Source organism: Kribbella hippodromi (genome assembly GCF_039531045.1).
Lineage (GTDB): Bacteria > Actinomycetota > Actinomycetes > Propionibacteriales > Kribbellaceae > Kribbella > Kribbella hippodromi.
Genome location: NZ_BAAAPH010000013.1, coordinates 79,396 through 135,224, shown reverse-complemented (window position 1 = coordinate 135,224; position 55,829 = coordinate 79,396). Strand labels below are relative to the sequence as shown.

Here is a 55,829-nt window from a genome sequence, read left to right as displayed (position 1 = left end):
GCGGTGTCGGCAAAAGTGCAGGGCGTGCAGGCGGCCCCGCCGAACACTCTGGACCAGGGCCGGTTCGACAAGGTGTGGCTGACCTGAATGCGGGCGTACGCCGTCCAACGTGGTCTGCTCGCAGTAGTTCAACTTGCCGTGCTTTCGGTGCTGGTGTTCGTCCTCACCTCGTTGTTGCCGGGTGACGCGGCTGATCTCCGGTTCACCGAGACGTTGTCGCCGGAGCAGGTCGCGCGGCTCCGCGATGAGCTCGGTCTGGATCAGCCGGCGCCGGAGCGCTTCGTCCATTGGCTGGGAAATGTGTTCAGCGGCGATCTCGGCACCTCGTTGATCAGCGGGGGACCGGTGGCCGGCATCGTCCGGAGCTCGATCGGCGCGACGCTCGTACTCACCCTCGCGACGCTGGGCGTGGTCGTACCGCTGGCCGTTGCCCTCGGCATCGTGATGGGTACCCGCGAGAACGGGCGCCTGGACCGGACGATCACCTCGATCACCCTGGCCTTGTCGGCCATCCCGGACTTCGTGATCGCGGTCGTCCTAGTAGCGGTGTTCGCGCTGAAGCTCGGCTGGCTGCCCGCGACCTGGATTGGCGGCAACTTGCTGGCCAGTCCGGCGTTGCTCGTGCTTCCGGTCGCCGTTCTCTTCGGGCGTACGGTCTGCCTGCTGTCACGTCAGGTCCGCGCCGGGACGATCACCGCGCTGAACGCCGAGTATGTGGCGCAGGCGCGGCGCCTCGGCGTACCGCGCCGGCGGCTCTTGTTGCGCCACGTCCTGCCGAATGCGGCCGTGCCGGGCATCCAGGAGCTGGCGCGTACGGGTGACACGCTGCTGGGCGGGGTCTTGGTCGTGGAGGCGATCTTCGCGATTCCTGGTTTCGCGACCGCACTGGTCGACGGCGTCGAGACGCGTGACATCCCGGTGGTGCAGGCGCTGACGCTGACGCTGGCCGTGGCTGCGTTGCTGATCAACTTGGCGGCGGACCTCACGTGCAATCGGCTGGTGCCGCGGACGGAGTTGCTGCGATGAGGCGGTGGATCGGGGCGAGCGCATCGGCCGTGCTGGTCGTGGTGCCGTTGGCGATCGCGGTGCTCGGGCCGTTGCTGCCGTACGAGGTCGCGCCGGGGTTGCCGTACTCCTCGGAAGGTTTGCTGGGGACCGACGGGTTGGGGCGGGACGTTCTTGGGCTGCTGCTGGTCGGTGGGCGGACCGCGTTGGGGATGGCGTTCGGTGCGGTTGTGCTGGCGTACGTGGTCGGCGGACTGATCGGTCTCACGGCGGCGTCCACTCGGCATCGATGGCTGGACGAAGGGTTGATGCGGCCGCTCGACGTACTGCTGCCGCTGCCGTCATTGCTGGTCATCAGCGTGGTTGCCGTCGGGTGGCAGGCGTCGGCGTTGGCGATCACGGTCGCGGTGGCGATGGTGAACGTGCCGACGGTCGCGCGGCTGGTGCGGGCGGCGGCGCTGGATGCGGCTAGTGGGCCGGTGGTTGAGGCGCTTCAGATGCAGCGGGAGTCGTGGGTCGCGATCCAGCTCGGGTACGTTGGGCGGTCGGTGCTTGGGCCGGTTGCCGCTGATCTGGGTACGCGGATCACGCTGGCGGTGTTCTTGGTTGCTTCGGTCAACTTTCTCGGGTTGGGGTTGAGCCCGACCGCGCCGGACTGGGCGGTCAGTATTTCGCGTAATCGTGAAGGGTTGCTGTTGCAGCCGTGGTCGGTGCTGGCGCCCGCGGTGCTGCTGGTGTCGTTCACGCTCGGGTTCAACCTGCTGGCCGATCGACTGGTGCATCGGTCGCGGCGGCTGGTGGGGAGTTCGGTATGACGTTGGTGCGGGTCAAGGAGCTGAGAGCGACGGTTGGTGACGCCGTACTGGTCGACGGGGTGTCGTTCGAGGTTGTGGCGGGGGAGGTCACCGCGCTGGTGGGGGCGTCGGGGTCGGGGAAGACTACGTCGGCGTTGGCGTTGCTGGGGGAGCATGGCGATGGCGTACGGCTTGCGGGTCACGTTGCGGTCGACGGGGAAGTGGTTGTCGACGGCAACGGGGTGACGCGGGCGGCGGTGGGTGTCCGGGGCCGTGGGGTTGCGTACATGCCGCAGCATCCCGGCAGTGCGTTGAACCCTGCCCGACGGATTGGTACCACGCTCCGCGAGCTGGCCGGCCTGCACGGAGGGGATGTAGAAGAAGCAGTCCGCGCCGCGCAGCTGACGGTGCCACGGCAGCTGATTGCAGCCGAGCCGCCCCGCCCCGCGCGGGCGGCGGCGGCGGGCGCTGACCGGGCGACTCTTCGGCGGTTTCCACATCAGTTTTCTGGGGGGCAGCGGCAGCGGGTCGCCTTGGCTCAGGCGCTGGCCTGCCGTCCGAAGGTGCTCGTCCTGGACGAACCGAGCACCGGTCTCGACTCGATCACCCGGCTGCAACTCGTCCACGAGCTCCGCGACCTCGCCGCCACCGGACTGGGCATCTTGCTGCTGAGTCACGATCTCGACCTGGTCCGCGCCCTCGCCACCCAGGTCGTCGTCCTCTCCGCTGGGCGAGTCGTCCACACGGGCGGTACCGACGTACTCGAAGCGTCCCCCGACCTGCCCGCGCCGGGAACCACCACCGCCCGGCAGTCGTTGCTTAAGGCAATGAACCTGTCAGCAGCGCTGCGGCCGCGCGGCCGTGATCCGGTCCTGCACGAGATAAACCTCGACGTCCGCGCCGGCACCTGCCTGGGCGTCGTCGGCCGCTCCGGCAGCGGCAAGACCACGCTCGCCCGCTGCCTGGCCGGCCTGCACGAGCGCTTCACCGGCCGCATCCTCCTCGACGAAGAACAGCTGCCGGTGCTGCGCCGCCGTACCGCCGAGCAGAACCGCCGCGTCCAGTACGTCTGGCAGGAGGTCCGCGGTTCATTCGACGAACGCCGGCCGGTGGATCAGCAGGTCGCTCGTACCGCGCAACGGCTCCGGGGCCTCGGCGCCGAACCCGCGTACACCGAGGCCGTCGCCACCTTGGCCCGCCTCGGCGTCGCCGCGATCACCGCGAGCCGCCCACCGAGCCGGCTGTCCGGCGGCGAGCTGCAACGCGCCGCGCTTGCTCGTGCAGTACTGGCCGAGCCCGACGTACTGATCTGCGACGAGATCACCACCGCCTTGGACGATCGCGGTACGGCACTCGTACTCGATCTGCTTGCCGAGCTGAAAGCGCGCGGCACCGCACTGATCTGGATCAGCCACGACCTCGGTCTGGTCGCGGCCGTCGCCGATGAGGTGCTCGTACTGGACGCCGGCCGCGTGGTCGAGCAGGGACCGCCCGCGACGCTGATGACCGCACCACGCCACCACCTGACCCGGCGGCTGGTCGACGCCGCCCGGATCGGCCGGCCCGAGACTCCGCCCGTGCTATCCCCCGACTCAAGGAGCGAACCGCGCCGATGACGCGACTGCACGACCATTTGGCGGAGGCGATCAAGGACCCGGACCCGATCCGCGTCCGGTCCGGCGACAGTCCGGAAGAGGACCTGATCTGCCTGCGGTTCGAGACGATGAAGGTACATTCCGCGCTCGGCGCCGTACGGCACCTGCTGGACACCGGCCGCGTGCACCCCGGGGACACGCTGATCGACAGCTCGAGCGGGATCTACGCGCACGCGCTGGCGCTGGCCTGCCACCGGTACGGGATGAAGTGTCACATCGTTGGGTCCACCACCGTTGATCGGACGTTGAAGATCCAGCTGGAGATCCTCGGCGCAACCGTCGAACAGGTGCCGTCGTCGAACAATCTCCAACTCGACCAGAACCTCCGGGTCCGGCGGATCGGTGAGATCCTGCGGGACAATCCGACGTACCACTGGATGCAGCAGTACCACGACGACATCCACTACCTCGGGTATCGCGCGGTCGCGGACCTGGTCGCGTCCCTCGTACCCAGCGGGCCGTTGTGCTTGGTGGGTGGCGTCGGGACCGGGGCGTCCACCGGCGCGATCGCCGCGTACCTGCGGGAGTGGGGGCGGGACGTCGACCTGGTCGGGGTGCAGCCGTTCGGGAGCGTGACGTTCGGGGCCGGGCACACCCAGGACCCGGACATGATCATCGCCGGGATCGGCAGCTCGATCGAGTTCCGGAACGTACGGCACGAGCTGTACGACCGGATGCACTGGATTTCGTTCGAGTACGCGATGTCGGCGGCGGTGGACCTGCTCCGTACGTCCGGAGTGTTCGCGGGCCTGTCGGCCGGAGCGGCGTACCTGTCCGCATTGTGGGAACACAACTGCGACCGGGGCCGGAAGCACGTGTTCCTGGCCGCGGACACCGGGACGCGGTACGTCGAGTCCGCTTTTTCCCGGCATTCCGAGGCGCGGCCGCTGGCGTCGATGCGGCCGCGCGAGATCGACTCGCTGGACGAGCTCGCGGTGCCGTGGTCGGCGATGGCGTGGGATCGGCGCGAATCCGGACTGCTGCGGCGCGCGGAGTTCCCATCTGCGACTCCGTCGCATTAACCTGTGACTGTGTTGCTTCGGGAGCTGTTCACGGCGGCTGAGGTCGATCGCTTGCGGGACGTGGTCGAGCGGGTGCACGCGGAGGTCGTCTCGGCGGCCGAGGCCGGGGAGACGACGGTCAACGTCTGGCCGGACGGGCACCGGCTGGAGACCGTCCGCGGGACCACGATCCACTGGGAGCCGGACGCCGTCGGCAAGGCGGTCCGCAGTCTGTCGCCGGTCTCGCATTTGGACCCCTTGCTGGAGTCGTTGTGGGGTGAGCCAAGGTTGGTCGAGCCGATGAGTTCGTTGATCGGGGCACCGGCCGGGCGGTTCGTGGCGAAACTGAACTTCAAGCGCGCCGGCGTCGGATCGGAGTTCGCGTGGCATCAGGACTTCCCGTACTGGTACGGGTGCTGCGGCGCGGCGGCGTACGACATCGCGACCGCGATCGTGATGCTCGACGACAACACGGTCGAAAACGGCGCGATGACGTTGATTCCAGGCAGTCCCGCCGAAGGTCCGGTCCGCCGTGATCCGCTGGACCCGACCGGGTTGCTGGTCGATCCAACGGTTGTGGACGAATCCCGCGCGGTCACGGTGGAAGCGCCGGCCGGCTCGGTGCTGATGTTCCCCGGCCTGATGATCCACCGCTCGGCGCCGAACCGCACGGCCACCGACCGCCGATCCCTCCTCTACTGCTTCCAGCCTTCGGGCCGGCCTGAGTTATCCGCCTTGCATTACAACCCTGAAAGGTTGGTCGATCTCCCATGACTGCCTCCGTTGCCGAACTGACCGCGTGCGTTCTCGACGGGTCGTACGGGCCGTCGCCGGCGGACTTCGACATCACGAGTGCCTTTTGGCTGCATCACACGACGCGGTTGCCGGGCGCCGCGGTGACGTACCGGAACTATTACGTGCTGCTCCGCGTGGGCGAGGTTTTCGGTGCTTGCTCGTTCGAGGCCGACGAGTTGGAGCCGTCGTTCTGCGCGGACACTTCCGGGCGTACGTTGGCCGATGTCCTTTCGTCCGATGATCCGCTGCCGGTGCGGATCGCGGCGCTGGATGCGTACCTGGCGGCGGTCGAACCGCATCACGAGTCGCCGTACGCCGAGGAGGTCGTGCTGCCGGCCGGTACGCCGGACGTCCGCGCCCGGGCCCGGGATGCGGCCGTCGCCGGACTGCTGGAGGTTGCCGAAGGCACCAAGGTTGCGCTGATCGGGGTGGTGAACCCGCTCGTCGACGCGATCACCGCGCGGGGTGGGACCTGTCTGCCCTGCGATTTCAACCTCCGCGAGACCGCCTCCGGCCTGCCGGTCAGCCGCGACATGACCGAGGTGATCGACGCCGCCGACGCGGTCGTCGCCACCGGAATGACGCTGTCCAACGGTTCCTTCGATATCCTCCTTTCTCGTTGCCGTGAGCAATCAAAGCCCCTGGCCATCTACGCCCAAACCGGAAGCGCGGTCGCCCGCGCCTTCCTCCCGTCCGGCGTCACCGCCCTCTCCGCCGAACCATTCCCCTTCTCCCAGTTCAGCTCCCGCCCGAGCAGCCTCTACCGCTACAGGACGGCCGAATGACCACCCAAAACCACAACCACCCCACCGGAGTACAGGCACCCCCCGGCGGTTCGGCGTACGCCCCCACCCCCCTCACCAGAACCCCACCCACCGCGCCCACCTCCGCCTCCGCGCCCACCTCTGCGGAAGTGCCTGGGGATTTGAAGATGGCTCGGCGCTTGTGGCCTTTTCTGCTTGCCTCAACCGTGAGCTTGATCCCGTTCACGGTGTTCGGGATGTACCTGGTACCGATCGCCGGCGCCGCCGGTGGGAGTGTCGCGGAGATCGGCGGGCTGCGGGGGCTCGGCGGACTAGCGGCACTCGCGGCCGGCGTATCCCTCGCACCCCTCATGGACCGGGCGCCCCGCGAACTGGTAGCCGCCGGCGGCCTCGCCCTGCTGGGCATCTCGGCCGCATTAGGAGCCATCGGCAACGTTTTCGCCCTGGCCGGCTTCTGCCTCCTGATCGGCGCGTCGACCTCCATCCTCGCCCCCTCGATCGGCGCCGCGGCGGCCGACCGCTTCACCTCCCCAGCCGCCGCCGGCCGCGCCGCGACCCTCGTCTCCGCGACCACCTCGGCCATGGCCATGCTCGCCGCCCCCGTACTCGCCGGTCCCGGCCTGATCTGGGGCTGGCGCGGAAACCTGCTCGCTGCCTCAGTCATCTCGCTCGTACTCTCCGCCGCGTTCTTCTGGCGTGGCCGCGGCCGCAAACCAGCGATCACCAAGAACGAGCGGATGAGCTACCTCGCCACGTACCGCGCACTCGCCCGGGTCCCCGGCGCCCTCCCGCTGCTCGCGATCGCGATGCTCCGGACCGCGGCGTTCATGGGGTACCTGGCGTACCTCGCCGCGTTCTACGACGAGAAGTTCGACCTGGCGCCGGGGTGGTTCGCGCTGGTCTGGTCGTTGAGCGGAGCGTCGTTCTTCCTCGGCAACCTCCTCGCCGGCCGGTACATTGCCGCGGACCGCCCGTGGATCGGTCCCGAGAAGATGCTCGTGATCGGCATCGCCACCGCGCTGGTCGCGGTGTCGGCGTTCTACTTCTCGCCGTCGTTGCCGCTGACGTTGTTCCTGACCGCCCTGATGGGTGCCAGCCACGCCACGGTTGCCGCCTGCGTCACCACGCTGCTGGTCCGCCGCAGCGGCGGCCTCCGCGGCTCCGCGCTCAGCGTCAACGCCGCCGGCATGAGCCTCGGCACCTTCCTCGGCGCCGCCATCGGCGGCCTCGGCCTGGCCCTGGCCAACTACCCCGGCACCGCCGCCACCTTCGCCGCCCTAACCCTGATCGCCCTCCTCTGCGCCCTAAAAGTCCGCCCCTGACAAACCCACCCCGCCCGTCGCCCGTGCGGCAGGTCGACAGTACGTATGTGTCCACTGGGCCACTGTCCAGGTGGTCGTCACGCCTGCGGGCTGGTGCAGTGGACTTATACGTACTGTCGACCTGCGACTGTCGGCCAAGTCAGGGGTTGGTGGGGGCGGGTTCAGGGTTGTCACGGTGGTTCGGATCGGGCGGACTCGATATATCGTTCAGGGTTATGGAGAACCTGCCCGATCGCCCGCATCCGCACGCGCACCTGCGGGCGTCCGACATCGATCGTGACCAGGTGGTCGACGTACTGCGGGAAGCCCTGATGTCGGGGCGGTTGTCGCAGGACGAGCACGCCGACCGGCTGGAGCAGACCCTGCAGGCGAAGACCCTCGGCGAACTCGAGCCGATCACCCGCGACCTGGTCGTCCCCGGTCAGGCCGCGCCGGCGCCGGTGCCGCAGCCGGTCGCGGCCACCGGAAACAGCCCGGTCCCGATCGAGGAGCCGGCCGACCCGAACGCGAGCCTGGACAACATGGTCGCGATCTTCGGCGGCGGTGAGCGGAACGGCCGCTGGCGGGTGAAGCGCCGGACCAACGCGATCGCGGTCTTCGGCGGGCACGACCTGGACATGACGGATGCGGTGTTCGAGGGCCGCGAGGTGACGATCTGGGCGTTCGCGGTGTTCGGCGGGATCGACATCACCGTCCCCGAGGGCGTGACGGTGCGTAACGAAGGCGTCGGCATCTTCGGCGGCTTCGGCGCCCGCGGCAGCTCCGACCCCGACCCGAACGCCCCGGTCGTCGTCGTCAAGGGCCTGGCCCTCTTCGGCGGCGTAGGCGGCCAATCCTCCGCCAAACGCCACGGCAAGAAGAACAAACGCCACCTGGGACACTGAGCCGTGTTCGTCTCAGCCGACTTCGACGTACCCACCGAGCTGGACGGATGTTCCTGGGTACGCGCCGAGGTGGACCTCAGATCCAGGACTTGAACCACATGCGGTTGAGCCAGTCCGGGTGGGGGAGGACCTTGTCGGTCAGGATCGGCCAGATGTAGGCGAAGTTCAGCACCACCAGTACGACGAACGCGCCGACGACCGCGCTGCCGATCAGCCGGCGCGGGGTCGCCGTACTGAGAGCGGTACGCGCCGGGCCGAGGATCTTGCCGAGGACGAGCGACAGCGCCATCACCGTGAACGGGATCATCGTCACGGCGTAGAAGAAGAAGATCGGTCTGTCGTCGAACGCGAACCACGGCACCCAGCAGGTGACGAAACCGACGATCGGCACGCCGTACCGCCAGTCCCGGCTGCCGATCCAGAACACCAGCGCCGCGAGCAGCGCCAGTGCGCCGCCCCACCAGAGCAGTGGCGTGCCCAGGGCAGAGATCACCTGCAGACAGTTCGTCCCGGCCGGCGCGTTGCAGCCCGGCGTACCAGGCTTGATGTCGTTGACCGCGTCGAACCCGATCGGGCGCGCGATGATCGGCCAGCCGGCCGGGTTCGACTGGTACGGGTGGGTGGCGTGCTTGATGTAGTCACCGGTGTGGAACGCGAGCACTTCCTTGTGGTACTCGATCAGTGACCGGAAGTCGTCGGGTACGACCTTCATCACGCCATGGGCCGGATTGCTGGCGGCCCAGTTGTGGTCGTACGCGTTGTCGTGCAGCAGCCAGCCGGTCCACGTCGCCACGTACGTCACGCCCGCGACCAGTACGAGGCTGACGAACGCCGGGACGCCGTCGACGAGCGCCGATTTCACGAACGCGAACCGGACGCCGAGCGCGCGCCGGGCGCCGAAGTCCCACGCGAACACCAGGATGCCGAACGCGGCCAGGGTCCAGACCGCCGACCACTTGGTGCCGAGCGCGAGCCCGAAGCAGACCCCGGCCGCGATCCGCCACGGCCGGACCAGCAGCCAGCGGCCGATCGTGCGGCGTGCACCGTCCGGGGTCGGGGTGTCCAGCGACTCGGCGTGCCGGCGGCGCGTCCAGTCCCGGTCCGCGACCAGGCAGGAGATGGCCGCGACCAGCCAGAACGCCAGGAAGATGTCGAGCAGCGCGACCCGCGACATCACGAAGTGCAGGCCGTCGACCGCGAGCAGTAGCCCGGCGATCGCGCCGATCAGGGTGGAGCGGGTCATCCGGCGGACGGTCCGGATCAGCAGCAGCACCGTCAGGGTGCCGAACAGGGCCGGCATGAACCGCCAGCCGAACGTGTTCATCCCGAACAGTTGCTCACCGGCAGCGATCATCCACTTGCCGACCTCGGGGTGTACGGTCAGGCTCGGCGTGTCTTTGAAGACGTCCAGGTTTCCGCTCAGGATCGCCTTGTCGGCGGCACCCTCCGGCTGGTCGATGAACTGCCGCGCGTACCCGAACTTGAGCAGGCTGAACGCGTCCTTGGCGTAGTACGTCTCGTCGAAGACGAACTTCACCGGGTTGCTCAGGTGCCAGAACCGCAGCACCCCGGCCAGGACGGTGATCACCAGCGTCGCGATCCAGCCGCCGTCGAAGTCCTTCGGCATCGCCGGGTACAACCGCTCCTTGAGCGGCGGCAGCCGCCGCCCGAGCACGTCCCGCCCGAGCGTCTCCAGCTCCTCGCCGGCGTCGCCCCGCCGCGCAGTCCCGTCCTCGATCACAGCAGCCACGCCCGCCATCGTACGGACGCCCAGGTCTCACCGCCTCCCCGCGGTTGCTCCCAAGACTGGGATGATGGCTCGATGACCGGGCGATTGGTGTTGGCGGGGACGCCTATTGGGGATTTGGGGGATGCTTCGGGGCGGTTGGGGAGGGTGTTGGGGGAGGCCGACGTGGTGGCGGCGGAGGATACGCGGCGGTTGCGGCGGTTGACTTCCGAGTTGGGGATTCAGGTGGGTGGCCGGGTGGTCAGCTACTTCGAGGGGAACGAGCGGGAGCGGACGCCGGAGTTGCTGCAGGCGCTCACCGACGGGCAGACCGTGGTGGTCGTGACGGACGCGGGGATGCCGAGCGTGTCCGACCCGGGGTACCGGTTGGTGGCGGCGGCGATCGAGGCGGACGTGGTCGTGACCGCCGTGCCGGGGCCGTCGGCCGTGCTGACCGCGCTGGCGCTGTCCGGCCTCCCGGTGGACCGGTTCACCTTCGAGGGGTTCCTGCCGCGCAAACCGGGCGAGCGCGGGCGACGGCTGACGGAGCTCAAGGACGAGCCGCGCACGATGGTGTTCTTCGAGGCACCGCACCGCCTGGCCGCGTCCCTCGAAGCCATGCGCGAAGCCTTCGGCAAGGACCGCCGCGCCGCCGTCTGCCGCGAACTCACCAAGACGTACGAAGAGGTCAAACGCGGCCCCCTGGACGACCTGGTGACCTGGGCCGAGCCGGGCGTACGCGGCGAGATCACCGTGGTCATCGCCGGCGCCGACCCGGACCGCACCATGACCCCGGCCCAGCTGGCGGCGGAGGTCGCGACCGACGAAGAGGCGGGTACGCCGCGCAAGCAGGCGATCTCCGACGTGGCCAAGCGCTTCAACGTCCCGAAAAGGACCGTGTACGACGCCGTACTCGCTGCCCGAGACCCTGGTAAATAGCACTGGCGCCCGGCACTACTCTTGAATGCATGTCCGAGAAGGCCTATTACGTCACCACCCCGATCTACTACGTCACGGCCGCGCCGCACATCGGCAGCGCGTACACGACGGTGGCCGGGGACGTCCTGACCCGTTGGCACGCCCAGCGCGGCGAGCGCAAGTGGTACCTGACCGGTACCGACGAGCACGGCGAGAAGGTGATGCGCAGCGCGCAGGCCCAGGGCATGACCCCGAAGGAGTGGACCGACAAGCTCGTCGAGGAGGCCTGGAAGCCGGCCTGGGTGGACGTCGACATCGCGTACGACGACTTCATCCGGACCACCGAGCAACGGCACACCGAGCGGGTCCGCGAGTTCTGGCAGACGCTGTACGACAAGGGCGACGTCTACAAGGGCGAGTACGAAGGCCTGTACTGCGTGGGTTGCGAGGAGTTCAAGCTGCCCGCGGACATCCGCACCGACGAGGACGGCACCCAGCGGTGCATGATCCACGGTACGGAGCTGGAGACCGTCTCCGAGACGAACTACTTCTTCCGGCTCTCGGCGTACGCGGACAAGCTGCTCGCGCTGTACGAGGAGCAGCCCACTTTCGTCGCCCCGTCGAGCGCCCGCAACGAGGTGATCGCGTTCGTCAAGCAGGGCCTGCAGGACCTGTCGATCACCCGGTCCACGTTCGACTGGGGAATCCCGGTCCCGTGGGACGAGGACCACGTCCTGTACGTGTGGATCGACGCGCTGCTCAACTACGTGACCGCCGCCGGGTACGGGACTGATCCGGAGCGGTTCGAGGAGCTGTGGCCGGTCGACGTGCACCTGGTCGGCAAGGACATCCTGCGCTTCCACGCGGTGATCTGGCCGGCGATGCTGATGGCGGCCGGGGTGGCCGTACCGAAGCAGGTGTTCGCGCACGGCTGGCTGCTGGTCGGCGGCGAGAAGATGAGCAAGTCGAAGCTGACCGCGATCGCGCCGCACGAGATCACCGACCACTTCGGCTCGGACGCGTTCCGGTACTACTTCCTGCGCACGATCCAGTTCGGTTCCGACGGGTCGTTCTCGTGGGAGCACCTGAGCGCCGTGTACACGTCCGAGCTGGCGAACGGCCTGGGCAACCTGGCCAGCCGGATCGCGGCGATGGTCGGCAAGTACTTCGACGGCGCCCTCCCGGAGCCGGCCGACCACGGCCCGGCCGAGCAGGCGCTCGCGGACAAGCTGGCCCAGACCGTGGCCACCGCCGACAAGGCGCTGGACACGCTCGCGTTCCACGACGCCCTGGCCGCGATCAACGAGCTGGTCGGCGCCGTGAACGGCTACGTCACCGAGCAGGAGCCGTGGAAGGTCGCGAAGGACGAGACCCGGCGCGACCGCCTGGCCACGATCCTGTACTCCGCCGCCGAGGTCCTCCGCGCCGTCGCAGTCCTCCACAACCCGACGATGCCAAAGTCCGCCGCCAAGCTCTGGACCCTCCTCGGCGCCGAGGAAAAACTCGGCGCCCTCTCCGACCAGCGCATCCAGGACACCGCCACCTGGGGCCAACTCCCCCCCGGCACCACCCTCACCAAGGGCGACCCCCTCTTCCCCCGCCTCGAAGAGGCCTGAGAGTTGGTATCGCTGAAGATACTATCTTAAATGATACTATCTTCAGCGATACTCTCTGAGGAGGCTGGGTGCGGCGATTCATCGGCCGGGCGTGGGAACTGGGCGTACTGCGGGGCGCGCTCGAACGCATCGGCTCCGGCCGGGACGCGGCTCAGCCAGGGGAATGCATTCTGATCCGGGGCCGCCGAAGGGTCGGAAAGTCGAGCCTGGTCGAGGAGTTCCTGCGGACGGCGGACGTTCCGTACGTCTTCTTCACGGCAGCGGGAAGGTCAGCCGAGGACGAGCTGACCGAGCTGGCTGAGGTCGTGGCCACCTCGACCCTTCCCGACCGGGAAGTCTTCGCCGCCGAGGCGCCGAGCCAGTGGAGCGCCGCGTTGCGCCTGCTCGCGGAGCTGCTGCCGGACGATCGTCCCAGTGTCCTCGTGATCGACGAAGTCCCCTACCTGATGGATCGCGTCGACGCCTTCGAGGGTGTACTGCAGCGGGCCTGGGACCGGCTGCTCAGTCGCAAGCCGGTGCTGCTCCTGCTCGTCGGTTCGGATCTGTCGATGATGGAGTCGCTGAACAGCTACCAGCGGCCCTTTCACCAACGGGGCCGGGAGCTGGTCGTCGGGCCGCTGACCCCGGCCGATCTCGCCGACATGCTCGACCTCGAGCCGGCGGTCGCGTTGGATGCTGCTTTGGTGACCGGCGGGCTACCGCTGATCTGCCGGGACTGGAAACCGGGCGGAACGCTGCGGGACTTCCTGAAGGTCTCCCTCGGCGATCCGACCTCCGCGTTGCTGGTGTCGGCCGAGCGATCGTTGGCAGCCGAGTTCCCGCCCCAGGCGCTCGGTACGGACGTGCTGCGCGCGATCGGCAGCGGCGAACGGACGTTCAGCAACATTGCCCGATCCGCCGGCGGACTTGCTCACACCAGTCTGACCAGAGCGGTGAAGGTGTTGACGGACAAGGGGATCGTGGTCGGCGAGCTGCCGATCTCGCTCCGTCCTTCGAAGGAGCGGCGGTACCGGATCGCGGATCCCTACCTGCGATTCTGGCTCACCTTCCTGGCGCCGCACATGGCCGAGATCGAACGGATGCGTGGCGATCTGACCTTGGTCCGGATCAAGGAGAACTGGACCACCTGGCGGGGCCGGGCGATCGAGCCGCTGGTCCGTGAGGCGCTGGCCAGGTTGCTGCCGGACGACCAGTTGCCGGCGGCACCCGTCGTCGGCGGGTACTGGACCCGGAGCAACGATGTCGAGATCGATCTGGTGGGTGCCGACCACGGTCCGGTGGCGAAGGAGTTGCTGTTCCTCGGTTCGATCAAGTGGCTGGAGAACGAGCGGTTCGACGACCACGATCTGGCGGCGCTCCAACGGCACCGCGCTCGGCTGACCGACAGCCCGATCCCGCTCGTGGCCGTAGCGCGGAGCGGTGTCACGGCGAGCGGCCTGGATGCCGTCTACGGTCCGACTGAGTTGCTGGCCGGCTGGAGCACGCGTTAGCCGTTGGCGGCGGTAGCAGGAATATCAAGGTGTCTGGCCGGCTTTCTGGTAGCACAACCAATTCTTGGAGGCGGTTCGATGCGGGCGGTGGTGTTTGTGGAGTTTGGGGGGCCGGAGGTGCTTCAGGTGCGGGAGCGGGCGGAGCCGGAAGTGGGTCCGGGGCAGGTGCGGATTGCGGTGCGGGCGGCGGGGGTCAATCCGTATGACTTCAAGGTGCGCCGTGGGGATGTGCGGAGCTTTGTGAAGACGGTGTTTCCGGCGGTTCCGGGGTTTGAGGTCGCGGGGGTTGTGGATCAGGTGGGGGAGGGCGCCGCGTTCTCGGTTGGGGATGAGGTGGTGGGGTGGTCGCAGGGCGGGGCGTACGCGGAGTACGCGATCGCGGGGACCATCGCGGTGAAGCCGGCCGGGTTGAGCTGGGAGCAGGCGGCGAGTATTCCGATCGCGGGGGAGACCGCGCAGCGGGTGCTCGACGAGGTCGAGGTGAAGCCCGGTGAGACGGTGCTGATCCATGGGGCCGCGGGTGCGGTCGGGTCGGTCGCGGTGCAGTTGGCGAAGGCGGCGGGCGTGACGGTGGTTGGTACGGCGTCGGCCGCGAACCACGACTACCTGCGGTCGATCGGTGCGATTCCGGTCGCGTACGGCGCTGGGCTGGTCGAGCGCGTACGGGAGGTTGCGCCGCGGGGGATCGATGCGGTGATCGACACTGCCGGGAAGGGTGGTCTGGAGGAGTCGATCGAGCTTCGGGGTGGTACTACCGAGCGGATCGTGACGATCGCCGACTACGAGGGCGCGGGCAAGCTTGGGATCAAGACGAGCGGTGGGGGCCGGGAGCCGGAGGCGATCCGGGCCGGGCTGGCCGAGCAGTTGAAGGCGGCGGCGGACGGCAAGCTCGAGGTTCGGATTGCCGCGACGTTCGGCCTGGCGGAGGCGGGCAAGGCGCAGGAGCTGAGCGAGTCCGGTCACGCCCGCGGCAAGGTGCTCATCCTGCCGCAGGCGTAACCAAAGCCGGGCCGCCGGACAACCAGCCGGCGGGGCTTATACGTAGGCGAAGCGCGACGGCGGGGTCGGTACGTCGTCCACCCGCGGATCCCACCGATCCACGAACTGCACTCCGGCGGGGACCTCGATGCTTTCGGTCGAGGTCCAGCCACGGGTCAGTGTCCGGAAGTCCGGCACATCGGGGTGATAGTGCGGCTTCCCCGTACCAAGCGCGTCCCGAGCCATCGGCGCGCTCAGCGCCTGGTACCGGAAATCGGCCGACAACCGCAGCCGGTTCGTCCGGTTGGGCATCGCGCCATGCACGGTCAGGCTGCCGAACAAAAGCACATCCCCCGGCTGGTACGACGTCGTACGCCACTCCGGATGGTTCTCGTCGGCCTCGGCCCGCATCATCCCCGGCCCGTCCGACGCCCGCACCGGCAGCACGCCGAGCCGCGGCGACCCGGCGAACACCCGGAGCCCACCGATCTCCGGCGGCGCCTCGCTCAACGGCAGCCAGGTGGTCAGCGTGTCCACCGACCCCTGGATGAACCGGTAGTCCTGATGGATCGGCGTCGGGTTCGCGCCGGGTGACGGCGGCGCGATCCGGCAGATGTGCGCCGGGTGCGCGAACGCCTCCTCACCGAGCAACCGCCCGGCCAGCGACACCAGCTCGGGGCGTACGGCCAGCTCGTGAAACGCCTGCGTGCTCTGAATCGCCGTGTACGCACCGAAGAACCCGGCCGATCCTTCTTCGACCGCCCGGCCGGACGCGATCAGGTCCCGCGGCTCACTGTCCGGCGCGAGCCAGTCGCTGTCGTACAGAATCCGCGCCAACTGCCCGTGGACGTCCGACACCACGTCCTTCGGCAGCAGTCCCCGGAAGAACAGGTACCCGTCCCCGGCCAGCCGATCGCGCAGTACGCCGGCGTCGTCCAGGTCCCCGTACGAGTCGGTCAGTTCTTTCATTTCTCGTTTCCGATCTTGTCCATGGCGGCGGCGATGTCGCGGACGTCGACCTTGTTCAGGTACAGGTCGTTGACCGCCTTGTTGATCTCGGTCGACTTGGCCGTCCAGCCTTCGGTGATCGGCAGGTTCACGGTGCTGCCGGCCGCCGACGCGATGAACGGCTGGACGTCGATGTTCTTCTTCTTCCAGTACGCCTGGTACCCGGCGCCGGCGTCGTTCAGGGCCGGGATGATGTAGCCGGCGTCGCCCATCAGCCGTTGTGCCTTCTCCGAGCCGAGGAACGCGACCAGCTTGCCGGCCTGGTCCGGGTGCTTGGTCTTGGCGAACATCGCCTCGGCCAGGCCGTTGATCACCACGGTCCGCCCGGACGGCCCGACCGGCATCGCGGCGACGCCGATCGGGAACTTCACCTCGGGCAGCGCGAACGGCAGCAGCGCGTTGTTCGCCGGGAACATCGCCACCTCACCGCGGTAGAACATCTCGGTCGCCTGCCCGGTCGGCGGATTCGTCCGCGTACCGTCCGGGGACACCTTCCACTTGAAGATCAGGTCCCGGGCGAACTGCAGCGCCTCGACCGACTTGTCACCGGCGAAGTCGAAGGTGCCGTACGGCTTGTCGATCGCGTGCCCACCGTTCGACGCGATCCAGTTCAGCCACTGCGTCTGGCTGTGGTTCCAGGAGCAGAAGCCCCACTGCTTGCTGCCCACGGTCAGCTTGCGGGCGATCTCCAGGAAGTTGCCGGAACCGTCCGGCGCCCAGGTCAGCTCGGCCGGCATCGTGACGCCGGCCTTCTGGAACAGCGTCTTGTTGTACAGCAGGCCGACGACGCCGAGGTCCTTCGGCATCCCCAGCTGCTTGTCCTCGAACTTGTACGACTGCACGACGTTCTCGTTGTACGCGTCGAGCTTCAGCCCGGCCTTCGAGATCAGGTCGTCCAGCGGCGCGAGCACGCCCTTCGACGCGAAGTCCGGGAAGTAGTCGACGGTCAGCCAGAACACATCCGGCGCTTTGCCACTGGCCAGCTCGGTGGTGAGCTTGGTCCAGTACTGGTCCCAGGGCAGCACTTCCATCCGGACCGTGATGTCCGGGTTCTCCGCGGTGAACGCGGCGAACACTGCTTTGTAGCCCACTTCTTGCTGCTCGTCCCAGAGGCGGTAGACGAGCTCGACCTTGCCGCCGGCGCTGCTCGCCTTGTCGTTCGACGAACCGCAGCCGGCCAGCGCGAGCACACTGCCGGCGCCGATCAGGAACGTCCGCCTGGACAGGGGTTGATTCATGAGAACCTCCGCATTACTTGAGCCCGGTAACCGCGACCGAGCGGACGATGAAGCGCTGGAAGACGACGAACAGCACCAGCAGCGGCACCAGCGCGATCAGGCTGCCGGCCATCACGGCGTTGTAGTCGACGCCGACCTCGCCCTTGAACAGGGCGATGCCGACCGACAGCAGCCGCTTGTCCTCGCTGCTGGTGATGATCAGCGGCCAGAGGAAGCTGTTCCAGTTCGCGACCACGGCCAGCGTTGTGACGGTGACCAGGATCGGTTTGGACAGCGGCAGCACGATCGAGAGCAGCGTCCGGACCCGGCCGGCGCCGTCGATCCGGGCCGCGTCCTCGAGATCCGCGGGGATGCTGCGGAAGAACTGCCGGAGCAGGAAGATCGCGTACGGCGTACCGAGCATGGTCGGCAGCATCAGTCCGGCCCACGTGTCCACCAGGCCGAGCTTCTGCATCATCAGGTACAGCGGGATCATCGTGACCACCGGCGGCACCATCAAAGTCGACAAATACACCCAGAACAGCGCGTCCCGGCCCGGGAAGGACAGCCGCGCGAACGCGTACGCCGCCAGCACCGCGAACACCACCTGGCCGAGGGTGATCCCGGCCGTGACGAGCGCGGTGTTCAGCAGGTACCCGCCGAACCCGGACGCGAACAGCCGGTGGAAGGCGGCCGTACTGGGCGGCAGCCCCGGCTCCCACGGCATCGTCTCGGACAGTTGCCCGGGGCCCTTGAACGCGGTCAGCAGGGTGAGGAAGTACGGGAAGATCGCGAACACACAGCCGAGCACCAGGACGGCGTACGGGAAGATCTTCAGTTTCATCCGGACACCTCATAGGTCGTACGGCGTTCGAAGTACACGAACTGGGTGATGGTCGCGACCAGGACGACCGCGAAGAGCAGCACCGAGATCGTCGACGCGTAGCCGAAGTCGAACTTCTTGAACGCCTCTTCGTAGATCAGGTACGTGGTCACCTCGGTACTGTTGCCGGGACCGCCCTCGGTCATCACGAAGATCGTGTCGAAGGCCTGGAACGAACCGATCACGTTGGTGATCAGGACGAACAGCATCGTCGGCCGGAGCAGCGGCAGCGTGATGGTGAAGAAGTGCGCGACCGGTGAAGCACCGTCCAGGGACGAGGCCTCGCGCAACGAGGCCGGGATGTTCTGCAGGCCGGCCAGGAAGAACAGCATGTTGTACCCGGCGAACTGCCAGATGTGGACGGCGGCAACGCTCGGCATCGCCAGCACCGGCGACGACAGCCAGGCCGGACCGTCGATCCCGAACACGCCGAGGAACTGGTTCAGCGCGCCGCGCCCCGGGTCGAAGATCCAGCTCCAGACCAGACCGAGCGCGACGGGCGTAGCCATCCACGGGATCACCAGCAGCGCCCGGAAGTACTTCATCCCGCGCAGCTTCCGGTCCACCAGGAGCGCCAGCAGCAGCGAGAGGATGGTCGTACCCGGTACGCAGATCGCCACGTAGTACAGCGTGACGAGCAGCGAATGCCAGACGTCCGAGTCGGCGAACAGCTTCTGATAGTTGGCGAGCCCAACGAATTCCGGTGTCGCGAGCAACTTCCAGTCGAACAGGCTGAGCACCAGCACAATCACTACCGGCGCCAGCAGGAAGCCGAGCACGCCGACCAGGCTCGGGGCCAGCAGCGCGTACCCCGCGGCGGTCTGCCGGGCGCGTCCGCGCTGCCGCCGGCCGCGAGGGGCCGGCCTAAGCATCGGGGTCCTTGAGCGGGTGCGGACGCGGCGAACTCGGCACGAGCAGCTCGCGCGTACGGTCGATCGCCCAGTCGTCGAGCGCACCGATCGGGTCACTGGACATCCGCAGCCCCGGCCCGTCCTCGATGTGCTGCGCCCAGATCTCGCGCTCCTGGACGTCGGGCCGGACGATCAGGCAGTCGGAGTCGTTGGCCCACCAACGACCGTGCAGGAACTCGCGCGCCACCGACGTGGACCGGGCGCCGCGCTGACCCGGCTGGCTGATGTCGCCGGACGGTGGGTCGACCAACGGATCGGTGTCGGGGGAGACGCGCATCGCGTCGACCAGTCCGAGGCTCGGCAGGATCGGGGCGCCGCAGCCGTGCAGGATCCGGTTCGGTCCGACCGCTTCGCGGAGCAGCCGCAGACCATGCCGGTACGCCGTGATCCCATCGACTTGTTCGTGGCGCTGTCCTTCGATCGCGCCGGCGTACACGAAGTCGAGTTTGAAGTGGTCGTACCCCTGGCGGCAGAGCTCGGTGAACACGTCCTGGATGTGCCGCGCGGCGCCCGGGTGGGTGACGTCCAGGACAAGTTGCTCTTGGCCCCAGTTCGTCCCGGCGTTGATCCCGGGGACCAGCCAGTCCGGGTGCTTGCGCGCCGTTTCGCTGCCGCTGGCAACCAAGAACGGTGCTACCCAGATGCCGGCGCGGCGGCCGCTGGAGCGGATGTCGGCGGCCAGCCGGACGGTCGACCCGAAGTCGTCCCGCGGGGTCAGCCAGTCGCCGATCTCGCTCTGGTACCCCTCGTCGAGCAGGACCAGGTCGACGCTCAGCTCGTGCTGGTCGAACTGGCGGACGTCGTTCATCACGTCGCGTTCGGTGACCTTGCCCCAGTACGCGTACCAGCTGCACCAGGACGGACCGAACACCCGGACCGGCGGCGCACCGGCGGCGAACGTCTCGGCCCAGTCGGCGAGCGCCTGGTTCGGATTGGCGTGGGTACTGGTCGTGGTCTGGACCTCGCCGTCGGCGGAGACGACCAGCCGGTCGCCGTGGACCTCGGCCCGGATCGACGGCACCACGTCCGGGCTGAGCGCGGAGAAGACGACGACCGCACCGCCGGTCGCGACCGCGAGCAGGCCCTCGCCCTGGAACCGGCCGGCGTCGACGCCGGGGCGGTAGGCCATCACATGATGGTTGGGCGCGGTCGGCCGGGGCGGCCGGGCGTCGAGCCGGTACCAGCCGCTCGGGCTCCAGGACTGCCAGCCGTGCTCGAAGACCAGCGTGCCGGCATCAGGGGTGAGCTCGGCGACGGGAGCGAAAGGCACGAATCCCTCGATTCAGATGGGGTGCAGGATCTTGCTGCTGTGCCGCTAATCTTGGGGCGCAAATAAGGAGATCCACCATGACGGAGCCTGCTGACTTCGAGCACGATCTTGCTACCCAAGTGCTGATCGAGCTGTACAGCGAGATCCCGCCACCGAGCAAACTGGTGACCGGGCACTTCCACAGCGGCGGTGATTACCGCGTCGTCCGTCCGGACGGCGTCGGCAGCTGGTACCTGCTGTACACGGCGTCCGGCACCGGGCAGTACGCGCTCGGTGAGAACACGCTGACCCTGCGGCACGGGGACGTACTGCTGGTCAGCCCGGGCACGCCACACGACTACGGGACGGTCGGCACGTACTGGGAGTCCTGGTGGGCGCACTTCCAGCCGCGGCGGGAGTGGCACTCGTGGCTGTCGTTGCCGCAGGCAATGCCCGGGCTGTCGTACGTCCGGCTGACCAGGTCGTCGGAGACAGACCGGGTGGTGTCGGCGTTCGACCGGATGCACCGGGACGCGCAGCGCGCCGGGCTGTCGCCGACCGGTGACACCGAGTTGCACTTGCTGGAGAAGAGCGTCGCGACCGAGCTGACCATGAACGGCATCGAGGAGGTGCTGCTGACCGCGGTCGCCAGCCTGCGCCGCGAGACGCAGCACCTCGATGCCCGGGTGCATTTGGTGCTGGAGGCAATCACCGCCGACCCGGCCCGGCCGCACACACTGACCTCGCTGGCCGGGCTGGCGCAGGTGTCCGTGTCGCGGCTCGCGCATCTGTTCAAGGAGCAGGTCGGCGACTCGATCATGAACGTGGTCCTCGCGCTCCGGCTGCAGCGCGCGGCCGAGTTGCTCGGCGCGACCGACATGTCGGTAGCGCAGATCGCGGCGGCGGTCGGGTTCGACTCGCCGCACTACCTGAGCCGCCAGTTCGGCCGCCGGTACGGAATGTCACCGACGGCCCACCGGAACGCGGTCAGGAAGCCGGAGCTAGAGCTATATTGAGCTCGGTCGCGGCCGCGTAGTCGGCACCGCCGGCCAGCCCGATCAGACGTACGTACCGGGCTGTCGTACCGGCCGGGAGCCGGGCGATCTTCGCGTCGACGCTGCCGTCCCAGGACCCCTTCGCCGCCGACGTGAACGTGCTGCCGTCGGTGCTGGTTTGTACGTCGTACGACGAGATCCGGCCGTTCGGGACGTCGGCGTCCTGCCGGGGCGTGTACACGAGGGCCTCGATCGCGCGGGGCGTCTTGAGGTCGAGCATGATGTACTGCGGCAGCGGCGCGTGCGGGCTCCAGTTCGAGTGCCACATGGTGGTGCAGTTGCCGTCGAGCGCGGCTGATGCACCGTACGCAGATCCGCCCTGGCTGGTGGCCATCGCGGTCATCTCGCTCTGCGGCAGCAGGTTGAGCGGGCCGAACGGTCCGTCAGCGGGTGGCGGGGTGCCTGGGATCGCGGTCACCCGGCCCAGGTTCGGTGCCTTGAGCAACGGGTGGGTGCGGAGGTAGTTCAGGAACACTTCTTGGCCCATCCGTGGTGCTCGCACCAGGTTGGTGTATTGCTCGAAGGCCGGGTACCCGTACTGCGCGCCGTGCAAGGGCATCGCGGCGCTCGTCGTCACTCGGTACGTTCTGCCGAGCTGCAGCGGTTTCCCGTTGATCAGGACCTTCGCGGGATCTACTCGATTGCCGACTGGTTTGCCGAGGTCGTACGTGTAGCGGAAGTTGGCCGAGGTTGCCAGCGCGGACAGTCGCGTACATCCGTACGCGGGCGGAATCCACTGCTGCTCAAGGACGTCCTTGACGTTCGAGCCCTTCATGGAGAGCGTGGTGATGGGGGAGATCCCGGCCACCGGCCACGCGGCTCCGTACGTCACCGTGCCTGCTTTCAGGCCGGCCGCGATCACGTCGACGCCGAGATCGGCCGGGACCAGCGCGAAATCACCGTCGGCCTCGTCCTGGTACAGATCCGCGACCAGGTTGCCGGTCCGGCTCTCCGCCTTCGGGGCGAAGTCGAGGTCGCGATCGAGCTTCGTCAGTGGTTGCTGCTGCCGCGCGGTCCACTTGTCCATCCAGTACTTCACGATCTTCTGGATGCCCGGGTCGGGCGTCAGGTCCTTGGTGACCGCGTGGTTGGCGGCCGTGGTCGCGGAGCGGATCACGTCACCGGTCGACGGGTCGAGCGAAAGGTTCACCTCGCCGAGTACGCGACCGTGGTTGCTTGCCTCCAGCACCGGCCGGGGTACGCCGTTCGGGTCCGGGATCATGCAGTTGAACGCGGTGTGCCAATGCCCGCCCAGGATCACGTCGACGTCCGGCGAGATCGCCCGGGCGGCGTCGAAGATCGGACCAGTCGGGTTCTTGCAGTCGTTGTACAGCCCGCCCTGCTGACCGCCTTCGTGCATGCTGACCACGATCGCGTTCACGCCCTGGGCCTTCAGCTCGGCCGCGGCCCGGTTCGCCGCGTCGACGACACCCTGGAACTCGAAGCCGGAGCCCTTGATCGACAACGTCTCGGTCGGCGTACCCGGGAAGCCCAGTCCGATGAAGCCGATCCGCTGCGAGCCGGCCTGCGCGATCCAGTACGGCGGGAGTACCGGCTGCTTGCTCTTCGGGCGGACGATGTTGGCGGCGTGGTACGCGTAGTCGGTGCCGTGGAAGTTGCGGCCGGTCGAATCCTTGAAGCAGCTGTCGAAACCCGGTTTGCCGTAGCAGGCACCGGTGGTCATCCGGCGCAGGAACGGGAACTCACGGTCGAACTCGTGGTTCCCGGCCACGTCGAAGTCCATCCCGAACGCGTTCAGTACCTCGATCGTCGGCTCGTTCGCGAATGCCTGGGTGTAGTCCGGCCAGCCGCTGAACTGATCGCCGGAACCGATCAGGAAGCTGTTCGGCTTCCCGGCGCGGAGCTTGTCCAGATGCGCCTTCAGGTACCCGGCGCCGCCGACTTGCTGGGTACCGGACGGTCCGGCGATGGTCAGGTTCTCGGTCTCGGAAAGGTAGCCGTGCAGGTCGGTCAGGCTGAGGATCTGCACCGGTATGGGCGCCTGTTCAGCGGCCGCTGTCGCACTCGTCGGGCTCGGCATCGCGACGGCCGCGGCCACCAGGCCGAACGCCGCGAGGATCGAGCTGATCCGGGACTTTCTGGTCATCGGCTGCTCCTGTCAGTCGGGACACGCAACGTATGACCTGCCGCCGCGACCCGGACAGCTCCGGAGCTGCTGACTTCGTGCACGATCCGGCTGACGCGTTTCTACAAGCGCTCCGGGTACCGGCAGTCGTACGGTCGGGGTGGAAAGGAGTTCACGATGACTGGATATCTCGCGACGGCGGAGGTCGACATCGACGCGCCGGCCACCCGGGTCTGGACCGTGCTGACCGACCCGGCCGAGCTGAAGGACCTGTGGTTCGGCGCGGACGTGGAAACGGACTGGAAGGTCGGCAACCCGATCACCTGGTCCGGCGAATGGGAAGGCAAACCCTTCCAGGACAAGGGCAAAATCCTCGCGGTCGACCCCGGCCGCGTCCTCCAATTCACCCACTTCAGCCCCTTGACCGGCCAGCCGGACGTCCCCGAGAACTACCACACCCTCACCTACGAACTCACCGGCTCCACCCACCTCACCCTCACCCAAGACAACAACGCCAGCGAAGAGGAAGCAGACCACGCCCGCGGCATGTGGCAGTCCCTCCTGGCCAAGGTCAAAGAAGCCGCCGAATCCTGATGGCGGCGGGGCAGTGGCGAAACAGCCAGACAGTGGCGTCAGTAATCTGAGCCCTATGGGTGCTGATGGTGTTGAGGTGGAGCGGCCTACGCGGGAGCGGGCGGGGGTGGGGGAGGACGGGCGTGTGCGGGATCGGACGCGGCCCGCGGTGCCGGATCCGTTGCCGGTGAGTGTGGTGGATGCGCATTGTCACCTTGATATTGCGGATGGGGAGGACGGGGACTGGCTGAGCGCGGCGGAGGCCATTCGGCTGGCGGCCTCGGTTGGGGTGACCCGGATTGTGCAGGTCGGGTGTGATTTGCCCGGCGCGGTGTGGGCGGTCGAGGCGGCTACGCAGTACCCGAATCTGATCGCGGGCGTCGCGTTGCATCCGAATGAGGCGCCGAAGTTGAAGGACGCCGGTGAGCTGGACAGTGCGCTGGCCGAGATCGAGCGGCTGGCGTCGAGTTCGGACAAAGTACGGGTGATCGGCGAGACCGGGCTCGACTACTTCCGTACGGGTGCCGATGGGCAGGCCGCGCAACACGAATCGTTCGCGGCGCACATCGAGCTGGCGAAGCGGCTGGACAAGACGCTGATGATCCACGACCGGGATGCGCACGACGACATCCTGCGCATCCTGGACCGCGAGGGCGTACCCGATCGGCTGGTGATGCACTGTTTCTCCGGCGACACCGAGTTCGCCCGCGAGTGCGTCAACCGCGGCGCGTACCTGAGTTTCGCCGGCGTGGTGACCTTCAAGAACGCCCAGTCGTTGCGGAACGCGCTCGCCGTCACTCCGCTCGATCGCATCCTGGTCGAGACCGACGCCCCGTACCTGACCCCGTCGCCGTACCGCGGCAAGCCCAACGCCTCGTACTTGATCCCGCACACCGTCCGCAAAATGGCCGACGTCCTGAACATCTCCACCGCCGAACTCTGCGCCGCCCTGAACACCAACTCCGACAACGCGTTCGGAGGGTCCTGGTAATGGAGTTCAGTGAGGTCGTTCGGCGCCGGCGGATGGTGCGGAACTATGAGCCGGACCGGGCGGTGCCGGACGAGGTGCGGGAGCGGATTCTTGAGCACGGGCTGCGGGCGCCGTCCGGCGGGTTCAGTCAGGGCTGGGCGTTCCTGACGCTGGAGGGCGAGGAGCGGGAGCGGTACTGGCGGATTGCGGCCGAGGACCCGGACGAAAAGTATGTGCAATGGATCACAGGACTGCGCCGGGCGCCGCTGCTGATCCTGGCCTTCGCGCACAAGGACGCGTACCTCGATCGCTACACCGAACCGGACAAGGGCTGGACCGATCGTGACGAGGGCCGCTGGACCGCGCCGTACTGGTACGTCGACACCGGAATGGCCGTCCTGCTGATGCTGCAGACAGTGGTCGACGAAGGCCTGGGAGCCTGCTTTTTCGGGCCTCCCGCGGACAAAGTGGGCCGGCTGCTGGGTGAGTTCGGCGTACCCGAGGGGTTCGACCTGGTGGGTGTCCTTTCGATCGGCTACCGGGCCGCGGACAAGCGGTCGCCGTCCTTGAAACGAGGGCGCCGGACGACCGCCGAAGTGGTGCATCGAGGGCAGTGGGGCAATCACCAGGAGTAGCGGTCCCGTTACACCTTTTTGCGACTCGCCGGACAGGGGATTGGCACTTCCGCGTCCTCTTCGTTATTGTCCCGTGACGTTGGCCGGGATCGGGGAAGATTCCGGGCAGCACGCCCCTCGGCGTTGACCACAGGTTCCGGGCCACCAGTCCGGCGCTCGCGGCCGGTGCCAGTGCTGTCCCACCCCGTGCCCGGGTAGCCCTACCTGGGAGCGTTAGTGCGTAAGTCCATCATCGTGGCCGTCGGTGCGGCGGCCGCGTTAGCCGTCGCGGGCGGCTCGGTGGCCTATGCCACCAAGAGCAAGACGGTCTCCATCTCCGTCGACGGCCAGGTGCGGAAGGTACACACCTTCGGCTCCACCGTGGCAGACGCCCTGAAGGCGGAGAAACTTCAGGTCGGTGACCACGACGTGGTCGCGCCGAGCGCGGACAGCAAGCTCAAGGACGGCCAGGAGATCTCCGTGCAGTACGGCCGCCAGCTGACCGTCGACGCCGACGGCGTGAAGAAGGCCTACTGGACCACCGCCGACAACCTGAACGAGGCTCTCGGCGACCTGGGGCTGCGGTACGACGGCGCCCAGCTGTCCACCAGCCGGAGCGCCCCGCTCGGCCGGGAGGGTCTGCAGCTGACCGTCAAGACCCCGAAGACCGTGAACATCGTGCACCTGGGCAAGACGGTGACGATCAAGTCGCTGGCCGGCACCGTCGGTCAGGCGCTGACCGAGGCGAAGATCCGCTGGGACGCCGACGACCGGATCACCCCGGCCGCCGCCACCCCGCTGAAGCTCGGTGTGAACACGATCGGCTACGTCCAGGTCCTGCAGAAGACGGTCACCAAGAACGTCGCGGTCCCGCACGGCTCCGACAAGACCGAGTCGGCGACCCTGCTCGAGGGCACCACCAAGACCACCACCAAGGGCACCGACGGCTCCAAGGCCGTCACGTACCTGTACACCTACCTGGACGGCAAGCTGTCGGCCACGAAGGTGGTGGGGTCGAAGCTGGTGACCAAGGCGGTCGACGAGGAGATCGTGGTCGGTACCAAGCCGAAGCCGGCTGAGACCACCACCGGGACCACCGACACCAAGCCGCCGGCGACGAGCAACAGCGGCGCCTGGGACCGGATCGCGCAGTGCGAGTCCGGTGGCAACTGGGCGTCGAACACCGGCAACGGCTACTACGGCGGCCTGCAGTTCGACCACGGCACCTGGGCGGCGTACGGCGGGACCGCGTACGCGAACAACGCCAACGGTGCTTCCAAGGCGCAGCAGATCGCGATCGCGGAGAAGGTCAAGGCCGACCGCGGTGGGTACGGCGCCTGGCCGGTCTGCGGCAAGAAGGCCTGACCGGAGTGGTTTCCGGCTCTGCCAAACTGACGGGGTGACCTCGTCTGATTCATCCACCTCCGCCGGACCGAGACTTCTCGGTCCGGCGGACGTGCGTTCGCTGGCCGCGTCCCTCGGGGTCCGCCCGACCAAGCAGCGCGGGCAGAACTTCGTCATCGACCCGAACACGGTCCGGCGGATCGTCCGCGCCGCCGGGCTGACGGCGGGCGAGACGGTGCTCGAGGTCGGTCCCGGGCTCGGGTCGCTGACGCTGGCCCTGCTCGCCGAAGGGCATCGGGTGACGGCGGTCGAGATCGATCCGCTGCTGGCGCGGGCACTGCCCTCGACGATCGCCGCGTACGCGCCGGAGCAGGCTTCCGGGCTGATCGTGGTCGAGGCGGACGCGATGGACGTCGGGCCGGCGGAGATCGGTGCTCCGACGGCGTGCGTGGCCAACCTGCCGTACAACGTCGCCGTGCCGGTGCTGCTGCATCTGCTGCAGGTGTCCGACTCGCTGCGGCACGGGCTGGTGATGGTGCAGTCCGAGGTCGCGGACCGGCTGGCCGCGGGGCCTGGGTCGCGTACGTACGGGGTGCCGTCCGCGAAGGCGGCCTGGTACGCGGACGTACGCCGCGCCGGGCCGATCGGGCGGAACGTGTTCTGGCCGGCACCGAACGTGGATTCCGGGCTGGTCGCCTTCGAGCGGCGCGAACCGCCGGTGACGACGGCCAGTCGCGAGGAGGTGTTCGCGGTGATCGAGGCGGCGTTCTCGCAGCGGCGGAAGACGGTCCGGTCGGCGCTGGCCCGCTGGATGCCGGACCGCGACCGCCTGGACGAGGTGTTCGCGAGCACCGGGATCGACCCGCGGTTGCGCGGCGAAATGCTCGGGATCACCGAGTTCGCCGCCCTCGCCGGTGCAGGTCGGACTGCCTGAGGCACTAGCCTGTGCGACGTGCCACCTTCTGCTGAGGTCACGGTGCGGGCGCCGGCCAAGATCAATCTCGGTCTGTCCGTCGGTCCGCCGCGCCCGGACGGCTTCCACCCGGTCGCCACGGTGTACCAGGCCGTTGCCCTGTACGACGACGTGACCGCGACCGTCCGCGACGACGACGGCGACGTCACGGTCGAGATCGTGGGTGACTTCGCGGCCGACGTACCGACCGGCGAGACGAACCTCGCGGTCAAGGCGGCGCGGCTGCTGCAGGCCGAGTACGACGTGGACGAGGGCGTCGACCTGTCGATCCGGAAGACCATCCCGGTCGCGGGTGGGATGGCCGGCGGTTCGACCGACGCGGCGGCGACGCTGGTGGCGTGCAACCGGTTGTGGGGGCTGCAGCTGACCCAGACCGAGCTGCAGCATCACGCCGCCGAGCTCGGCAGCGACGTACCGTTCTGCCTGGTCGGCCACACCGCGCTCGGCCAGGGCCGTGGCGAGCAGGTCACCGAGGTGATGTCCCGCGGGACCTTCCACTGGGTGTTCGCGATCGCCGACGGCGGTTTGCCGACCCCCGAGGTGTACGGCGAACTGGACCGGATGCGCCCGCTCCGCCGGGTCGAACCGCCCCAGGTCCGCCCCGAGCTGCTCTCCGCCCTGCTGTCCGGCCGCCCCGGCGCCCTCGCGGTTGCCCTCGGCAATGACCTGCAGGCGGCCGCGCTGTCGCTGCGCCCCGAGCTGGGCGAAACCCTCCAGTTCGGCCTCGACCAGGGCGCCCTGGCCGCCCAGATCTCCGGCTCCGGCCCCACCTGCCTGTTCCTCGCCGCCGACAGCCGCAGCGCCGTGGACCTGGCCGTGGAACTCGCCGAATCCGGCCTCTGCCGCATGGTCCGCCAAGCCGAAGGCCCAGTCCCCGGCGCCCGAATCCTCCCCGCCATCGTCAACCGGTAGTACACTTAGCTAAGTGGACTAAGGAGGTTGGATGGCGGAGCAGGCGCAGTACAACATCCACGAGGCGAAGACGCAGTTGTCCCGGATCATCGAACGGGTCGAGCACGGCGAAGAAGTCGTCATCAGCCGTGCGGGACACCCGGTCGCGAAGGTCGTCCCACTGCCGACCACTCACCGACGCACTGGTTGGGGTTCGCTTGCCGGGGAGGTCAGCTGGGCCGACGACTGGGACTCCACCAGCACCAATGAAGCGATCGCTGACGACTTCGGCATGTCGTCGTGAGCGCCGCCGGATCAGGCCGATTGCTGCTCGACACGCACGTGTTGCTGTGGTGGCTGGTGGGCAGTCCTGAGCTGTCGGGGGAATTGAAAGAGAAGATCGACACCGAGCTCGAGGTGTATGTGAGTTCGGCATCGGAGTGGGAGCTCTCGATCAAGAAAGCGTCTGGAAAGCTGACATTGCCGGACGATCTGGTCGACTGGATTCGCCGCGGCGGCCTGAGCGAGTTGCCGATCACCATGCAGCACGCTGACCTCGCCGGGCAGTTGCCACTCATCCACCGCGATCCGTTCGACCGGATGCTGATCGCCCAGGCATTGGCCGAGAAGCTCACCTTGGTCACCAGGGACGGCTTCATCCGGCAGTACGAGGTGCCGACGATCGTCGCCTGAAATTCGTTCGCGAACTGTTGGTGGTTGCCCTAGGGTCCGAAGAACCAGAGCTAGTTGTCATGAGACAGGAGACCGGGATGCGCCGCGTTGTGATCGACCGCATTGGTACTGATCGCTTCGAGGTAATCGCGAGGACTCTTGAACTCATTGACGATGGGTATTGTGGCGCATGTCGACGCCGGTAAGACCAGCCTGACCGAGCGGCTTTTGCATGCCGCCGGGGTGATCGACCGGGTCGGGCGGGTGGACGACGGGAACACCCAGACCGACTCGATGGAGCTCGAGCGGCAGCGCGGGATCACGATCCGGTCCGCGGTGGTGGCGTTCGCGCTCGGCGACCTTCCGGTCAACCTGATCGACACCCCCGGACACTCGGACTTCATCGCCGAGGTCGAGCGCGCGCTGTCCGTACTGGACGGTGCGGTGCTGGTGATCTCCGCGGTCGAAGGCGTCCAGCCACAGACCCGGCTGCTGATGCGTACGCTGCACCGGCTGCACATCCCGACCCTGCTCTTCGTGAACAAGATCGACCGCGTCGGTGCCCGGTACGACGAGCTGCTCGCCGACATCCGGCGACTGCTGACGCCGGCCGCCGTACCGATGGGAACTGTCACGGACCTCGGGATGCGTTCCGCCCGGTTCAAGCCGGCGCCGGTACGGAACCCCGTGCTCGGCGAGGTGCTTGCCGAGCGGGACGACGACTTCCTGGAGCGGTACTTGGAAGAAGCCGAGCCCGACTACGCGACCGAGCTGCGCCGGCAGGTCGCGCGGGGCGTGGTGCATCCGGTGTATTTCGGCTCGGCGATGACCGGTGACGGCGTACCCGAGCTGATCGACGGCATCCGTTCCTGGTTGCCGCGAGCAACCACATCGCCGGAAGATCCTTTGCAGGCAAGGGTGTTCAAGGTGGAGCGTGGCGCGGCTGGGCAGAAGATCGCGTCCGCACGGATCATCGGCGGCGCATTGACGGCGCGTACGCCGGTGGACGTTCATCCGGTCGACGGGGCCGCGTACCAGACTCGTCCGAGCGGGATCGAGGTGTTCGAGCAGGGCGGCCGGCATCCGGTCGATCGTGCCGAGGCCGGCCAGATCGTGGCATTGCGGGGACTGAAGAGCATCCGGATCGGGGATCAGCTCGGCGTACGCGGCGGGCAGGTCGCGCGGTTGTTCGCACCGCCGACGCTGGAAACCGTGGTGAGTGCGCGTGACCGGGTCAGGCTCTTCCAGGCGCTGACCCAGCTGGCCGAGCAGGACCCGTTGATCCGCGTCCGCAAGGCCGATGAGATCACCGTCAGCCTGTACGGCGAAGTACAGAAGGAAGTGATCGCGTCGCTGCTCGCGACCGAGTACGGCGTCGAGGTCACGTTCAGCGCGACCACACCGATCCATGTCGAGCAGCTGATCGGCACGGGCAGCGCGCTGCGCGAGATCACCGCGCCGCAGAACCTGTGGGCGGCCGGCGTCGGTTTCCGGGTGTCACCGGTTGCCGAGGGCATCGAGTACGAGCTGGAGGTGGAGCTCGGCGGCCTGCCCCGGGCGTTCCACAACGCGATCGAGGAAACCGTCCGGCAGACGCTGCATCAGGGGTTGTTCGGGTGGGAGATCCCGGACATCCACGTGGCGCTGACGCATACCGCGTACTACAGCCCGGTGACCGTCGCCGCGGACTTTCGCAGACTGGTCCCGCTGGTGCTGATGCAGGCGATCGCGGAGGCGGGTACGCGGGTGATGGAGCCGGTGAATCAGTTCGAGCTGGACGTACCGGCGGAGACGATCTCGCGCGTACTGGCGCATGTCGCGGAACATCGCGGCGTGGTCACCCGGACGAACCTCACCGAAACCCAGGCGCACCTGGAAGGCACGATCCCAGCCGCGACCACGCACGGCTTCGAGTCGGCGCTACCGACGCTCAGCCACGGTGAGGGGATGCTCGCGACCGCCTTCCACGCGTACGTTCCGGTCACCGGACCGCCCGCGACCCGCACTCGAATCGACGGAAACCCGCTGAACGAAAAGGAGTACCTCATCCACCTGAATCAGTCGAACCGCTGAAGGATGTCGTGGATCTCGGCGACCGTCTCGGGGCGGTCGGGCGAGTTGGCGGTGATACTGAGCAACTCGCGCAGGTGGAGCAGCGGGGTACGGGACCGCCAGCCGGGATCGAGCGGGTGGACCTCTTCGTAGGCGGCGAAGAAGTCGTCTGAGAGCTTGCCGTAGATGAGGAGCGTGGCGAGATCGGACTCGGGCCAGCCGTAGTGGACGGCGGGATCGATGATCGCGGGCGTGCCGTCAGGCCCGGGCAGCATGTTGGCGTGCCAGAGGTCGCCGTGGAGGAGCGACGGCGGCTGCGGTGGAATCAGGTCGGCGAGCCGGTTGGCAAGGCGTTCCAGCCGGCGCCGATCCTCGAGCGGGACCTGATGATGGCAGTTGGGGTCTTCGAGGAAGCGCAGCAGCCGGTGCTCGGCGAAGAACGCGTGACCGTCGGTCATCCACGGATTCCGCTGCGCCAACGTGCCCAGGTAGTTGTCCTGGTGGTACCCGAACTTGTCCGCCGTCTGCTCGTGCTGCAGCGCCAACGCCCGCCCGGCATCCGCCCAGTACATAGCCGTCGGCGCCGCCGTCCCGAGGTCCGTCAGCACGATGAACCCGGGCGTGACCCGCAACACCTCCGGCACGACGAACCCACCCGGCATCCGCAGCGCGTCCAGCCCGTCCGCTTCCAGCGCGTACAGGTCGGGCGGCAGGTTGTCCTGCGTTTTCACGACCACCGATTTCCCCAGCGTGGTGCGTACGCGGTACGTCTTGCTGGCGTACCCGCCTTCCAGCGGATCGGCCGAAATCGGGTCGCCCAGGCAGAGGCCGTCGAGCCAGGCAGGAGTCAGCACCCGGATGATCCTGGCACGAGGGCGGCACGCCCGCGGCGGTCGGCTACCCTGGGGCGCGTTATGCAGGCACCTAACTTGGTCAATCTGGAAGCTGTTTCCAAGGGCTTCGGGACTCGAACACTGCTTGACTCGGTCAGTCTCGGCGTCGGCCGGGGTGAGCGGGTGGGCGTGGTCGGGCGGAACGGCGACGGCAAATCGACGCTTCTGCAGCTCCTGGCCCGGCAGTTGGAGCCCGACGCCGGCCGGATCACGCAGAACCGGGACCTGCGGCTCGGGTACCTCGGGCAGAGCGACGATCTCGACCCCGAGCAGACCGTGCTGCACGCGGTCCTCGGCGATGTCGAGACGTACACCTGGGCAGCCGATCCGCGCGCACGCTCGGTGATGGAGCACTTGCTCGGCGAGGTCGACCACGAAGCACTGGTCGGCAGCTTGAGCGGTGGTGAGCGCCGGCGCGCGTCGCTGGCCCGGCTGCTGCTGACCGACGTCGACCTGCTGGTACTCGACGAGCCCACCAACCACCTCGACATCGAAGCGGTCAGCTGGCTGGCCGGACACGTCACGGATCGCGCCGGCGCACTGATCGTGGTCACCCACGACCGCTGGTTCCTGGACGCCGTCTGCACGGTCACCTGGGAGGTCCAGGGCGGTCGCATCACCTCGTACGACGGTGGGTACGCCGCCTATGTGCTGGCGAAGGCCGAGCGCGCCCGCACGGCACAGGTGACCGAGGCCAAGCGGCAGAACCTGCTGAACAAGGAGCTCGCCTGGTTGCGGCGCGGTGCACCGGCCCGTACGTCCAAGCCGAAGTTCCGGATCGACGCCGCGAACGCGCTGATCGCCAACGAGCCGCCGCCGCGCGACAAGCTGGCCCTGTCGCAGCTCGCGACCGCGCGGCTGGGCAAGGACGTCTTCGACGTCGAGGACGTCAGCTTGAGCTTCGGTGACCGGACGATGCTGGACCACGTCACGTTCCGGCTCGGCCCGGCCGACCGGATCGGTCTGCTCGGCCCGAACGGAGCCGGCAAGACCACGTTCCTCAAGGTCCTGACCGGGCAGCTCGCTCCGGACCGGGGCCTGGTCAAGCAGGGCAAGACGGTACGCGTCGCGAACCTGTCCCAGACGCTCGAGGAGATCGACGGCTCGGTCACCGTGCTCGACCACATCACCGCGATCCGGCGGACGGCCGCGCTGGCGGGCCGGGGCGGCGAGCTGACGTCGTCACAACTGCTCGAACGGTTCGGATTCACCGGTGACAAGCTGACGACGCGGATCTCGGACCTGTCCGGTGGCGAGCGGCGCCGGCTGCAGTTGCTGCGCATCCTGCTGGACGAGCCGAACGTACTGATCCTGGACGAGCCGACCAACGACCTGGACGTCGAGACGCTGACCGTGCTCGAGGATTTCCTCGACGGCTGGCCCGGCGTGGTGGTCACGGTGACGCACGACCGGTACTTCCTGGAGCGGGTCAGCGACCTGGTTTACGCGATCATGGGTGATGGCCGGGTGCGGCATCTGCCGCGCGGTGTCGAGCAGTATCTGGACGAACTCGAGGCCGGAATTCCGCGCCGCTCCCGGTCGAATGTGTTGACACCGGCGCCCGCGATGTCCAGTGATTTGCCGGCCGCGGACAATCCGGAAAGTGCGGCGCCGGTTGTTGACGTGGCAGCGGCCCGGGCGGCGAAGAAGGAGCTGAACCGGATCGAACGGCAGCTCGCGAAGCTGACCGAGAGCGAGCGGAAACTGCACGACCAGCTCGCGGTCAATGCGAGCGACTACGCCCGGCTGGCCGAGCTGGACGCCGAGTTGCGCAAGCTCGCGGATGAGCGCGGCGAACTGGAAACAGCCTGGTTCGAAGCGGCGGAACGCGCCGAATAGCAGGGTTTTCGAGCCACGGCGCCCCTCCGATCCCCTGTGATTCGGAGGGGGCGCCGAGCTCGTGGGTGAGCGGGCCCCGTGCCGGTCGGCGTTGTTCGGGCCCCGAGCCCCGGACACCGCGCGACCGCATTCGGCGGACCACCTCTTGCCGCCGAAGTCACCGTCGTTCTGACATTTTGTAGTCGGTTAGCCACCGACGGTGATGACCCTAGACCGGGTCCTCACTCAGTGTCGATAGTCGTCGGCTACAGCAGTCTCACGATCTCGTTGCAACTAGCAACGATCGGAACCGGGCCGAAGTGACGGGTCGTCTTTTCGGATAATTCCAGCACAATTCCGTCCCGCTTTGTCAGTACCAGGTATCGGCATTGTCGACGCGTTGAAACCGGGTGTTTTCGCGGCTCAGTGTTTTTCCTGGTCGAAGGGCCGGACGAGTTCGCGCAGCACCCGGGCGATGCGCAGCTGGTCGCGCTCGCTCAGCGACCCGAGCAGCGCCCGCTCATGGGTGAGCAGGTCAGCCATCGCCGCGTCCACCGCGTCCCGGCCGGCCGGGGTCAGCTGGACCAGCACGCCGCGCCGGTCGCTCGGGTCGGGCAGTCGCTCGACCAGGCCGCGCGCGGTCAGCCGGTCGACCCGGTTCGTCATCGTGCCGGAGGTGACCAGGGTTTCCTTCAGCAGCTTGCCGGGGGAGAGTTGGTACGGAGCGCCGGCCCGGCGGAGCGCCGCCAGTACGTCGAACTCCCACGACTCCAGCCCGTGCGTGTCGAACGCCTGGCTGCGGGCCCGGTCCAGGTGCCGGGCCAGGCGGCTGACCCGGGACAGCACCTCCATCGGTGCCACGTCGAGGTCCGGCCGCTCCCGGCGCCAGGCCTCGATCAGCCGGTCGACCTCGTCCTCCATACGTCGAGACTACCCATCAAGACTCTTGACATCAAGACAAGTCGCGTGGTTAAAGTATCTCGACGTCAAGATAAAATTTCAGCCGAGAGGGGCAGAACCGATGCGTACGTCACCGGTGTGGAGTCCAGAGCAGTACGGCACGTACGCCGACGAGCGCGCCCGCCCGTTCCGGGATCTGGTCGAACGAGTGCGTGCGGACGACGTACGCACCGTGGTCGATCTCGGCTGCGGACCGGGCGCGCTGACCGCGACGCTGCGCCAGGTCTGGCCGGACGCGGTGATCCGGGGGATCGACAGCTCGCCGCAGATGCTCGAAGCAGCCGGGCAGTACGCCGACGAGCGGCTGTCCTTCGAGCTCGGCGACGTTCGCAACTGGGCGGTCGAGCCGGAGTCGCTGGACGTGATCGTCACGAACGCGACGCTGCAGTGGGTGCCCGAGCAGCTCGACCTGCTGCCCGGCTTCGTCCGTGCGCTGCGGCCGGGCGGGTGGCTGGCGATCCAGATCCCGGGGAACGGCAACGCGCCGTCGCATGCGATTCTGCGCGAGCTGGCCGGTACGGAGCCGTACGCCCAGTACGCGAAGGATGCGTCGCTGCGACCGGACGTACCTGGGCCGGCCGAGTACGTCGACGTGCTCAGTGCGGAGGGCTGTGTGGTGGATGCATGGGAGACGACGTACTTCCACTTGCTGTCCGGCGACAACGCCGTGCTGGAGTGGGTGAAGGGCACCGGCGCGCGTCCCGTACTGCAGTCGCTGCCCGATCACGTACGGCCGCGGTTCGAGGCGGAATACGGCGCGCGGCTGGCGGCGGCGTACCCACAGAAGGCGTACGGGACGCTGCTGCCCTTCCGCCGGATCTTCGCCGTGGCACGGAAGGCGTGACGATGCGACTCGACCATGTACAGGTGTCCTGCCCGCCCGGCGGTGAAGATGTGGCGCGGGCGTTCTACCGCGATGCGCTCGGGATGACCGAGGTGGAGAAGCCGGAGCTGCTGAAACCGCGCGGTGGCTGCTGGTTCAAGGCCGGTGCGGCCGAGATTCACATCGGCGTCGAGCAGGCGTTCGTACCGGCGAAGAAGGCCCATCCGGCGCTCGCGGTCGACGATCTGGACGCACTGGCCGCGAAGCTCGAAGGCCTTGGTTTTCCGGTCACCTGGGACAACGAAACGATCCCGGGCCGCCGGCGGTTCCACACCGCCGACGGCCACGGGAATCGGGTCGAGATCGTCTGAAAGCGGCTCGTCCGGCCCCCTCAAGCCGGACGAGCCGCCGGCTCATTCGGTTGCCAGCGCGCCGGCCGGGGCGACCTTGGCCGCGCGGCGGGCGGGCAGCACCGACGCGAGCAGACCGGCGACCGCGGCGATGGCGGCGATCGCGATCAGCAGCGTGCCGGGGACGGCGTACTGCACGCCGCCCTTGGCGGTCTGACCGCCCATCAACGCGGCCGTCCCGGTCCAGCCGTAGATCAGGCCGAGGACGATCCCGAGACCGGCCGCGACGAGTGCCATCAGCAACGATTCGACCGCGAGCATCGATCGCAACTGCCGGCGGGACAGGCCCATCGCCCGGAGCAGCGCGTTCTCCCGGGTTCGCTCCAGTACGGACAGGCTGAGCGTGTTGCCGACGCCGACCAGCGCGATCAGTACCGAGACTCCGAGCAGGCCGACTCCGACGATCAGCAGCACGTCGAAGATCTTCGTGTAACTGGTCCGCTCGGCCAGTCCGCCGCCGACCGACAGGTCCTTCACGGTCGGGATCGACTGCTCGACGGCGTCGATCACCTGCGAACCGTTCGCCTTCGGGTCCGACGCCAGCCAGTACCCGGTGACGGCCGCGTTCGGTGTCAGCTTCGCCAGGTCGGTCGAGGTCAGCGTGACCCCGTCCAGCCCGACCGCGCGCCGCGCCGTCACGGTCAGCTGGTGCTTGCCGGTCCCGATCGTCACGCGGGAACCGTCCTCGGCCTTCAGCATGCTCATCGTCCCGTGGTCGAGCAGCGCCGTACCAGGCTTCAACGCGTTCGCCAGCTCCGGATTGTGGATCACCGAGCCGGCCGCGGCGGCATCGACACCGGTGACCTGGTACTCGTTGTCAGCGGTCTTCACCGTCACCTGGCTGACCGGTACGACCTGCGTGATGCCCTTGATCGCGCGGAGCTGATCGGCGGCACCGGACGGCATCTTCTCCTTGTACGTGGTCACCACCAGATCAACCGGGTACCGGCCGTCCATCGACACGTCGAACGTCTTCCGGACTGACGCGATGCCCACACAAGTGAGGCTGATCAGCGTGACCCCGATCAGCAGCGCGGACGTGGTCGCCGCCGTACGCTTCGGGTTCCGGACCGCGTTCGCAAGGGCGATCCGGCCGGGTACGCCGGTGCGGGCCGGGAGTACGCCGATCACGCGGATCAGCGCCGGGACAAGCAGCGAACCGACCGCCAGTACGCCGAGGAATGACAACGCGCCGCCGGCGACACCGAGCAGGACCTGACTCCCGGCCGCGCCGCCCGCGAGCAGCAGGCCGCCACCGACGAGCAGCAGGAAGCCCAGGATCAGCCGCAGGATGCCGGCCCGGGATGCGGCCGCCGGAGCCACCTCCGGACGCAGCGCGGCCAGCGGCGCCACCTTCGTGGCCCGGCGAGCCGGTACGACAGCGGCAATCAGCGTGGCGACGGTGCCGATCACGAGCGGCAGCAGCAACGACGACGGGTCCAGGTGCAGCGGGACCGGCGGGATACCCCAGTTGAACTCACGGGACATCGCCAGCGCGAGTGCGGACAGGGCCACCCCGAAGATGACCCCGATCGCGGACGCGACCGCGCCGACCACAGTCGCCTCGGACAGTACCGAGGTGAACACCTGCCGCCGGGACGCGCCGACGCAGCGCAGCAGCGCCATCTCCCGGGTGCGCTGGGCGATCACGATCGTGAACGTGTTGCCGATCACCAGACAGGCGACGAACAGCGCGATCACCGCGAACATCCCGAACACGCCACCGAGCACATCGATCCCGTGCGTGAAACTCTCCACCTCGTGCTGGATGAACGCCGTGCCGGTGAGGACCTGCAGCCCCGGACTCACCTTGGCCTGGAGGGCCTCGGCAAGCTGCTCCTGGCTGACCCCGGGCTTGGCCGCGAGGCCGACGCCGCTGACGAACGCGCCCGGGCTGAAGATCTGCACCGCGGCTTCGGTGGCCACCGCCGGGGCGCTGCCGACGTAGTTCGTATCGTCCACCAGGCCGACGATCCGGACCGTCCAGGCCTTGCCTTCGTAGTTGTCCAGCCGCAGCGTCTGGCCGACAGTCACCTTGTACTTGTCCGCCAGCCGGGCCGGCAGCGCGATCTCGGTCGTTGCGGTCGGCAACCTCCCCGAGGACGTCGTGGGGCCGGCGATCCGGGAGGTGTCGTGCAGCGACTCGACCGGAAGCGAGGTCGGCCGGACCAGTCCCGGGAAGGCCGCCTGCACGTACGCGGTGGTGTAGGCGACCACCGAGGCGGCCTGCGGCAGGTTCTTCGCGGCGGCGATGTCGGCCGGCGAGAGCGTCGACTGGTCCGGCACCACGGCCGCGTCGACGCCCTTGTACTGGGCGCCGATCGTCTGGTCGACACCGTGCGACGCGGACGAATGCACGATCATCGCGAGCGAGCCGAAGCCGACGCCGAGAACAATCGCCAGGCAGGCGGCGATCAGGCGGCCCAGGTGGGCGCGCAGCGAGGACAGCAGCGAACGACGCACGTCAGGCCCCCAGCTGCCGCAGCGCGTTCAGGACACTCTCCGGGGTCGGCTCGAGCAGCTCGCCGGCCAGCTTGCCGTCGGCAAGCATCACCACCCGGTCCGCGTACGAGGCGGCGAGCGGATCGTGCGTCACCATCACCACGGTCTGACCGAACTCACGGACCGAACGGCGCAGGAACCCGAGTACCTCGGCGCCCGACCGCGAGTCCAGATTGCCGGTCGGCTCGTCCGCGAACACGACCTCCGGCCGGCCGACCAGGGCGCGCGCGACGGCAACCCGCTGTTGCTGGCCACCGGACAGCTCCGACGGGCGGTGCGTGAGCCGGTCCTGCAGTCCGAGTACGTCGATCAGCGTGGCCAGCCACTGCTGGTCGGGTTTGCGGCTGCCGAGCTCCAGCGGGAGCAGGATGTTGTCCTTCGCGGACAGCATCGGCAGCAGGTTGAACGACTGGAACACGAAGCCGATCCGGTCCCGACGGATCTTCGTCAGCTCGGCGTCCGGCAGCCGGGTCAGCTCGGTGTCACCGAGCAGCACCTGGCCGTCGGTCGGGCTGTCCAGCCCGGCCAGGCAGTGCATCAGCGTCGACTTGCCGGACCCGGACGGGCCCATGATCGCGGTGAACCGGCCGACCCCGAAGTCGACCGAGACCCCGTCGAGCGCGGCCACCGCGGTATCACCCTGTCCGTAGACCTTACGCAGCTCGTGCGCACGGATCGCGGTCCGCGGCTCCCCGTCCTGCGGCAGCCGCCCGGCGGCAACCTGCCCGGTCTGCAAGCTCATGTCACTCCTCAACTCAAACTGAACGTTGGTCAAGAAGTTAGTGAGTACGCGACCCGATCTCGTCGGACCGGAGACTGGAGTCCACGTACTACCTGGGTATTACGTGGTCTACCTGGGGTGCTACTTGGTCTGTTACTTGGTCTGTTACTTGGTCGGGCGGACCAGGCCGGTCTCGTACCCGAGGACCACCAGCGCGACCCGGTCCCGGAGGCCGGTCTTGGCCAGGATCCGGCCGATGTGCGTCTTCACCGTTGCCTCGGACAACGTGAACAGCTTGGCGATCTCGGTGTTCGACAGGCCGCGGGCGACCTCGATCAGCACCTCGCGCTCGCGGGCGGTCAGCTCGGCCAGGTCCGGCCGCTCGGTGCCGGCGTCGGGCAGTGCGCCGGCGAAGTGCTCGAGCAGACGCTTGGTCGTACTCGGGGAGACCACCGCGTCACCGGAGTACACCTGGCGGATCGCGTTCAGTAGATCGGCCGGCGGGGTGTTCTTCAGCAGGAACCCGGCCGCGCCGGCCTTGATCGCGGCGAACGCGTACTCGTCCAGGTCGAAGGTGGTCAGCACGATCACCTTCGGCGGCTGCGCGTCAGTCGATGCTTGCGGCAACGACTGCAGCCGCTGGGTGGCCTGGACGCCGTCCAGCCGCGGCATCCGGACGTCCATCAGGACGACGTCGCACGCGGTCACCTGGATCTTCTCGACCGCCTCGCCGCCGTCCCCGGCCTGCCCGACCACGCGCATGTCGGGCTGCGAGTCCACCAGCATCGTGAACCCGGCCCGGACCAGCTCCTGGTCGTCGACCAGGAACACCCGGATCACGTCGTCGTCGCTCACTTACTGTCCTCCGCCTGGCAGGTTGTACGGCAGTCTGGCGATCACCTCGTAACCGCCGCCCGCCTTCGGTCCGGCGCTCACCGTACCGCCCGAGACCGAGGCGCGCTGCCGCATCCCGACCAGACCGTGACCCGGATCGCTGCTCGGCGCGACGCCGGCCCCGCGGCCGTCGTCGGTGACCACCACGGTCAGCATCTCGCGCCCGAAGTCCAGGGTGACGGAGGTACGCGCTCCCGGCCCGGCGTGTTTCAGCGTGTTCGTCAGGCCTTCCTGCACGATCCGGTACGCGGTCAGGCCGAGTAGCGCGGGCAGGTCGCGCGGGCGGCCGGTCACCTCGTACTCGACGCTGAGGCCGGCCGCCCGGACGTTCTCGATCAGCTCCGGCAGGCTGGAAACCCCCGGCTGCGGGCGCGGCTGGTTCGGATCGAGCTCGCGCTGCTCGTCCTGTTTGAGCAGGCCGAGCATCTTCCGCATCTCGGTCAGGCTGGCCCGGCCGGTGTCACCGATCGTCGCCAGCGCCTTCTTCGCCGCCTCGGGGGACTGGTCGGCCGCGTACAGACCGCCGTCGGCCTGGACGATCATGATCGACAGGCCGTGCGCGACCACGTCGTGGATCTCGCGGGCAATCCGGGTCCGCTCGTTGCTGACCGCCAGTTTGGACTCGCGGTCCCGGTCGCGTTCCAGCTGGGCGGCGCGTTCCTCCAGCTGCGCCACGTACAGACCGCGGGTCCGGCGGCGTTCGCCGAGCGCCCACACCCCGAAGACGAGTGCGCCGAGCGCGACCATCATCGTGATCTGCTGCTTCCAGTCCGAGTTGGACCAGTAGCGCGAGGTCGCCATCAGTACGCCCAGGCCGCCGATGCCGAGGGCGACCCGGCTTTGCTGGACATCGCCGTACACGGTGATCGCGTACAGCGCGACCATCAGGCCGACGTTGCCGGGCATCAGCTGGACATGGGCCAGCCACTGCAGCAGCGCGACCGAACAGACCCCGTAGAAGACCAGTTCGGGATGCGTACGCCGCCAGACCAGCGGCGCGAGCATGCCGAACGCGAGGAACCCCTCCAAGTGCGCCTGCGCGAGCGACAGGAACCCGAAAGTCACGCACAAGCCGCCGGCCAGGAACAGGTCGAACGCCCTGCTCCGGGCAGGCACCGGCCGCGCGGTCAGCATCCCCGTCATGCGAGCCAGCGTACGGGGCAGCGCGCTTGCGGAGGTCATGCCCTGGGCGGATTCGGGTGTACGACTGGTGGTGGGGTACCGAACGACAGGAGGTGGTCACCGCCCGGCGCTTTCGACGGCGCGACACGCCGGTATCCAGGCCCTGGGACGGGACTACCTCCTGTCCTTAGGGCCTACTTGTGGGGGCGGGTGGAGAGGGTGGGCTTGGCTTCGAGGCCGGAGAGACCGTTCCAGGCCAGGTTGACCAGGTGCGCGGCGACGTCCGGCTTCTTCGGTTTGCGGGCGTCCAGCCACCACTGACCGGTCAGCGCGACCATGCCGACCAGCATCTGCGCGTACATCGGGGCGTTCTTCGGGTCCAGGCCGCGGCGCTTGAACTCCTCGGCCAGGATGTGCTCGACCCGGGTCGCGACATCGCTCAGGATCGAGATGAACGACCCGGTCGACGACCCGACCGGCGAGTCCCGGACCAGAATCCGGAAACCGTCCGCGTTGTTCTCAATGTAGTCCAGCAGCGCCAGCGCCGCCTGCTCGACCAGTTCATGCGCGCGACCGGCCGTCAGTGCACCGGTGACACCGTCGAGCAGGGCGCGGACCTCACGGTCCACGACGACCGCGTACAAACCTTCCTTGCCGCCGAAGTGTTCGTACACGACCGGCTTGGAGACCTCCGCGCGATGCGCGATCTCTTCGACCGAAGTGGCCTCGTACCCCTTCTGGGCGAACAGGCCGCGGGCGATCGTGATGAGTTGTTCGCGACGCTCGGCACTGGTCATCCGGATCCGGCCGGATCGCCGCGGTTTTGGTTCCGTCACGTCGTGATCACGTCAGCATCATGCCGTACTTCCGGTCTTGCCGGTGGTGGATTTCGCTCTCAGGCAGCTTTCAGCGTACGCGTCGAGGCGTCCACCCGGCGTGCCTCCAGCCGCTCCTTGACCGGCCAGCGGACGTCACTCACCCAGCCCATCCGCTCGAAGAACCAGATGGAGCGCGCCGACGTGTCGAGCTGGCCCTTCAGTACACCGTGCCGGGCGCAGGTCGGGTCGGAGTGGTGCAGGTTGTGCCACGACTCGCCCTGGCTCAGGATCGCCAGCCACCACACGTTGCCGGACTTGTCCCGGCTCTTGAACGGCCGGTCGCCGATGGTGTGGCAGATCGAGTTGATCGACCAGGTGACGTGGTGCAGCAGCGCGATCCGGACCAGGCTGGCCCAGAAGAACGCGGTCAGCGCGCCCTGGATCGACCAGGACCACAGACCGCCGATGACGGCCGGCGCGAGCAGGCTGACGGCGACCAGCATCGGGAACATCCGGGACACCTTGACGATGTCCTTGTCCTTCAGCAGATCCGGCGCGTACTGCCGCTGCGGCGTCTGCTCGGTGTCGAACAGCCAGCCGACGTGCGCGTGGTAGAACCCCTTGGTCAGCGCACCCATCGTGTGACCGTACTTCCACGGGCTGTGCGGATCGCCGTCCCGGTCGGAGAACTTGTGGTGCTTGCGGTGGTCCGCCACCCAGCGGATCACCGGCCCCTCGATCGCCAGCGAACCCGCGATCGCCAGCGCGTACTTCAGCGGCCGGTTCGGCTTGAACGACTTGTGCGTGAACAGCCGGTGGAACCCGATCGAGATCCCGTGCCCGGCGACCGTGTAGAACACCACGGCCAGTACGACATCCCGCCAGCCGAGGAACCCGCCCCACGCGATCGGCACCGCCGCCAGCACCGCCAGGAACGGGATGCCGATGAACAACGCCAGCGCGACCTGCTCCCAGGCCTTCTTCTGCTCACCACCGAGCGTCCCGGTGTGCACGTCCTCGACCGGCGCGGTACGGGTGGGCGCGTCCGGCGTGGCAACGGGTGGAGTCATGGCTGTTCTTCCCTCGGGTCAGGGGTTCCTTACCTACGCCACCGTAACCTACGGACCCGTAGGTTAGGAACCCCTCGCGTGTCGCCGACCCCATTCATGGCAAACTGTCCCGGCAACCACGATCCCCCGTGGGGTAATCGGCAGCCCGCGAGACTTTGAATCTCGAAGACCAGGATCGAAACCTGGCGGGGGAGCTAGCACTTTGTCGCGCGATCCGCGCGGTCGCACCTCGTGTAGTACGACTCCGCGCTGCTTGCGCGGTCGCACCTCGTCGCTGCGCTCCTCGTACGCGCCCGCTCCAGCAGCTCCCACCCACCCTCCGGCTGGCGCCGGCACCCCGCGACCTGGTCCCTGCCTGACCCGCCGTCACCCACACGAGTGGTTCTCCACCCGAGTGGTGGGTTCTCCACCGGTATACAAGTGGAGAACCCACCAGACGGATGGAGAACCCTGTCCTCAGACCTCGTCGTGCGGCTTTCGGCCATGGCGGCCAGGCGGCGCGACTGACAATCGGCGCAGCAACGGACTCAACCACCGTGCTGGTGGTGCCTTCGATCCGTCGCCACCGGTCTGGTACACGAACTCGGCGACCCCGAAGAGCAGTACACAAGCAATCGCCAGCCACTCGTACCCGAGAATGAGCCCGCCGACCAGGCCACCGATCCACGCCGCCGCGATGAGCCATCCCACGTGACGATGCAAGACAGCAGATGCCCACAGCGCCCGCAAGACCAGGCCGACTGCGATCACGATCAGCAACAGCAGTTCGAAGTCCATCCCAGCCCCTCCCATGGGTGACCACGTGTATTGCTAACAGGAGGTGCGGTCGTCCAGGTCGCCGTACTGAGTGAAGTAGGCGCGCAGTCTGCGGGCGTAGGGCTCGCGTTCGTCGCGGGTGGCGGGGCGGGCGAGGTGCCGGGTGTTGTAGAGATTGTCGTCCTTGTACCGCGGAAAGACGTGCACGTGATAGTGCCACGCATCCTGGTAGCCGGCCGGCTCGTTGTGTTGCCGGGTCGAGACCCCGTCGCAGCCATACGTATGCCGGATGGCAATCGCGATCGCACGGACCGCATCGTGAACCGCATGACCGTACCGAGGCGGCAGGTCGTACAGGTTCTCATGATGCTCGTCCGGCACGACCAGAACATGACCCCGGTTGTTCGGCCACCATCGCGAAGCCACGAACGCCATCGCCCCCGCGGTCCGCAACACAATGTCCTGCTGGCTGGTCACACCGTCTTCACCACCGCCAAGCACCCTGCAGAATGGACAGTCGTACCCCACCGGCTCGTGGTTGAACATTGACCGCCTCCAGTGACCTTCGTCTAGGTGCTCGGGACCTCGGCGCCCCACCCGTCGAACTCCATCCCATACTGATCGCCAAGCCGGACCAGCCGCTCCACCCACTCACGAAGAGCGGGCAGCGACACCGGGCGAGGTTCAGTCGTCCCCGTCACCAGCCAGACCCGCCGCTTCCTGAAGACCCCGGTCTGATGCGCCGACACCTGAACCACCGCGACCTCCCCCGAAAGCGCTCTCTTGAGCTCCTCCGCCGCCCCCTCCTCCCCACCTAAAAACGTGAAGTCAAGCCTCAACAAGCTCCCCTCCACAACCCCTTCACCCCGCAACGCCCCCCAAGTCCCATCCGTCATCTCCAACTGAGCAGCCACCACATCCTCAACCGTCACACGAGCGACCCTACGACCTGACCGACCCGCTACCCGCCCAACCGCTGCTCAGCGCCCTCATCCGCAGCGTGTCGCGGGCTCATAATCGGGGGCATGGTCTCGCCTCCTGCTGCGTATCCGTTCGTGCCTAGGTCCAACGCCTACCTCTTGCCGGGGCACATCTGGGGGATTCCGTTGCGGGACGGACGTTCGGCCTGTGGTGTGGTTGTTGCGGTGCCTACCGCTGAGGAAGCGCCGCACGGAGCGATCAACAGCCGGACGTTCGTCGCCGGCCTGTTGGACTGGGTTGGCGACGAGCCGCCGACGCCGGCGGCGGTCGACGAGAGTCCGCTCCTGAATTGGGGCTACGGGCACATCAAGCTGATCGGCGCGAACGGAGGATCGATCCTCGGCAGGCGCTCCCCGGTGCATGATCGAGAGGGCGCACTGTTGGCTGTCTCCCACCGTATGGGCGGAACGGTCGGCCTTTATCGCGCCGGACGCATGCTCCGCCTCGCCACCGCCGACGAGGCACGCGATCTCCCCGTCATCGGTACGTGGGGCGGCGGTTTCATCGCTGCCATCGCCGATCGCGTGTTCGTAGACGGCAAGCCCATCGTCCGCTGACCCGGAGATCAGTCGCGGTGCTCATCAGCTGTCGGTGCGCAGGTTCCACTTGGCGATGTGGGTGGCGAACCACTGTGCGGTGATTGTGGCTGCCTGGTTGGGTTCCACATTGTCGTGACAGAGGCCAGCCGGTGGGTTGGTGTCGATGTGCGCGTCGTGGGCGCGTATGCCGCCGTCCCAGTTGAGGTTTGCGGGGCTCCATCCGCCGCGTAGGGCGTTGCCGTCGTAGTCGGCTCGGAGCGTACGCACGATGCCTCCGCCCGCCACGAAATCGTGGGATACGAGCATCCATGGGGTGCCGTCGGGGTCGGCGTGGTACCAATCGTGAAGGCCGGGGACGAGTGCCGATAGTTCGTCGAAGAAGGTCCGTTCGGTTGCTGTCGGCTCGCGATCGGACATGGGGTGAGTCTGGCATTCGTGAGTGCCACGTGTGGCTCCGTGGGCAGGACATCCTCGTACGCGGCCGCCGACTGACTAGTGCCCGGGCTAGTGCCAGAAGTGCCAGCCGGTGGGGGCCTTTGGGAGGGTGGGGGGTGGGGTCCAGCCTCGGGGTGGTTGCCAGGTGGGGGCGGGTGGGGGCCAGTTGGGTGGTGGGTTGAAGCGGTAGCGGGTGGCGCGGAGGTGCCAGGCGAAGGTCCAGGCTGCTGCGAGCGCGGCTACCAGTAGTAGGCCGACGCCGACCTTCGCGATGGTGAGCGGCTCGGGTCCGCAGCCGGTGGTATCCGGTGGGCAGGGGTCGGACGGGGCTCCCAGCGTCGCGATTGCGAGGAAGCCCAGCAATCCACACAGTCCTGCTACCCATGCTCCGCACATGATGAGCTCGGTGTGCTTGGGCGCGTCGGAGTATCCATGGAAGATCCGGGGATCCTCGGGTGCCGGGAAACTCACAGTGCCATTACAACCGCGTACGCCGGGCTCCGTGTGCGTACTCGACTTGTCGGCATCCAATCGTGACGCCCAGGTGAGGGACGGTGAGTCGGATGCGCGTCGGTGGACGTCAGCGCTTGGGCGGCTGATGCCTTCGCGTTGATGGGCGGCGGTGGGTCCAGAGGACTGCGGCGGTCCACGTCAGGACGGCGAGTACGAGGCCTGCTGCGGCGCCGGATCCAGGGGCGTCGAGGAGGCTGCCGGCTACTGCTCCGGTCGCGGTTGCCGTGAGCATGCCGGCGAACAGCAGGGCGTACGCGTCGCCGCCGGTGCCGAGATCACGGAGGCGCTTGGCGGCTGGGCGGCGGCGCTGCATCAGCATCAAGATCTGGGCGCTGATCACCAGCGCAACCAACAAGCCGAGTACGAACGGAACAGTACGCACACCAGCATTCTGCGGGATGGGTTCGGCCGTATTCTGCGGGGATGGTTGGGGAGTTGTGGGGGTTTCCGGTGGTTTGGTTCTTGCGGCACCCGGGGATCGCGGTGGGCGTGATGGTCGGGTTGCTGGCGGTGACGTGCTTGCTGACCTGGCGGGATCCGATCATTCGGGCGCGTACGGTGCCGCTTGGGATTGCGCTTGCTGGCTGGGGGTCGATGGCGGCGCTTCCCCTGTTGGGGCTGCTCTTCGGCGGGCTCGGAGCGGCCGCGGGCCTGCTGTGGACCATGGCTGGGCTGTACGCGCTGTGCATCGTCGCAACGCTCGGCCGGCCCTTACTGATCTTCTCGGATCTGTTCGAGGACGCCGACGGCGAAGTACCAACCGCGGACCGCCGCCGCTCGACGATCAGCCAATTCGTACTGATCGTGGCCATCTGCGCCACCGTCGCGCTCGTGATGATCTGACGCCAAGCGCGGGGCGCGTAACGTACGGCCGGCAGTCCAGGTCCCTTCACCAGCCCCAAGCAAGTTCGTCCCGTCGGCGTACGCGGCCGCAGAATGGGGTCATGGGGCTGAGACCGGGCGATGCGCTGCCGACTCCCGGAGTTGGTGGCCGCGTGGCTGACGCTGGATCAGTTGCACGTGGAATCGGTCCCGATGTGGGCGGCCGGCTGGCTCGTTCAGGGGTACGACGGGCCCGCGCTGGCCGAGCTCGCCGGACTGAGCGCGCGTGATCCCCGCGAAGTCCGTGATCTCCTGCCGGATGCGCTGGCAGAGGCCGGAGTTCCTCCGCTCACGGCGACGTACGCCGCCGTCAAGGTGACGCTCGACGACATCGCACAGCTTCACCTGACCGGCCGCGCCCGGTGGTCCTGGGTCGTCGATCAGGTCGACCAGCTCGCCCGCGAATCGCACGACGTACTCGACCAGCCGCTCGGTCGCCTGTACACGATCAACGACCAGCCCGGCGAACCATGGAGTCCCACCGAAACCGAGCTCGCCCAAACCGTCCACAACGCCTGCCTCGACCAAACAGGTCAACGTGATGAGGCCGGGCAACTCGATCAGGCCTGACCACCAGCGAAAGGTGATCGCGGGGCGGCGGCTGAGTTGCTGGTCAGGAGTGGGTGGTGAGCCAGGTGGTGTACGTGGTGGGGTTGGTGTTGCTGCCGCAGATGATGGTGGTTGTGGGGCGGTGGGTGAAGCGGGTGGGGTTTTGCGGCGACGCCTAGGGCGGCTGAGGGTTCGGTGATCAGGCCGGCGTGGTCGTGGAGTAGGCGGATGGCTTGGATGATGGAGGATTCTTCGACCAGTACGGCGTCGTCGGCGACGGCGAGGAGGTCGGTGAGGACTTCGGGGATGGGGCGGCGGCCGGCTACTCCGTCAGCGATGGTGTTGATGGAGTCGGTGGTGACTACGCGGCGTTCGTGCCAGGAGCGGGTCATCGCGGGTGCGCCGTGGGGTTGGACGCAGATGATTTCCACTTCTGGGACGAGGGTTTTCAGTACGTACCCGATGCCGGTTGCCATCGCGCCGCCGCCCAGGGCGATCAGTACGGCGGGTCCTTCGCGCCACGCGGATCGTTGCTCCGGCCTATTGCCGGGCGCGGGCGGCGGGGTGTTGTGGGGAGCGGTTGCGTGCGGTGGGTTGGCTCGGAGCGGGGTGGGTGCGAAGGCTTCGGCCAGTTCCAGGCCGATGGTGGCGGCGCCTTCGCAGGTTTCCAGGTCGAGGCTGTCTTCGAGGAGGCGGATGCCTTCGTACTGGGCGATTTCGGCGGCTCGGTCGCGGGCCAGTTCGTGGTCGCCGTCGACGAGTTCGAGGTTGGCGCCGAGGGCGCGGATGCGGTCGAGTTTGGTGGGGGTCGCGAAGCGGGAGGCGACGACGGTGACGTCGATGCCGCGGGTGCGGGCGGACCACGCCATGGCTTGGCCGAGGTTTCCGGCGCTTGCGCAGACGACAGCGGGGGAGTTGGTACGCGCGAGTTGATCGGCTACGACTTCGGTGCCGCGGCCTTTGAAGCTGCGTACCGGGTTGGCGGTCTCGAGTTTGATGGTGAGGGCGCAGCCGAGCACTGGATCGAGGGCCTCGCAGCGGTACAGCGGACTGTCCAGAAACACCGGATCGATCACTCGCCGAGCCGCCCGAATCCGCTCAAGATCAAGCCGAGTCTCCACCACGAACAGCAGCCTATCCGGGGGCGTACGCGCGAGTCGCGGATGTGTCAGTGATGTCGATCGGGATGGTGGGGGTGCCGTTGGTGAGGAGGGTGGTCAGTAGGGGACCGATGCTGGGTGGAAAGACGGTGGAGGTGGTTCGGGTGAGGGCGGGCGCGGTCCACCAGTTGAAGCCGAGGATGGTGCGGGATTCGTGGGCGGTCAGTGCGGTCGGGCGCGGGGTGAAGTGGTCGACGCGGTGCAGCAACCATTCCTCATGTACGTCGACGCGACGGCCGGCGTACTCGTACACATGATCGCGCCGCCAAACCACAGTCCCTGGCGGAAGCGCGGTCAGCCCGGTCTCCTCGTACGCCTCGCGTGTGGCGGCGGAGTGGATGGTTTCGCCGGGTTCGATGCCGCCGCCGACCGGGTACCAGCACTCGGCGTTCGTCTGCGGGTCCTTGGCGTGGATGAGCAGCAGGCGATCGCTTGGGTCGATCAGTAAGAGCTTCACCGTTCGCCGGACGGTGGACGAGTCGGGGGACTGCGGCGTGCGGGCAGTCCGCGGTTGGGGAGGCATCGGGGTTCAATCGGCGAGGAAAGTGCGGAGGTGGTTGGACCAAACTGTGGGTTGTTCGAAGTGGGTCATGTGGGCGGTGTTGGGGATGACTGTCAGGTGGGTGGTGGGGACGGCGGCGTGGAGGCGGTGGGCTAGTTGGACGGGGAAGCCCATGTCTTTTTCGCCGTGCAGGATGAGGGTGGGTTTGGCGAAGTCGCGGAGGGTTTGTTCGGGGTCGCGGGTGAACCAAGGATGCATAAGGCCTTGGCGCGCGCGTTCCAAAGACCAGTCGCCTTGGTCGGGGCCCAGGGACTCGAGAAGTTCCAGGTAGTCGGGGGCGCGGTCGAGGTTCCAGACGAAGATGGTTGAGTTGCGGAGGGCACCGTTCGCCTTGTCCTCGAGTTTTTGGCGGCGGTGGTACTCGGGCCAGTCGGCCAGGTACGGCTCGTTGTCCGCCGCTGTGTACGCCGAGGTGGAGGCGAGCACCAAGCGGCGCACCTGCTCAGGGTGTTTGTCGACGAATTGAATTGCCGCGCGCCCGCCGGTGGAGAAGCCAAGGAGATCCACCTGGCCAAGGTCGAGTCGTTCGATCAAGCGGTGGGTGTCGCGTACGACGAGCTCCGGCTGCAACTGGTCGTCGGGCAGACCGCGCGTACTCCGGCCGCAGCCGCGGAAGTCGAACAGGACAACGTGATGATCACGCGCCAACGGTTCGAAACCGGGAAGCAGATAGGCGTGACCGACGTCGGGACCGCCGTGAATCACCACGAGAGAAGGGCGATCGCCGCGCTGCCCGAGCTCCCGGACGAACAGCGTCACGTCCCCGACATCCACCAGTGATTCCTTCATCTGCCGAGGATGTCAAAGGCCGCCGACAGTTTTTGCAGTGCGGAGATCCACGGGTAGCGGTTAGGGTCGCTAAAATTTAGCGAGCGAGAGGTCGCCGGTGGTGTTGTCGGACGGGTTCCTCAGCGAGCAGCTTCACGCGATCGGGTACCCGGCGGCCGAACAGCTCGCGATCGGGATGCAAGGCGCGGTGTTTCGGCTCGGTGGTGAGAAGGTCGCGAAGATCTGGTTCCATGCCGGCGAGGACGAGTTGCGCCGGCTGGGCGAGGTGTACGCCGCGCTCGACGGCCGGCTGCCCTTTCACACCCCACGATTCCTGGAACTGTACCGCCCCGGCCCGTACTGGCTGACCGTCGAGCGCGAACTCCCCGGAACCCCGCTGCACGCGGCCGCACCGGCTTTCGGCGAGCCCGGTTGGGAGCGTACGCGCGACGCTGTCGTGGAGGTCCTTGCCGAGCTGGCGAACGTCGAGCCGCCACACGTACTGCACCAGCTGACCGTGCTGGACGAGCGAACCCCGTTTCGGCCCCAAGGTGAGACCTGGACCGATGCGCTGACAGCGCTGGTCCAGCGCCGACTGCACCGTTTCGGAGCCCAACTGCGCACAGTTATCGACGATTTCGATGCCAAGGTCGAACAGATGGTCGCCCTCTTGGCCGACCTGAAAGCACCCGACCCGCACCTTGTACACGGGGACGTCACCGCAGGGAACATCCTGGTCGACGAGAACCTCCGCCCGGTGTCCGTACTCGACTTCGGTCTCCTGACGATGCCGGGCGATCCGGTCTTCGATGCGGCGGCCGCGGGGAGTCTGGTCGAGTTGTGGTCACCGCGGGTTCGGGAGGTCGAGGCGGCGTTCGACGCGGCGTGTATTCAAGAGCTCGGGTACGACGCGGAGCAACTACTGCTCTATCGCTGCATCCACATGCTCATCATCGCCAACGCGCACGACGAGGACCCGTACGGCCGGAACAGCGGGGTGCCCCTGACCGCGCGGCTGTTTAACAGCCCGGAAGTCAGTGCGTTGCTGAGTCGATGATGCAGAAGACCGTGCCGTCGGGGGACTGAAGGACGACGAAGTCGGCGTCGGGCGGGTAGGTCCAGTCCTCGACCCGGGTCGCGCCGAGGGCGATCAGGCGATCGACCTCGGCTTGCAGGGTCGAGTTCGGGTCGACCCAGAGGTCGAGGTGGGTGCGGTCGCCTTCGTCCAGGTGCAGGCGAGTGGGGCGCGCGGTCGGTGGTGGGACGAGGAAATCGGGGTTGCCCGCCGGGGTGAAGTCGAGGGCCTGCGCCCAGAACTCCGCGGCCGGGCCGGTTTTCGGGACGTTGAGGATGATCGCGCCGAGAGTCAGAGCCATACGTCCAGCGTCGCAGAGGGCGGGCAGGGTGCGTAAGGACAGGTAGTGGTGCTCGGTCGCCTAGTGCACCTGAGCGTGAGCGGCGCCGCGCGTACGGTGTCTCGGCGGTGCACTACCTGTCCTTCGGTACCCGGATCGATGTGGAATCGGGCGGGCGGAGCGTGAAATCGGTCTCGTCGCACCCGGGTGAGGGCATGGTTCGGGAGCAAGTAGGCTTGCGCGGGCACTGCATCGGGTGCCCATGCTGATACTTGTCGAAAGAACTCGCAGGGAACTCGAGGAGAAGACCGCGTGACTTCCCATCGCCCCGCGGCGGTCGTGATCATGGCCGCCGGTCTCGGAACCCGGATGAAATCCGCGACCCCGAAGGTGCTGCACGAGATCGGCGGGCGCAGCCTCGTCGGGCACGCCGTGGTGACTGCCCGGGCGCTCAGCCCGGAGCACCTGGTGGTCGTGGTCGGCAACGGCCGTGAGCTGGTCGAGGAGCACCTGAAGGCCGTCGACCCGGATGTCCGGACCGCCGTTCAGGAGCAGCAACTCGGTACGGGTGACGCTGTCCGCGCCGGGCTGACCGCCGTACCGGGCGACTTCGACGGCTCGGTGATCGTCACATCGGGTGACGTACCGCTGCTCGAGGCGGAGACGCTGCACGACCTCGTCGCGGCGCACGACAAGGACGGCAACGCGGTCACCGTGCTGACCGCGCGGGTGCCGGATCCGACCGGGTACGGGCGGATCGTGCAAGCCGTGGACGGTACCGTCGCGGCGATCGTCGAGCACAAGGACGCGACCGCCGAGCAGCGCGCGATCGACGAGATCAACGCCGGGATCTACGTGTTCGATGCGGCTACCCTGCGTGACGGTCTGAGCCGGCTGACCACCGACAACGCTCAGGGCGAGCTGTACCTGACCGACGTGCTGGGCATCGCCCGCACCGACGGCAAGCGGGTCGGATCGCATGTCACCGGCGACGCGATGCAGACCGAGGGCGTCAATGACCGGGTCCAGCTCGCTACGCTCCGTGCCGAGCTGAACCGCCGGACCCTGCTGCGGCACATGCGCGAAGGCGTCACGATCGTCGACCCGAACACCACCTGGATCGACAGCACGGTCGACCTCGCCCGCGACGTCACGGTGCTGCCGAACACCCAGCTGCACGGCGCCACCACCGTCGGCACCGGCACCACGATCGGCCCCGACACGACGCTGACCGACCTGGAGATCGGCGAAAACGCGACGATCATCCGGACCCACGGGTCACTCGCTGTGATCGGTGATGGTGCTTCGGTCGGACCGTTCGCGTACCTGCGCCCCGGCACCAAGCTCGGTGTGAAGGGCAAGATCGGGACCTTCGTCGAGACCAAGAACTCGACCATCGGCGACGGTGCGAAGGTGCCGCATCTGACGTACGCCGGGGATGCCACCATCGGCGAGGGCGCCAACATCGGGGCGGGCACGATCTTCGCGAACTACGACGGGGTGGCGAAACATCCGACGCACGTCGGGAAGCACTCGTTCATCGGCAGCAACTCGGTGCTGGTCGCGCCGCGGACGATCGCCGACGGGGCGTACCTGGCCGCCGGGACCGCGCTGACCGAGGACGTCGGGCCGGGCGAGATCGCGGTCGCCCGCGGCCGGCAGCGCAACATCAAGGGCTGGGTCGAGCGCAAGCGCGCCGGCACCAAGACCGCCGCCGCCGCCGAAGCCGCCCTCGCCGAGCAGCAGGCCGCCGGCCAGCAGGTGCCGGGCGAGCCGGCGACCGAGCAAGCCGCCGAGCAGCAGGTGCGAGCCGGGCAGCCGGTGCAGGGCGAGCGCGGCGAGTAGCGGGACTTTGCGGGTCAGCGAGATCAACGGGAGGCGCGGGCGGATGAGCGGGATGAAACGAACCACCGAGAAGAACCTGATGGTCTTCTCCGGCCGGGCCCATCCCGGTCTGGCCGCGGAGGTCGCCGAGGAGCTCGGCTCCGGCCTGGTGCCGACCCAGGCGTACGACTTCGCCAACGGCGAGATCTACGTCCGGTTCGAGGAGTCGGTCCGGGGCAGCGACGCGTTCGTGATCCAGAGTCACACGTCGCCGATCAACGAGTGGATCATGGAGCAGCTGATCATGGTCGACGCGCTGAAGCGGGCGTCGGCCAAGCGGATCACCGTGGTGCTGCCGTTCTACGGGTATGCGCGCCAGGACAAGAAGCACCGCGGCCGGGAACCGATCTCGGCCCGGCTGATGGCGGATCTGTTCAAGACCGCGGGCGCGAACCGGCTGATCTGCGTAGACCTGCACACCTCCCAGATCCAGGGGTTCTTCGACGGGCCGGTGGACCATCTGATGGCCCTGCCGATCCTGAGCTCGTACGTCGCCGAGAAGTACGGCGACCAGCAGCTCGCGGTGGTCTCCCCGGACGCCGGCCGGATCAAGGTCGCCGAGCAATGGTCCGCCCGGCTGGGTGGTGCGCCGCTGGCGTTCATCCACAAGACCCGCGACATCGACCGGCCGAACGAGACGGTCGCGAACCGGGTCGTCGGTGAGGTCAAGGGCCGGGTCTGCATCCTGGTCGACGACATGATCGACACGGCCGGCACGATCACCAAGGCGGCGGACGCCCTGTACGCCGAGGGTGCCGCGGGGGTGGTGATCGCGGCCACGCACGCGATCCTGTCCGGCCCCGCGGTGGACCGGCTGAAGAACTGCCAGGCCAGCGAGGTGATCGTCACCAACACGCTGCCGATCGCCGAGGAACGCCGCTTCGACAAGCTGACCGAGCTGTCGATCGCCCCTCTGATCAGCCGAGCCATCCGCGAAGTCTTCGAAGACGGCTCGGTAACCAGCCTCTTCGAAGGCCGCGCCTGACCCACCCCGGCGCCGCCCGACTCCGGGCGGCGCCGCGGACACCCGGTTGTTTCAGGCGGCGATCCGGCGTCCGGTGACTGTTCCGGTGTTCGAGGCGATCACCTGGGTGATGCTTCCCGGCGCGTACACGGTCACCCGGTACGTACCCGACAGCTTCCCGCGCGACACCGACCCCCGCAGCTGTACGCGAATCGCCGGCCCCACCGAGTTCGGCCCCTGCGCACCGGACGATCCGGTCCAGAACGTCGCCTCGAACCACTCACCATGCGACGACCAGGTCCCCGTGAACGGCGGCCCCGCAGGGCTGATGTCGTGCGAGATGAACACCCCACCGCCGCAAAAACTCACCACCAGCCGGATCTTCGCCGTCGTACCGGTGTCCTGCCGCAGGCACATCCAACTGCCCTGCAACCCGTTCCCGTCATCAGCCATCGCCGGCGTAGCCGCCAGCCCGGCCACCGCGACACCGCCCGCGGCGATCCCCGCACCCCTCAGCGCCTGGCGGCGCCCGATCGCGTTCTCGCGCATGAAACCCTCCCCCTGAGAGCCGCTGTTCCCTCCACGCTGCACCCGCCTCCGGTGCCCTGGCAACGGCTCGCTCACCACCACCTCGCGCGGTAGTCCAACGGTTCCGCCGCGTACGAATCACCTATGTTGGTTCGCATGCGGATCGTGCTGTTGCACCCGGGGGCGATGGGTTCGAAGCTGGCGGGGGAGTTGGTCGGTGCCGGGCATGACGTGTACTGGATACCGGACGGCCGTAGTGAAGCCAGCGTGACGCGGGCTGATGAAGCGGGGCTGATCGGGACCTCGTTCGCGGACGCGATCGCCCGGGCCGACGTGGTGCTCTGTTCGTGTGCTCCGCAAGGGGCGGTGGGTTCGAAGCTGGCGGGGGAGTTGGTCGGTGCCGGGCATGACGTGTACTGGGTACCGGACGGCCGTAGTGAAGCCAGCGTGACGCGGGCTGATGAAGCGGGGCTGAT

The 55,829-nt window shown here is 68.0% G+C and carries 59 protein-coding genes and 1 tRNA gene (1 of these 60 running past the window's edge); 34 read left to right on the top strand and 26 right to left on the bottom strand.

Features of this window, described 5'->3' with window-relative positions:
• The 9 genes from ABD260_RS21010 to ABD260_RS20970 form a co-directional block, all read left to right on the top strand.
• Positions 1-87, top strand: partial view of an ABC transporter substrate-binding protein gene (locus tag ABD260_RS21010; protein ID WP_344235394.1) — the end only. The gene continues 1,446 nt to the left of window position 1, outside the view; only the last 87 of its 1,533 coding nucleotides appear in the window; its start codon lies beyond the left edge, outside the window; the stop codon is at positions 85-87.
• The gene (locus tag ABD260_RS21005) at positions 88-1,026 is read left to right on the top strand and encodes an ABC transporter permease (RefSeq protein WP_344235393.1); all 939 of its coding nucleotides are present in this window, start codon (positions 88-90) and stop codon (positions 1,024-1,026) included.
• Complete coding sequence (locus ABD260_RS21000; protein ID WP_344235391.1) at positions 1,023-1,820, top strand: ABC transporter permease; 798 nt, start codon at positions 1,023-1,025, stop codon at positions 1,818-1,820. Before ABD260_RS21005 ends, ABD260_RS21000 begins: the two co-directional genes overlap by 4 nt.
• Positions 1,817-3,415, top strand: a complete 1,599-nt coding sequence (locus ABD260_RS20995; RefSeq protein WP_344235389.1) for an ABC transporter ATP-binding protein — start codon at positions 1,817-1,819, stop codon at positions 3,413-3,415. The genes ABD260_RS21000 and ABD260_RS20995 overlap by 4 nt, the downstream gene beginning before the upstream one ends.
• Complete coding sequence (locus ABD260_RS20990) at positions 3,412-4,476, top strand: pyridoxal-phosphate dependent enzyme (RefSeq protein ID WP_344235387.1); 1,065 nt, start codon at positions 3,412-3,414, stop codon at positions 4,474-4,476. Before ABD260_RS20995 ends, ABD260_RS20990 begins: the two co-directional genes overlap by 4 nt.
• A 3-nt stretch (positions 4,477-4,479) precedes the next feature.
• The gene (locus ABD260_RS20985) at positions 4,480-5,229 is read left to right on the top strand and encodes a phytanoyl-CoA dioxygenase family protein (protein ID WP_344235385.1); all 750 of its coding nucleotides are present in this window, start codon (positions 4,480-4,482) and stop codon (positions 5,227-5,229) included.
• Positions 5,226-6,035, top strand: a complete 810-nt coding sequence (locus ABD260_RS20980; protein WP_344235383.1) for a Rossmann-like domain-containing protein — start codon at positions 5,226-5,228, stop codon at positions 6,033-6,035. Before ABD260_RS20985 ends, ABD260_RS20980 begins: the two co-directional genes overlap by 4 nt.
• Positions 6,036-6,181: 146 nt before the next feature.
• A complete protein-coding gene (locus ABD260_RS20975) occupies positions 6,182-7,336 on the top strand; it encodes an MFS transporter (RefSeq protein ID WP_344235381.1) in 1,155 nt (384 codons plus the stop codon).
• 215 nt (positions 7,337-7,551) lie between these two features.
• Positions 7,552-8,220 carry a DUF1707 SHOCT-like domain-containing protein gene (locus ABD260_RS20970; RefSeq protein ID WP_344235379.1) on the top strand — a complete coding sequence of 223 codons (669 nt, stop codon included), beginning with the start codon at positions 7,552-7,554 and terminating at the stop codon, positions 8,218-8,220.
• A 76-nt stretch (positions 8,221-8,296) separates the two neighbouring features.
• Here ABD260_RS20970 and ABD260_RS20965 read toward each other — a convergent pair whose 3' ends face one another.
• On the bottom strand, positions 8,297-9,847 hold the full coding sequence (locus ABD260_RS20965; protein ID WP_344235612.1) for a dolichyl-phosphate-mannose--protein mannosyltransferase: 1,551 nt from the start codon (positions 9,845-9,847) through the stop codon (positions 8,297-8,299).
• A gap of 195 nt (positions 9,848-10,042) precedes the next feature.
• Between ABD260_RS20965 and rsmI the strand changes: the two genes are divergently transcribed.
• From rsmI to ABD260_RS20945, 4 genes are all read left to right on the top strand, one after another.
• On the top strand, positions 10,043-10,885 hold the full coding sequence (gene rsmI / locus ABD260_RS20960) for a 16S rRNA (cytidine(1402)-2'-O)-methyltransferase (protein WP_344235377.1): 843 nt from the start codon (positions 10,043-10,045) through the stop codon (positions 10,883-10,885).
• A 29-nt stretch (positions 10,886-10,914) separates the two neighbouring features.
• The gene (gene metG, locus ABD260_RS20955) at positions 10,915-12,480 is read left to right on the top strand and encodes a methionine--tRNA ligase (protein ID WP_344235375.1); all 1,566 of its coding nucleotides are present in this window, start codon (positions 10,915-10,917) and stop codon (positions 12,478-12,480) included.
• A gap of 68 nt (positions 12,481-12,548) precedes the next feature.
• Complete coding sequence (locus ABD260_RS20950) at positions 12,549-13,970, top strand: ATP-binding protein (protein ID WP_344235373.1); 1,422 nt, start codon at positions 12,549-12,551, stop codon at positions 13,968-13,970.
• Between the two features lie 126 nt (positions 13,971-14,096).
• Positions 14,097-14,969: an NADP-dependent oxidoreductase gene (locus ABD260_RS20945; protein WP_344235371.1), complete on the top strand. Its 873-nt coding sequence runs from the start codon at positions 14,097-14,099 to the stop codon at positions 14,967-14,969.
• A gap of 36 nt (positions 14,970-15,005) precedes the next feature.
• Here the strand turns inward: ABD260_RS20945 and ABD260_RS20940 are convergent, their stop codons facing one another.
• Genes ABD260_RS20940 through ABD260_RS20920 form a run of 5 tightly spaced genes read right to left on the bottom strand, consistent with a single transcriptional unit; the run spans position 15,006 to position 20,237 of the window.
• The gene (locus ABD260_RS20940) at positions 15,006-15,917 is read right to left on the bottom strand and encodes a phytanoyl-CoA dioxygenase family protein (protein WP_344235369.1); all 912 of its coding nucleotides are present in this window, start codon (positions 15,915-15,917) and stop codon (positions 15,006-15,008) included.
• A complete protein-coding gene (locus ABD260_RS20935; RefSeq protein WP_344235367.1) occupies positions 15,914-17,194 on the bottom strand; it encodes an ABC transporter substrate-binding protein in 1,281 nt (426 codons plus the stop codon). Before ABD260_RS20935 ends, ABD260_RS20940 begins: the two co-directional genes overlap by 4 nt.
• 13 nt (positions 17,195-17,207) lie before the next feature.
• Positions 17,208-18,017 (bottom strand): carbohydrate ABC transporter permease, encoded by an 810-nt coding sequence (locus ABD260_RS20930; RefSeq protein WP_344235365.1) that lies wholly within the window; start codon positions 18,015-18,017, stop codon positions 17,208-17,210.
• Entirely contained in the window at positions 18,014-18,928 is a 915-nt protein-coding gene (locus ABD260_RS20925; RefSeq protein ID WP_344235363.1) for a carbohydrate ABC transporter permease, read from the bottom strand. Before ABD260_RS20925 ends, ABD260_RS20930 begins: the two co-directional genes overlap by 4 nt.
• Complete coding sequence (locus ABD260_RS20920; RefSeq protein WP_344235361.1) at positions 18,921-20,237, bottom strand: glycoside hydrolase family 36 protein; 1,317 nt, start codon at positions 20,235-20,237, stop codon at positions 18,921-18,923. Before ABD260_RS20920 ends, ABD260_RS20925 begins: the two co-directional genes overlap by 8 nt.
• Positions 20,238-20,314: 77 nt before the next feature.
• On the opposite strand from ABD260_RS20920, the gene ABD260_RS20915 reads away from it, so the two are divergent.
• Entirely contained in the window at positions 20,315-21,232 is a 918-nt protein-coding gene (locus tag ABD260_RS20915) for a helix-turn-helix domain-containing protein (RefSeq protein WP_344235360.1), read from the top strand.
• Here ABD260_RS20915 and ABD260_RS20910 read toward each other — a convergent pair.
• A complete protein-coding gene (locus tag ABD260_RS20910) occupies positions 21,204-23,378 on the bottom strand; it encodes a discoidin domain-containing protein (protein ID WP_344235358.1) in 2,175 nt (724 codons plus the stop codon). The two genes, ABD260_RS20915 and ABD260_RS20910, sit on opposite strands and share 29 nt — an antisense overlap.
• A 156-nt stretch (positions 23,379-23,534) precedes the next feature.
• Between ABD260_RS20910 and ABD260_RS20905 the strand changes: the two genes are divergently transcribed.
• The 9 genes from ABD260_RS20905 to ABD260_RS20865 all read left to right on the top strand — a co-directional run bounded on the left by ABD260_RS20905 (position 23,535) and on the right by ABD260_RS20865 (position 31,467).
• Positions 23,535-23,951 carry an SRPBCC family protein gene (locus ABD260_RS20905; protein WP_344235356.1) on the top strand — a complete coding sequence of 139 codons (417 nt, stop codon included), beginning with the start codon at positions 23,535-23,537 and terminating at the stop codon, positions 23,949-23,951.
• Positions 23,952-24,006: 55 nt separating this feature from the next.
• Entirely contained in the window at positions 24,007-24,921 is a 915-nt protein-coding gene (locus tag ABD260_RS20900) for a TatD family hydrolase (RefSeq protein ID WP_344235354.1), read from the top strand.
• On the top strand, positions 24,921-25,535 hold the full coding sequence (locus tag ABD260_RS20895) for a nitroreductase family protein (protein ID WP_344235352.1): 615 nt from the start codon (positions 24,921-24,923) through the stop codon (positions 25,533-25,535). Before ABD260_RS20900 ends, ABD260_RS20895 begins: the two co-directional genes overlap by 1 nt.
• A 216-nt stretch (positions 25,536-25,751) precedes the next feature.
• Positions 25,752-26,879 carry a resuscitation-promoting factor gene (locus tag ABD260_RS20890; RefSeq protein WP_344235350.1) on the top strand — a complete coding sequence of 376 codons (1,128 nt, stop codon included), beginning with the start codon at positions 25,752-25,754 and terminating at the stop codon, positions 26,877-26,879.
• A 34-nt stretch (positions 26,880-26,913) separates the two neighbouring features.
• A complete protein-coding gene (gene rsmA / locus ABD260_RS20885) occupies positions 26,914-27,792 on the top strand; it encodes a 16S rRNA (adenine(1518)-N(6)/adenine(1519)-N(6))-dimethyltransferase RsmA (protein ID WP_344235348.1) in 879 nt (292 codons plus the stop codon).
• A gap of 18 nt (positions 27,793-27,810) precedes the next feature.
• Positions 27,811-28,743 carry a 4-(cytidine 5'-diphospho)-2-C-methyl-D-erythritol kinase gene (locus ABD260_RS20880; RefSeq protein ID WP_344235346.1) on the top strand — a complete coding sequence of 311 codons (933 nt, stop codon included), beginning with the start codon at positions 27,811-27,813 and terminating at the stop codon, positions 28,741-28,743.
• A 31-nt stretch (positions 28,744-28,774) separates the two neighbouring features.
• Positions 28,775-29,026 (top strand): type II toxin-antitoxin system Phd/YefM family antitoxin, encoded by a 252-nt coding sequence (locus ABD260_RS20875; protein ID WP_344235344.1) that lies wholly within the window; start codon positions 28,775-28,777, stop codon positions 29,024-29,026.
• Positions 29,023-29,415: a type II toxin-antitoxin system VapC family toxin gene (locus ABD260_RS20870; protein ID WP_344235342.1), complete on the top strand. Its 393-nt coding sequence runs from the start codon at positions 29,023-29,025 to the stop codon at positions 29,413-29,415. Before ABD260_RS20875 ends, ABD260_RS20870 begins: the two co-directional genes overlap by 4 nt.
• Positions 29,416-29,568: 153 nt before the next feature.
• A complete protein-coding gene (locus ABD260_RS20865; protein WP_344235340.1) occupies positions 29,569-31,467 on the top strand; it encodes a GTP-binding protein in 1,899 nt (632 codons plus the stop codon).
• Here ABD260_RS20865 and ABD260_RS20860 read toward each other — a convergent pair.
• Positions 31,452-32,300: a fructosamine kinase family protein gene (locus ABD260_RS20860; RefSeq protein ID WP_344235338.1), complete on the bottom strand. Its 849-nt coding sequence runs from the start codon at positions 32,298-32,300 to the stop codon at positions 31,452-31,454. The genes ABD260_RS20865 and ABD260_RS20860 overlap by 16 nt on opposite strands.
• 60 nt (positions 32,301-32,360) lie before the next feature.
• Between ABD260_RS20860 and ABD260_RS20855 the strand changes: the two genes are divergently transcribed.
• Positions 32,361-34,178: an ABC-F family ATP-binding cassette domain-containing protein gene (locus tag ABD260_RS20855; protein WP_344235336.1), complete on the top strand. Its 1,818-nt coding sequence runs from the start codon at positions 32,361-32,363 to the stop codon at positions 34,176-34,178.
• Between the two features lie 402 nt (positions 34,179-34,580).
• On the opposite strand, the gene ABD260_RS20850 is transcribed toward ABD260_RS20855, so the two are convergent.
• Positions 34,581-35,078 (bottom strand): MarR family winged helix-turn-helix transcriptional regulator, encoded by a 498-nt coding sequence (locus ABD260_RS20850; RefSeq protein ID WP_344235334.1) that lies wholly within the window; start codon positions 35,076-35,078, stop codon positions 34,581-34,583.
• A 100-nt stretch (positions 35,079-35,178) separates the two neighbouring features.
• On the opposite strand from ABD260_RS20850, the gene ABD260_RS20845 reads away from it, so the two are divergent.
• Together ABD260_RS20845 and ABD260_RS20840 are read left to right on the top strand one after the other, a co-directional pair.
• Positions 35,179-35,961 (top strand): methyltransferase domain-containing protein, encoded by a 783-nt coding sequence (locus ABD260_RS20845; RefSeq protein WP_344235332.1) that lies wholly within the window; start codon positions 35,179-35,181, stop codon positions 35,959-35,961.
• Between the two features lie 2 nt (positions 35,962-35,963).
• Positions 35,964-36,311: a VOC family protein gene (locus tag ABD260_RS20840; protein WP_344235330.1), complete on the top strand. Its 348-nt coding sequence runs from the start codon at positions 35,964-35,966 to the stop codon at positions 36,309-36,311.
• 42 nt (positions 36,312-36,353) lie between these two features.
• Here the strand turns inward: ABD260_RS20840 and ABD260_RS20835 are convergent, their stop codons facing one another.
• The 6 genes from ABD260_RS20835 to ABD260_RS20810 all read right to left on the bottom strand — a co-directional run bounded on the left by ABD260_RS20835 (position 36,354) and on the right by ABD260_RS20810 (position 43,477).
• Positions 36,354-38,813 carry an ABC transporter permease gene (locus tag ABD260_RS20835; protein ID WP_344235328.1) on the bottom strand — a complete coding sequence of 820 codons (2,460 nt, stop codon included), beginning with the start codon at positions 38,811-38,813 and terminating at the stop codon, positions 36,354-36,356.
• Position 38,814: 1 nt separating this feature from the next.
• On the bottom strand, positions 38,815-39,594 hold the full coding sequence (locus ABD260_RS20830; RefSeq protein ID WP_344235326.1) for an ABC transporter ATP-binding protein: 780 nt from the start codon (positions 39,592-39,594) through the stop codon (positions 38,815-38,817).
• Positions 39,595-39,738: 144 nt separating this feature from the next.
• Entirely contained in the window at positions 39,739-40,428 is a 690-nt protein-coding gene (locus ABD260_RS20825; RefSeq protein WP_344235324.1) for a response regulator transcription factor, read from the bottom strand.
• Positions 40,429-41,610: a sensor histidine kinase gene (locus ABD260_RS20820; RefSeq protein WP_344235322.1), complete on the bottom strand. Its 1,182-nt coding sequence runs from the start codon at positions 41,608-41,610 to the stop codon at positions 40,429-40,431.
• Between the two features lie 173 nt (positions 41,611-41,783).
• On the bottom strand, positions 41,784-42,425 hold the full coding sequence (locus ABD260_RS20815; RefSeq protein ID WP_344235320.1) for a TetR/AcrR family transcriptional regulator: 642 nt from the start codon (positions 42,423-42,425) through the stop codon (positions 41,784-41,786).
• A 59-nt stretch (positions 42,426-42,484) separates the two neighbouring features.
• A complete protein-coding gene (locus ABD260_RS20810) occupies positions 42,485-43,477 on the bottom strand; it encodes an acyl-CoA desaturase (RefSeq protein WP_344235318.1) in 993 nt (330 codons plus the stop codon).
• Between the two features lie 122 nt (positions 43,478-43,599).
• On the opposite strand from ABD260_RS20810, the gene ABD260_RS20805 reads away from it, so the two are divergent.
• Positions 43,600-43,671: transfer RNA gene (locus ABD260_RS20805), tRNA-Gln, on the top strand.
• Positions 43,672-43,933: 262 nt separating this feature from the next.
• On the opposite strand, the gene ABD260_RS20800 is transcribed toward ABD260_RS20805, so the two are convergent.
• The 3 genes from ABD260_RS20800 to ABD260_RS20790 form a co-directional block, all read right to left on the bottom strand.
• Positions 43,934-44,254, bottom strand: coding sequence for a hypothetical protein (locus tag ABD260_RS20800; RefSeq protein ID WP_344235316.1), 321 nt, complete (start codon positions 44,252-44,254; stop codon positions 43,934-43,936).
• A 33-nt stretch (positions 44,255-44,287) separates the two neighbouring features.
• Positions 44,288-44,710, bottom strand: coding sequence for an HIT family protein (locus ABD260_RS20795; RefSeq protein ID WP_344235314.1), 423 nt, complete (start codon positions 44,708-44,710; stop codon positions 44,288-44,290).
• Between the two features lie 92 nt (positions 44,711-44,802).
• Entirely contained in the window at positions 44,803-45,165 is a 363-nt protein-coding gene (locus ABD260_RS20790) for a ribonuclease E inhibitor RraB (RefSeq protein WP_344235312.1), read from the bottom strand.
• Between the two features lie 93 nt (positions 45,166-45,258).
• Here ABD260_RS20790 and ABD260_RS20785 point away from each other — a divergent pair, with 93 nt between their 5' ends.
• Positions 45,259-45,771, top strand: a complete 513-nt coding sequence (locus ABD260_RS20785; protein WP_344235310.1) for a hypothetical protein — start codon at positions 45,259-45,261, stop codon at positions 45,769-45,771.
• Positions 45,772-45,795: 24 nt separating this feature from the next.
• Here ABD260_RS20785 and ABD260_RS20780 read toward each other — a convergent pair whose 3' ends face one another.
• The 3 genes from ABD260_RS20780 to ABD260_RS20770 form a co-directional block, all read right to left on the bottom strand.
• Positions 45,796-46,170: a hypothetical protein gene (locus ABD260_RS20780; protein ID WP_344235308.1), complete on the bottom strand. Its 375-nt coding sequence runs from the start codon at positions 46,168-46,170 to the stop codon at positions 45,796-45,798.
• A gap of 87 nt (positions 46,171-46,257) precedes the next feature.
• A complete protein-coding gene (locus tag ABD260_RS20775) occupies positions 46,258-46,659 on the bottom strand; it encodes a hypothetical protein (RefSeq protein WP_344235306.1) in 402 nt (133 codons plus the stop codon).
• Between the two features lie 109 nt (positions 46,660-46,768).
• Positions 46,769-47,083: a hypothetical protein gene (locus tag ABD260_RS20770; protein ID WP_344235304.1), complete on the bottom strand. Its 315-nt coding sequence runs from the start codon at positions 47,081-47,083 to the stop codon at positions 46,769-46,771.
• A 41-nt stretch (positions 47,084-47,124) separates the two neighbouring features.
• Between ABD260_RS20770 and ABD260_RS20765 the strand changes: the two genes are divergently transcribed.
• Both ABD260_RS20765 and ABD260_RS20760 read left to right on the top strand, forming a co-directional pair.
• A complete protein-coding gene (locus ABD260_RS20765; protein ID WP_344235302.1) occupies positions 47,125-47,544 on the top strand; it encodes a hypothetical protein in 420 nt (139 codons plus the stop codon).
• Between the two features lie 120 nt (positions 47,545-47,664).
• Complete coding sequence (locus tag ABD260_RS20760; RefSeq protein WP_344235300.1) at positions 47,665-48,153, top strand: hypothetical protein; 489 nt, start codon at positions 47,665-47,667, stop codon at positions 48,151-48,153.
• Here the strand turns inward: ABD260_RS20760 and ABD260_RS20755 are convergent.
• From ABD260_RS20755 to ABD260_RS20745, 3 genes are all read right to left on the bottom strand, one after another.
• Complete coding sequence (locus ABD260_RS20755) at positions 48,144-49,256, bottom strand: threonine ammonia-lyase (RefSeq protein WP_344235298.1); 1,113 nt, start codon at positions 49,254-49,256, stop codon at positions 48,144-48,146. The genes ABD260_RS20760 and ABD260_RS20755 overlap by 10 nt on opposite strands.
• Before the next feature lie 10 nt (positions 49,257-49,266).
• Positions 49,267-49,749 carry an NUDIX hydrolase gene (locus ABD260_RS20750; RefSeq protein WP_344235296.1) on the bottom strand — a complete coding sequence of 161 codons (483 nt, stop codon included), beginning with the start codon at positions 49,747-49,749 and terminating at the stop codon, positions 49,267-49,269.
• A gap of 72 nt (positions 49,750-49,821) precedes the next feature.
• A complete protein-coding gene (locus tag ABD260_RS20745) occupies positions 49,822-50,643 on the bottom strand; it encodes an alpha/beta fold hydrolase (RefSeq protein WP_344235294.1) in 822 nt (273 codons plus the stop codon).
• A 100-nt stretch (positions 50,644-50,743) separates the two neighbouring features.
• Here ABD260_RS20745 and ABD260_RS20740 point away from each other — a divergent pair, with 100 nt between their 5' ends.
• On the top strand, positions 50,744-51,679 hold the full coding sequence (locus ABD260_RS20740; protein ID WP_344235292.1) for a phosphotransferase family protein: 936 nt from the start codon (positions 50,744-50,746) through the stop codon (positions 51,677-51,679).
• On the opposite strand, the gene ABD260_RS20735 is transcribed toward ABD260_RS20740, so the two are convergent.
• Positions 51,657-51,998 (bottom strand): VOC family protein, encoded by a 342-nt coding sequence (locus ABD260_RS20735; RefSeq protein ID WP_344235290.1) that lies wholly within the window; start codon positions 51,996-51,998, stop codon positions 51,657-51,659. The genes ABD260_RS20740 and ABD260_RS20735 overlap by 23 nt on opposite strands.
• 291 nt (positions 51,999-52,289) lie before the next feature.
• On the opposite strand from ABD260_RS20735, the gene glmU reads away from it, so the two are divergent.
• Both glmU and ABD260_RS20725 read left to right on the top strand, forming a co-directional pair.
• Positions 52,290-53,822 (top strand): bifunctional UDP-N-acetylglucosamine diphosphorylase/glucosamine-1-phosphate N-acetyltransferase GlmU, encoded by a 1,533-nt coding sequence (gene glmU, locus ABD260_RS20730; RefSeq protein ID WP_344235288.1) that lies wholly within the window; start codon positions 52,290-52,292, stop codon positions 53,820-53,822.
• A gap of 43 nt (positions 53,823-53,865) precedes the next feature.
• Positions 53,866-54,846: a ribose-phosphate diphosphokinase gene (locus ABD260_RS20725; RefSeq protein ID WP_344235286.1), complete on the top strand. Its 981-nt coding sequence runs from the start codon at positions 53,866-53,868 to the stop codon at positions 54,844-54,846.
• A gap of 51 nt (positions 54,847-54,897) precedes the next feature.
• Here ABD260_RS20725 and ABD260_RS20720 read toward each other — a convergent pair whose 3' ends face one another.
• Positions 54,898-55,374 carry a hypothetical protein gene (locus ABD260_RS20720; RefSeq protein ID WP_344235284.1) on the bottom strand — a complete coding sequence of 159 codons (477 nt, stop codon included), beginning with the start codon at positions 55,372-55,374 and terminating at the stop codon, positions 54,898-54,900.
• A gap of 135 nt (positions 55,375-55,509) precedes the next feature.
• Between ABD260_RS20720 and ABD260_RS20715 the strand changes: the two genes are divergently transcribed.
• The coding region (locus ABD260_RS20715) for an NAD(P)-binding domain-containing protein (protein ID WP_344235282.1) at positions 55,510-55,829 on the top strand (320 nt) is incomplete at its 3' end.

Bases quoted from the DNA above. Each gene is read 5' to 3' on its own strand.
- ABD260_RS20745 (WP_344235294.1), bottom strand. From the start codon at position 50,643: ATGAAGGAATCACTGGTGGATGTCGGGGACGTGACGCTGTTCGTCCGG.
- ABD260_RS20780 (WP_344235308.1), bottom strand. From the start codon at position 46,170: ATGTCCGATCGCGAGCCGACAGCAACCGAACGGACCTTCTTCGACGAA.
- ABD260_RS21005 (WP_344235393.1), top strand. From the start codon at position 88: ATGCGGGCGTACGCCGTCCAACGTGGTCTGCTCGCAGTAGTTCAACTT.
- ABD260_RS20850 (WP_344235334.1), bottom strand. From the start codon at position 35,078: ATGGAGGACGAGGTCGACCGGCTGATCGAGGCCTGGCGCCGGGAGCGG.
- ABD260_RS20765 (WP_344235302.1), top strand. From the start codon at position 47,125: ATGGTTGGGGAGTTGTGGGGGTTTCCGGTGGTTTGGTTCTTGCGGCAC.
- ABD260_RS20900 (WP_344235354.1), top strand. From the start codon at position 24,007: ATGGGTGCTGATGGTGTTGAGGTGGAGCGGCCTACGCGGGAGCGGGCG.
- ABD260_RS20925 (WP_344235363.1), bottom strand. From the start codon at position 18,928: ATGCTTAGGCCGGCCCCTCGCGGCCGGCGGCAGCGCGGACGCGCCCGG.
- ABD260_RS20975 (WP_344235381.1), top strand. From the start codon at position 6,182: ATGGCTCGGCGCTTGTGGCCTTTTCTGCTTGCCTCAACCGTGAGCTTG.
- ABD260_RS20840 (WP_344235330.1), top strand. From the start codon at position 35,964: ATGCGACTCGACCATGTACAGGTGTCCTGCCCGCCCGGCGGTGAAGAT.
- ABD260_RS20875 (WP_344235344.1), top strand. From the start codon at position 28,775: ATGGCGGAGCAGGCGCAGTACAACATCCACGAGGCGAAGACGCAGTTG.
- ABD260_RS20940 (WP_344235369.1), bottom strand. From the start codon at position 15,917: ATGAAAGAACTGACCGACTCGTACGGGGACCTGGACGACGCCGGCGTA.
- ABD260_RS20965 (WP_344235612.1), bottom strand. From the start codon at position 9,847: ATGCCGAAGGACTTCGACGGCGGCTGGATCGCGACGCTGGTGATCACC.
- ABD260_RS20935 (WP_344235367.1), bottom strand. From the start codon at position 17,194: ATGAATCAACCCCTGTCCAGGCGGACGTTCCTGATCGGCGCCGGCAGT.
- metG (WP_344235375.1), top strand. From the start codon at position 10,915: ATGTCCGAGAAGGCCTATTACGTCACCACCCCGATCTACTACGTCACG.
- ABD260_RS20910 (WP_344235358.1), bottom strand. From the start codon at position 23,378: ATGACCAGAAAGTCCCGGATCAGCTCGATCCTCGCGGCGTTCGGCCTG.
- ABD260_RS20930 (WP_344235365.1), bottom strand. From the start codon at position 18,017: ATGAAACTGAAGATCTTCCCGTACGCCGTCCTGGTGCTCGGCTGTGTG.
- ABD260_RS20735 (WP_344235290.1), bottom strand. From the start codon at position 51,998: ATGGCTCTGACTCTCGGCGCGATCATCCTCAACGTCCCGAAAACCGGC.
- ABD260_RS20800 (WP_344235316.1), bottom strand. From the start codon at position 44,254: ATGGACTTCGAACTGCTGTTGCTGATCGTGATCGCAGTCGGCCTGGTC.
- ABD260_RS20855 (WP_344235336.1), top strand. From the start codon at position 32,361: ATGCAGGCACCTAACTTGGTCAATCTGGAAGCTGTTTCCAAGGGCTTC.
- ABD260_RS20865 (WP_344235340.1), top strand. From the start codon at position 29,569: ATGGGTATTGTGGCGCATGTCGACGCCGGTAAGACCAGCCTGACCGAG.
- ABD260_RS20720 (WP_344235284.1), bottom strand. From the start codon at position 55,374: ATGCGCGAGAACGCGATCGGGCGCCGCCAGGCGCTGAGGGGTGCGGGG.
- rsmI (WP_344235377.1), top strand. From the start codon at position 10,043: ATGACCGGGCGATTGGTGTTGGCGGGGACGCCTATTGGGGATTTGGGG.
- ABD260_RS20830 (WP_344235326.1), bottom strand. From the start codon at position 39,594: ATGAGCTTGCAGACCGGGCAGGTTGCCGCCGGGCGGCTGCCGCAGGAC.
- ABD260_RS20895 (WP_344235352.1), top strand. From the start codon at position 24,921: ATGGAGTTCAGTGAGGTCGTTCGGCGCCGGCGGATGGTGCGGAACTAT.
- ABD260_RS20760 (WP_344235300.1), top strand. From the start codon at position 47,665: ATGCGCTGCCGACTCCCGGAGTTGGTGGCCGCGTGGCTGACGCTGGAT.
- ABD260_RS20845 (WP_344235332.1), top strand. From the start codon at position 35,179: ATGCGTACGTCACCGGTGTGGAGTCCAGAGCAGTACGGCACGTACGCC.
- ABD260_RS20810 (WP_344235318.1), bottom strand. From the start codon at position 43,477: ATGACTCCACCCGTTGCCACGCCGGACGCGCCCACCCGTACCGCGCCG.
- ABD260_RS20915 (WP_344235360.1), top strand. From the start codon at position 20,315: ATGACGGAGCCTGCTGACTTCGAGCACGATCTTGCTACCCAAGTGCTG.
- ABD260_RS20725 (WP_344235286.1), top strand. From the start codon at position 53,866: ATGAGCGGGATGAAACGAACCACCGAGAAGAACCTGATGGTCTTCTCC.
- ABD260_RS20990 (WP_344235387.1), top strand. From the start codon at position 3,412: ATGACGCGACTGCACGACCATTTGGCGGAGGCGATCAAGGACCCGGAC.
- ABD260_RS20785 (WP_344235310.1), top strand. From the start codon at position 45,259: ATGGTCTCGCCTCCTGCTGCGTATCCGTTCGTGCCTAGGTCCAACGCC.
- ABD260_RS20970 (WP_344235379.1), top strand. From the start codon at position 7,552: ATGGAGAACCTGCCCGATCGCCCGCATCCGCACGCGCACCTGCGGGCG.
- ABD260_RS20905 (WP_344235356.1), top strand. From the start codon at position 23,535: ATGACTGGATATCTCGCGACGGCGGAGGTCGACATCGACGCGCCGGCC.
- ABD260_RS20820 (WP_344235322.1), bottom strand. From the start codon at position 41,610: ATGACGGGGATGCTGACCGCGCGGCCGGTGCCTGCCCGGAGCAGGGCG.
- ABD260_RS20995 (WP_344235389.1), top strand. From the start codon at position 1,817: ATGACGTTGGTGCGGGTCAAGGAGCTGAGAGCGACGGTTGGTGACGCC.
- ABD260_RS20980 (WP_344235383.1), top strand. From the start codon at position 5,226: ATGACTGCCTCCGTTGCCGAACTGACCGCGTGCGTTCTCGACGGGTCG.
- ABD260_RS21000 (WP_344235391.1), top strand. From the start codon at position 1,023: ATGAGGCGGTGGATCGGGGCGAGCGCATCGGCCGTGCTGGTCGTGGTG.